General features: G+C 43.6%; 67 protein-coding genes, 1 tRNA gene and 1 pseudogene (1 of these 69 running past the window's edge). 19 read left to right on the top strand and 50 right to left on the bottom strand.

Features of this window, described 5'->3' with window-relative positions; genetic code table 11:
* The 35 genes and pseudogenes from AAA939_RS05620 to AAA939_RS05445 form a co-directional block, all read right to left on the bottom strand.
* Positions 1-1,038 carry the 5' portion of a minor capsid protein gene (locus tag AAA939_RS05620; RefSeq protein WP_338230551.1) on the bottom strand. 681 nt of this gene lie to the left of the window's left edge, so the window shows 1,038 of its 1,719 coding nt (coding positions 1-1,038); the start codon lies at positions 1,036-1,038; its stop codon lies off the left edge, out of view.
* 145 nt (positions 1,039-1,183) lie between these two features.
* Positions 1,184-1,438, bottom strand: coding sequence for a ribosomal-processing cysteine protease Prp (locus tag AAA939_RS05615; protein WP_338208327.1), 255 nt, complete (start codon positions 1,436-1,438; stop codon positions 1,184-1,186).
* Positions 1,389-2,903, bottom strand: coding sequence for a phage portal protein (locus tag AAA939_RS05610; protein WP_338208325.1), 1,515 nt, complete (start codon positions 2,901-2,903; stop codon positions 1,389-1,391). Before AAA939_RS05610 ends, AAA939_RS05615 begins: the two co-directional genes overlap by 50 nt.
* Positions 2,904-2,912: 9 nt before the next feature.
* Complete coding sequence (locus AAA939_RS05605; RefSeq protein WP_338208323.1) at positions 2,913-4,202, bottom strand: PBSX family phage terminase large subunit; 1,290 nt, start codon at positions 4,200-4,202, stop codon at positions 2,913-2,915.
* Positions 4,192-4,983 (bottom strand): terminase small subunit, encoded by a 792-nt coding sequence (locus AAA939_RS05600; protein ID WP_338208321.1) that lies wholly within the window; start codon positions 4,981-4,983, stop codon positions 4,192-4,194. The genes AAA939_RS05605 and AAA939_RS05600 overlap by 11 nt, the downstream gene beginning before the upstream one ends.
* Positions 4,984-5,004: 21 nt before the next feature.
* Positions 5,005-5,805 carry a hypothetical protein gene (locus AAA939_RS05595; protein WP_338208319.1) on the bottom strand — a complete coding sequence of 267 codons (801 nt, stop codon included), beginning with the start codon at positions 5,803-5,805 and terminating at the stop codon, positions 5,005-5,007.
* Positions 5,806-5,880: 75 nt separating this feature from the next.
* Positions 5,881-6,174: a hypothetical protein gene (locus AAA939_RS05590; RefSeq protein WP_338208317.1), complete on the bottom strand. Its 294-nt coding sequence runs from the start codon at positions 6,172-6,174 to the stop codon at positions 5,881-5,883.
* A gap of 458 nt (positions 6,175-6,632) precedes the next feature.
* A tRNA-OTHER gene (locus tag AAA939_RS05585) sits at positions 6,633-6,692 on the bottom strand.
* 120 nt (positions 6,693-6,812) lie between these two features.
* The gene (locus AAA939_RS05580) at positions 6,813-7,313 is read right to left on the bottom strand and encodes a hypothetical protein (RefSeq protein ID WP_338208315.1); all 501 of its coding nucleotides are present in this window, start codon (positions 7,311-7,313) and stop codon (positions 6,813-6,815) included.
* Between the two features lie 13 nt (positions 7,314-7,326).
* Positions 7,327-7,494, bottom strand: coding sequence for a hypothetical protein (locus AAA939_RS05575; protein ID WP_338208314.1), 168 nt, complete (start codon positions 7,492-7,494; stop codon positions 7,327-7,329).
* A gap of 14 nt (positions 7,495-7,508) precedes the next feature.
* Complete coding sequence (locus AAA939_RS05570) at positions 7,509-7,727, bottom strand: hypothetical protein (protein WP_338208312.1); 219 nt, start codon at positions 7,725-7,727, stop codon at positions 7,509-7,511.
* Between the two features lie 29 nt (positions 7,728-7,756).
* Positions 7,757-8,281, bottom strand: a complete 525-nt coding sequence (locus AAA939_RS05565) for a hypothetical protein (protein WP_338230549.1) — start codon at positions 8,279-8,281, stop codon at positions 7,757-7,759.
* A gap of 19 nt (positions 8,282-8,300) precedes the next feature.
* Positions 8,301-8,591 (bottom strand): DUF2829 domain-containing protein, encoded by a 291-nt coding sequence (locus AAA939_RS05560; protein ID WP_338208308.1) that lies wholly within the window; start codon positions 8,589-8,591, stop codon positions 8,301-8,303.
* Between the two features lie 11 nt (positions 8,592-8,602).
* Positions 8,603-8,770 (bottom strand): hypothetical protein, encoded by a 168-nt coding sequence (locus AAA939_RS05555; protein ID WP_338208306.1) that lies wholly within the window; start codon positions 8,768-8,770, stop codon positions 8,603-8,605.
* A gap of 628 nt (positions 8,771-9,398) precedes the next feature.
* Complete coding sequence (locus AAA939_RS05550; RefSeq protein ID WP_338208302.1) at positions 9,399-9,557, bottom strand: hypothetical protein; 159 nt, start codon at positions 9,555-9,557, stop codon at positions 9,399-9,401.
* On the bottom strand, positions 9,550-9,852 hold the full coding sequence (locus tag AAA939_RS05545; RefSeq protein WP_338208300.1) for a hypothetical protein: 303 nt from the start codon (positions 9,850-9,852) through the stop codon (positions 9,550-9,552). The genes AAA939_RS05550 and AAA939_RS05545 overlap by 8 nt, the downstream gene beginning before the upstream one ends.
* Positions 9,818-9,988 carry a hypothetical protein gene (locus AAA939_RS05540; RefSeq protein ID WP_338208298.1) on the bottom strand — a complete coding sequence of 57 codons (171 nt, stop codon included), beginning with the start codon at positions 9,986-9,988 and terminating at the stop codon, positions 9,818-9,820. The genes AAA939_RS05545 and AAA939_RS05540 overlap by 35 nt, the downstream gene beginning before the upstream one ends.
* The gene (locus AAA939_RS05535; protein WP_338208296.1) at positions 9,988-10,230 is read right to left on the bottom strand and encodes a hypothetical protein; all 243 of its coding nucleotides are present in this window, start codon (positions 10,228-10,230) and stop codon (positions 9,988-9,990) included. Before AAA939_RS05535 ends, AAA939_RS05540 begins: the two co-directional genes overlap by 1 nt.
* 21 nt (positions 10,231-10,251) lie before the next feature.
* On the bottom strand, positions 10,252-10,455 hold the full coding sequence (locus AAA939_RS05530; RefSeq protein WP_338208294.1) for a hypothetical protein: 204 nt from the start codon (positions 10,453-10,455) through the stop codon (positions 10,252-10,254).
* Positions 10,452-11,237, bottom strand: coding sequence for an ATP-binding protein (locus AAA939_RS05525; RefSeq protein WP_338208293.1), 786 nt, complete (start codon positions 11,235-11,237; stop codon positions 10,452-10,454). Before AAA939_RS05525 ends, AAA939_RS05530 begins: the two co-directional genes overlap by 4 nt.
* Complete coding sequence (locus AAA939_RS05520; RefSeq protein WP_338208292.1) at positions 11,224-12,030, bottom strand: phage replisome organizer N-terminal domain-containing protein; 807 nt, start codon at positions 12,028-12,030, stop codon at positions 11,224-11,226. The genes AAA939_RS05525 and AAA939_RS05520 overlap by 14 nt, the downstream gene beginning before the upstream one ends.
* 10 nt (positions 12,031-12,040) lie before the next feature.
* A complete protein-coding gene (locus tag AAA939_RS05515) occupies positions 12,041-12,190 on the bottom strand; it encodes a hypothetical protein (RefSeq protein ID WP_338230547.1) in 150 nt (49 codons plus the stop codon).
* A gap of 52 nt (positions 12,191-12,242) precedes the next feature.
* Complete coding sequence (locus AAA939_RS05510) at positions 12,243-12,566, bottom strand: hypothetical protein (protein ID WP_338208291.1); 324 nt, start codon at positions 12,564-12,566, stop codon at positions 12,243-12,245.
* A complete protein-coding gene (locus tag AAA939_RS05505) occupies positions 12,547-13,245 on the bottom strand; it encodes a putative HNHc nuclease (protein ID WP_338208289.1) in 699 nt (232 codons plus the stop codon). Before AAA939_RS05505 ends, AAA939_RS05510 begins: the two co-directional genes overlap by 20 nt.
* Positions 13,246-13,303: 58 nt before the next feature.
* Entirely contained in the window at positions 13,304-13,939 is a 636-nt protein-coding gene (locus AAA939_RS05500) for a DUF669 domain-containing protein (RefSeq protein ID WP_338208287.1), read from the bottom strand.
* A 1-nt stretch (position 13,940) separates the two neighbouring features.
* On the bottom strand, positions 13,941-14,600 hold the full coding sequence (locus AAA939_RS05495) for an AAA family ATPase (RefSeq protein ID WP_338208285.1): 660 nt from the start codon (positions 14,598-14,600) through the stop codon (positions 13,941-13,943).
* A gap of 8 nt (positions 14,601-14,608) precedes the next feature.
* Positions 14,609-15,142 (bottom strand): host-nuclease inhibitor Gam family protein, encoded by a 534-nt coding sequence (locus AAA939_RS05490; RefSeq protein WP_338208283.1) that lies wholly within the window; start codon positions 15,140-15,142, stop codon positions 14,609-14,611.
* Entirely contained in the window at positions 15,142-15,303 is a 162-nt protein-coding gene (locus AAA939_RS05485; protein ID WP_338208281.1) for a hypothetical protein, read from the bottom strand. The genes AAA939_RS05490 and AAA939_RS05485 overlap by 1 nt, the downstream gene beginning before the upstream one ends.
* 4 nt (positions 15,304-15,307) lie before the next feature.
* Positions 15,308-15,727 (bottom strand): hypothetical protein, encoded by a 420-nt coding sequence (locus tag AAA939_RS05480; protein WP_338230545.1) that lies wholly within the window; start codon positions 15,725-15,727, stop codon positions 15,308-15,310.
* Positions 15,727-15,897, bottom strand: coding sequence for a hypothetical protein (locus tag AAA939_RS05475; protein ID WP_338230543.1), 171 nt, complete (start codon positions 15,895-15,897; stop codon positions 15,727-15,729). The genes AAA939_RS05480 and AAA939_RS05475 overlap by 1 nt, the downstream gene beginning before the upstream one ends.
* A gap of 11 nt (positions 15,898-15,908) precedes the next feature.
* Positions 15,909-16,118 carry a hypothetical protein gene (locus tag AAA939_RS05470; protein WP_338208278.1) on the bottom strand — a complete coding sequence of 70 codons (210 nt, stop codon included), beginning with the start codon at positions 16,116-16,118 and terminating at the stop codon, positions 15,909-15,911.
* Positions 16,108-16,356, bottom strand: coding sequence for a hypothetical protein (locus tag AAA939_RS05465; protein ID WP_338230541.1), 249 nt, complete (start codon positions 16,354-16,356; stop codon positions 16,108-16,110). Before AAA939_RS05465 ends, AAA939_RS05470 begins: the two co-directional genes overlap by 11 nt.
* 164 nt (positions 16,357-16,520) lie before the next feature.
* On the bottom strand, positions 16,521-16,814 hold the full coding sequence (locus AAA939_RS05460; RefSeq protein WP_338208274.1) for a hypothetical protein: 294 nt from the start codon (positions 16,812-16,814) through the stop codon (positions 16,521-16,523).
* Positions 16,815-17,066: 252 nt separating this feature from the next.
* Positions 17,067-17,789: pseudogene (locus tag AAA939_RS15245) on the bottom strand (ORF6N domain-containing protein).
* Between the two features lie 14 nt (positions 17,790-17,803).
* Positions 17,804-18,124 (bottom strand): hypothetical protein, encoded by a 321-nt coding sequence (locus tag AAA939_RS05445; RefSeq protein ID WP_338208271.1) that lies wholly within the window; start codon positions 18,122-18,124, stop codon positions 17,804-17,806.
* A 155-nt stretch (positions 18,125-18,279) separates the two neighbouring features.
* Here AAA939_RS05445 and AAA939_RS05440 point away from each other — a divergent pair, with 155 nt between their 5' ends.
* From AAA939_RS05440 to AAA939_RS05395, 10 genes are all read left to right on the top strand, one after another.
* Entirely contained in the window at positions 18,280-18,684 is a 405-nt protein-coding gene (locus AAA939_RS05440; protein WP_338208269.1) for a helix-turn-helix domain-containing protein, read from the top strand.
* A 9-nt stretch (positions 18,685-18,693) separates the two neighbouring features.
* Complete coding sequence (locus AAA939_RS05435; protein ID WP_338208268.1) at positions 18,694-19,170, top strand: hypothetical protein; 477 nt, start codon at positions 18,694-18,696, stop codon at positions 19,168-19,170.
* 138 nt (positions 19,171-19,308) lie between these two features.
* Entirely contained in the window at positions 19,309-19,692 is a 384-nt protein-coding gene (locus AAA939_RS05430; protein ID WP_338208266.1) for a hypothetical protein, read from the top strand.
* A gap of 9 nt (positions 19,693-19,701) precedes the next feature.
* The gene (locus tag AAA939_RS05425) at positions 19,702-20,388 is read left to right on the top strand and encodes a hypothetical protein (protein WP_338208264.1); all 687 of its coding nucleotides are present in this window, start codon (positions 19,702-19,704) and stop codon (positions 20,386-20,388) included.
* Between the two features lie 70 nt (positions 20,389-20,458).
* A complete protein-coding gene (locus tag AAA939_RS05420; protein ID WP_338208262.1) occupies positions 20,459-21,478 on the top strand; it encodes a hypothetical protein in 1,020 nt (339 codons plus the stop codon).
* Positions 21,479-21,506: 28 nt separating this feature from the next.
* Entirely contained in the window at positions 21,507-21,896 is a 390-nt protein-coding gene (locus tag AAA939_RS05415) for a hypothetical protein (RefSeq protein ID WP_338208260.1), read from the top strand.
* A gap of 200 nt (positions 21,897-22,096) precedes the next feature.
* Positions 22,097-22,516: a hypothetical protein gene (locus AAA939_RS05410; RefSeq protein WP_338208258.1), complete on the top strand. Its 420-nt coding sequence runs from the start codon at positions 22,097-22,099 to the stop codon at positions 22,514-22,516.
* A gap of 219 nt (positions 22,517-22,735) precedes the next feature.
* Positions 22,736-23,878 carry a tyrosine-type recombinase/integrase gene (locus tag AAA939_RS05405; protein WP_338208256.1) on the top strand — a complete coding sequence of 381 codons (1,143 nt, stop codon included), beginning with the start codon at positions 22,736-22,738 and terminating at the stop codon, positions 23,876-23,878.
* Positions 23,879-24,093: 215 nt separating this feature from the next.
* Positions 24,094-24,360 carry a hypothetical protein gene (locus tag AAA939_RS05400; RefSeq protein WP_057707121.1) on the top strand — a complete coding sequence of 89 codons (267 nt, stop codon included), beginning with the start codon at positions 24,094-24,096 and terminating at the stop codon, positions 24,358-24,360.
* 399 nt (positions 24,361-24,759) lie between these two features.
* Entirely contained in the window at positions 24,760-25,152 is a 393-nt protein-coding gene (locus tag AAA939_RS05395) for an iron chaperone (protein WP_338208254.1), read from the top strand.
* A 79-nt stretch (positions 25,153-25,231) separates the two neighbouring features.
* Here AAA939_RS05395 and AAA939_RS05390 read toward each other — a convergent pair whose 3' ends face one another.
* The 8 genes from AAA939_RS05390 to AAA939_RS05355 form a co-directional block, all read right to left on the bottom strand.
* Entirely contained in the window at positions 25,232-25,834 is a 603-nt protein-coding gene (locus AAA939_RS05390) for a histidine phosphatase family protein (protein WP_338208253.1), read from the bottom strand.
* Between the two features lie 186 nt (positions 25,835-26,020).
* Positions 26,021-28,582, bottom strand: a complete 2,562-nt coding sequence (locus tag AAA939_RS05385; RefSeq protein WP_338208252.1) for an ATP-binding protein — start codon at positions 28,580-28,582, stop codon at positions 26,021-26,023.
* Complete coding sequence (locus AAA939_RS05380; RefSeq protein WP_057707117.1) at positions 28,579-29,661, bottom strand: carbamoyl phosphate synthase small subunit; 1,083 nt, start codon at positions 29,659-29,661, stop codon at positions 28,579-28,581. Before AAA939_RS05380 ends, AAA939_RS05385 begins: the two co-directional genes overlap by 4 nt.
* A gap of 36 nt (positions 29,662-29,697) precedes the next feature.
* Positions 29,698-30,222, bottom strand: a complete 525-nt coding sequence (gene pyrR, locus AAA939_RS05375) for a bifunctional pyr operon transcriptional regulator/uracil phosphoribosyltransferase PyrR (RefSeq protein ID WP_338208249.1) — start codon at positions 30,220-30,222, stop codon at positions 29,698-29,700.
* A 158-nt stretch (positions 30,223-30,380) separates the two neighbouring features.
* Complete coding sequence (locus AAA939_RS05370; RefSeq protein ID WP_338208247.1) at positions 30,381-31,337, bottom strand: RluA family pseudouridine synthase; 957 nt, start codon at positions 31,335-31,337, stop codon at positions 30,381-30,383.
* The gene (gene lspA, locus AAA939_RS05365; protein WP_057707115.1) at positions 31,318-31,767 is read right to left on the bottom strand and encodes a signal peptidase II; all 450 of its coding nucleotides are present in this window, start codon (positions 31,765-31,767) and stop codon (positions 31,318-31,320) included. The genes AAA939_RS05370 and lspA overlap by 20 nt, the downstream gene beginning before the upstream one ends.
* Positions 31,768-32,359: 592 nt before the next feature.
* A complete protein-coding gene (locus AAA939_RS05360; RefSeq protein WP_338208244.1) occupies positions 32,360-34,015 on the bottom strand; it encodes a formate--tetrahydrofolate ligase in 1,656 nt (551 codons plus the stop codon).
* A gap of 94 nt (positions 34,016-34,109) precedes the next feature.
* Positions 34,110-34,499, bottom strand: a complete 390-nt coding sequence (locus tag AAA939_RS05355) for an EbsA family protein (RefSeq protein WP_057707113.1) — start codon at positions 34,497-34,499, stop codon at positions 34,110-34,112.
* Between the two features lie 35 nt (positions 34,500-34,534).
* Here AAA939_RS05355 and AAA939_RS05350 point away from each other — a divergent pair, with 35 nt between their 5' ends.
* Positions 34,535-34,921, top strand: coding sequence for a ribonuclease HI family protein (locus AAA939_RS05350; RefSeq protein ID WP_338208242.1), 387 nt, complete (start codon positions 34,535-34,537; stop codon positions 34,919-34,921).
* Here the strand turns inward: AAA939_RS05350 and AAA939_RS05345 are convergent.
* Both AAA939_RS05345 and AAA939_RS05340 read right to left on the bottom strand, forming a co-directional pair.
* Entirely contained in the window at positions 34,918-36,024 is a 1,107-nt protein-coding gene (locus AAA939_RS05345; protein ID WP_338230534.1) for an NAD(P)/FAD-dependent oxidoreductase, read from the bottom strand. The genes AAA939_RS05350 and AAA939_RS05345 overlap by 4 nt on opposite strands.
* Positions 36,025-36,340: 316 nt before the next feature.
* Positions 36,341-37,924, bottom strand: a complete 1,584-nt coding sequence (locus tag AAA939_RS05340) for a GH25 family lysozyme (protein ID WP_479464483.1) — start codon at positions 37,922-37,924, stop codon at positions 36,341-36,343.
* 547 nt (positions 37,925-38,471) lie between these two features.
* Here AAA939_RS05340 and AAA939_RS05335 point away from each other — a divergent pair.
* Positions 38,472-39,560 (top strand): hypothetical protein, encoded by a 1,089-nt coding sequence (locus tag AAA939_RS05335; RefSeq protein WP_338208236.1) that lies wholly within the window; start codon positions 38,472-38,474, stop codon positions 39,558-39,560.
* A 178-nt stretch (positions 39,561-39,738) separates the two neighbouring features.
* Here AAA939_RS05335 and AAA939_RS05330 read toward each other — a convergent pair whose 3' ends face one another.
* Positions 39,739-44,424: a bacterial Ig-like domain-containing protein gene (locus AAA939_RS05330; RefSeq protein ID WP_338208233.1), complete on the bottom strand. Its 4,686-nt coding sequence runs from the start codon at positions 44,422-44,424 to the stop codon at positions 39,739-39,741.
* Positions 44,425-44,964: 540 nt separating this feature from the next.
* Entirely contained in the window at positions 44,965-46,281 is a 1,317-nt protein-coding gene (locus AAA939_RS05325) for a GH25 family lysozyme (RefSeq protein ID WP_338208232.1), read from the bottom strand.
* A 273-nt stretch (positions 46,282-46,554) separates the two neighbouring features.
* On the opposite strand from AAA939_RS05325, the gene AAA939_RS05320 reads away from it, so the two are divergent.
* Together AAA939_RS05320 and AAA939_RS05315 are read left to right on the top strand one after the other, a co-directional pair.
* Positions 46,555-47,307: an alpha/beta fold hydrolase gene (locus AAA939_RS05320; protein ID WP_338208231.1), complete on the top strand. Its 753-nt coding sequence runs from the start codon at positions 46,555-46,557 to the stop codon at positions 47,305-47,307.
* A gap of 15 nt (positions 47,308-47,322) precedes the next feature.
* Complete coding sequence (locus AAA939_RS05315; RefSeq protein WP_338208230.1) at positions 47,323-48,399, top strand: acyltransferase; 1,077 nt, start codon at positions 47,323-47,325, stop codon at positions 48,397-48,399.
* A gap of 151 nt (positions 48,400-48,550) precedes the next feature.
* Here AAA939_RS05315 and AAA939_RS05310 read toward each other — a convergent pair whose 3' ends face one another.
* Positions 48,551-50,239: an MFS transporter gene (locus AAA939_RS05310; protein WP_338208229.1), complete on the bottom strand. Its 1,689-nt coding sequence runs from the start codon at positions 50,237-50,239 to the stop codon at positions 48,551-48,553.
* An 89-nt stretch (positions 50,240-50,328) separates the two neighbouring features.
* Here AAA939_RS05310 and AAA939_RS05305 point away from each other — a divergent pair, with 89 nt between their 5' ends.
* From AAA939_RS05305 to AAA939_RS05290, 4 genes are all read left to right on the top strand, one after another.
* On the top strand, positions 50,329-50,889 hold the full coding sequence (locus AAA939_RS05305) for a TetR/AcrR family transcriptional regulator (RefSeq protein ID WP_338208228.1): 561 nt from the start codon (positions 50,329-50,331) through the stop codon (positions 50,887-50,889).
* Positions 50,890-51,034: 145 nt separating this feature from the next.
* Positions 51,035-52,462: a carboxylesterase family protein gene (locus tag AAA939_RS05300; RefSeq protein ID WP_338230532.1), complete on the top strand. Its 1,428-nt coding sequence runs from the start codon at positions 51,035-51,037 to the stop codon at positions 52,460-52,462.
* A 73-nt stretch (positions 52,463-52,535) separates the two neighbouring features.
* A complete protein-coding gene (locus AAA939_RS05295) occupies positions 52,536-53,702 on the top strand; it encodes an MFS transporter (protein WP_338230530.1) in 1,167 nt (388 codons plus the stop codon).
* 64 nt (positions 53,703-53,766) lie between these two features.
* Complete coding sequence (locus AAA939_RS05290; protein WP_338208225.1) at positions 53,767-54,585, top strand: MerR family transcriptional regulator; 819 nt, start codon at positions 53,767-53,769, stop codon at positions 54,583-54,585.
* 61 nt (positions 54,586-54,646) lie between these two features.
* On the opposite strand, the gene AAA939_RS05285 is transcribed toward AAA939_RS05290, so the two are convergent.
* On the bottom strand, positions 54,647-55,324 hold the full coding sequence (locus AAA939_RS05285; protein ID WP_338208224.1) for an ATP-binding cassette domain-containing protein: 678 nt from the start codon (positions 55,322-55,324) through the stop codon (positions 54,647-54,649).
* On the bottom strand, positions 55,324-56,076 hold the full coding sequence (locus AAA939_RS05280) for a hypothetical protein (protein ID WP_338208223.1): 753 nt from the start codon (positions 56,074-56,076) through the stop codon (positions 55,324-55,326). Before AAA939_RS05280 ends, AAA939_RS05285 begins: the two co-directional genes overlap by 1 nt.
* 229 nt (positions 56,077-56,305) lie before the next feature.
* On the opposite strand from AAA939_RS05280, the gene AAA939_RS05275 reads away from it, so the two are divergent.
* Positions 56,306-56,581, top strand: a complete 276-nt coding sequence (locus AAA939_RS05275) for a helix-turn-helix domain-containing protein (RefSeq protein WP_338230527.1) — start codon at positions 56,306-56,308, stop codon at positions 56,579-56,581.
* Positions 56,582-56,753: the final 172 nt, after the last annotated feature.

Genomic DNA, 56,753 nt, shown 5'->3' with positions numbered 1-56,753 from the left:
GACTGCAATCGTCCGGCAATTTGGGTGAAATGGCGGGAAGGTTACTCCCATCACGGCCCGTTCAACGTTCATCACTTTGCCATCAATGTCCCGGCAAAAATTAGATGTTCGCATGTCTAATACGGCTACTAACTTGTATTGCTTAACGCCGCGTTGCTTCCAAATATCGAGGTTGGTCTTATTATGGAAGTAGTTGGCTTCGGTTCGAATTAAAGTCTTTGCTCGCGCCACACTGGCACCAAACTCATCAGCCAGTGCCCTTGCCATATCACGTTCACGCATGCCACTCATTTGTTGAGCTGTAAATAGCTCATTAACGCGTTCGGCAAGCTTGTCGGTGTTATGCCAAATCCGTTGTGAGAAGTTGCGGCCGTACCACGGCGTATCTAGCGCAGCCTTAACATATTTACCGGATAGCTCTTTAAATCCATTAACTGCTGGATCAGGTTGCACATTAACTGTGGTAATCTCTTTGCCAGTCTTTGGATCCGTAATAACATGCTTTCCCGGTTTACGCGTGCCCCTGGATTGCTTAGAAACCTCAACGTCTTTATTAAAATTATCCAGTAGGCCATCAGCATTAACTTGATTAAAGGCATCTTGAATAACTTTAGTGTACAGGTCCGCAGACTTATCTAGCTCAACACTAGCAGCCTGCTTAGCTGCAATGTAACTCTTAGCCTTTAACTCTTCAAGCCGTGTGATACGGCCCTTAGCGGCCATTGAAGACAAGTACTTGTTAACTTGCTTTTTGGACTCTTTATCACTGACATTGTCGGCCAATGCCCGAAGTGTAACTAACTCAGTTGGGCTGACAGTCGTGTTCAATATCTGTTTGGCTTCCACCTCAGTATAATCGCCATCCGTAAAATAGCGCCGGTAAATTTGATTGACCTCACCAGTCAGATAGTTCTGAGCACGGATGTAAGCCCGTGTAATTGTCGGAATAACATCATTAGCTGCATCGTGCGCATGCTGCTCGTTGTAAACTGCTCGGAGTTGCCAGTAATTAAGCTTATGCTTATTGTCATCAGCCATGGCCTCGCCTCCTGACTACAGCAAAATGTATAGCAGACAGAGCGTTAAAATTAAGAATGGCCAAGCTAATGGAATCAAGCCAAGCAATTTAAGCGTGACGACTGTAAATATGCCCATAGTTTTAAATGCTTTATTGAGCTCTAACTTATTCATGGACAATCACCCGCAAGTTGCTGGGATACTGCTCACTAATACTCTTTAAGCCATGGAACAGTGTCCGAGTCAGTAAGTCATTCGCTTTGCTGGGGAAAATCAAACCAACAAAAAGGCCACCATCATCGCTGACCGTGGCGTGTGATAATTCATTTGTAATTGTCTCGGTAAGTGCTGAAACAGCCGCACAGACGATATCATAGCCCTTGGAGGCTTGACCGGCGTGCCCGACTATCTGATAGCCCACTATCCGGCTTTTTCTTAACTGAAACGTTGCCTTGATCATCATCCGTCACTTCCTCATCGTTAGTTTGTGGCTCTCCGCCCATCATTTTTTGTTGGAGCTTCAAACTTTTTCCTTTTTCCTGATCAAGCATATTGATTAGCTCTTTAGGATCATTCGTCCCTGGTAGCCACCCTAATGCAATTATTTGTGGAATAATCCCCTCGGCGTTTTTAATGTTACTGATAATATCTGCCATGTTAACAGGGATGTTAGGTACAATTTGAATGGTTGCACCAGACGCATCAACATTTGAACCTTTCAATGTCAAAAAGTTCTGTTCGAGTTGTAGTCGTTGCCGGATGCCTCGTGTTAAATAGCGTTGCTTAGTTGCAATCAGTTGGAGTAGACCAAACAACTTGTACTTCATCGCTTCGCCACTAATATTACCGGCAAAGTTTTCATCGTTCATATTGGGTACATAAGATGTTTGATGAATGTCATCCTTGATTGATTTAACAAGAACTTGTAATTGTGCCTCATCAAAGCTCTTAGTCAGCCATTCAACGCTGGCACCTTGATCACCTTTTCCGGGTGCTTCAAGTACGCCATCTTTCAAGTTGTCCGCATCATCATCAAGCGTGAAGCCATACAACACTAGTAGTGCGTCAACAAAGTTCTTTTTATCAGTAATCCGATCTGACTGTAATTCGTTGTATGCATCAATTAGACTGATTGTCTGCTCAAAGTCACCCTGACGTTCTTCATTATTGCGATAGCCAATCAATGGCACACCACCAAAGTAGTGCTTAATAGCTTTAGGCTTGCCAACTAAATTTGTATCTGATAAAACATAGCCGGTCTTAGTCCGATATTGTATGACCCAATGAGATGTGTAAACTGTAATCAAGTAGCCGTTAGCATTACCTAATAAATCATTCTTCTGGACATAATAAATCCCAAACAACGGATTCTTATCTAACGTGTCATCAGTGACCAACACACAGCCACGCGGGTCAATCTTTTCAATGGCAACTTGAGTTTTATCGACTGCTATCTTCTTAACGTACAATAACTCGTACGCACAGCCGAAGACGCTCAAATCCTTTTCCAATTCAGTATTGTGTGAATCAATATCCATTTCGTCCTGGGCTTCAATGATAGCTTTGATGTCCTTACCATCCGCGGGCGCAATGCTGACCGGATTTCCAGTCGTAAAGCCGGTAATCATATCAGTAATGTACTTAGCATGGTTCGTCATAACCTTTTCATCAGAGCGGTTTAGCTTAGCACTCATCTCAAGGCGACGCGTTAGGATATCCTGATTACCTTCATAGTAATGCTCTAACGCATCATAACGATCAACCCGTTGTCGCTGTTGAGTGATTGCATAGTTGATAACGTCAAAGCTTGGATTATCAATATCTCCTGCAAGCTCACGATCAATCGTAACATTTGATCCCCGAGTCTCATTTAAATTAATATTCATGATTCACCTCTATCCTCTCAACCATCCCGGCTTCTTAGTAACCTTGGCAATTCTCTGCTGGAAGATAACCATGTAAACAAAGTAGCGCATGGCATCGCACGCATGATCGTGTTGTTTAACTGGTTTGTCCTCACCGCGCTCAGCCGCTTTCTCATCCCAAACGTAAGATGCCAACTCTTTGAATAGGCTCTTGCACTTACGAGTCAGCATAATCTTACCGGTATTCATAGCAGTTTGAGTGGCTCGAATACCATCAAGTACATCGTTTTTAGCTTTAACAACTGTGAACCCACGATTGCGCAACACTCTAATAAACGAAGCAGCACTCGGGTCAACAATGATTTGAGCCTTGATACCGCCTAAGAACTTGCTCAAATCATCAGCATATTGCTCATCCGTTCGTTGATGTTGCATTGTACGACCAGAATAGTAATACTCATCAAGGCAATACCACGTTCCATCAAAAAGGCCCCACAGCAGAAATACTGTAGGGTTCAACGTGCCGTAGTCACACGATACATAATATTTTTCAAAGTTAGCATTATCTGATGGCTCGCCAACCATTGTATTCTGGTCAAAATTATCGTAAATGATTCCCTCCGAAAGTACCCACAGCCCCAGAATATAGCGCTGATAGAATACACCTGAGTACCTCCGCTCATATTGGTCTCTGATACTTTGACTTAGTGAGGGGTTGTCGCTCATCATGAAGTGAATACGCAGCGCCCGCTTTTCCTCAAGCTTGTCAATCCATTCTAATTTAAACCAATGATAAGGACCAGCCGGGTTGCAGTTAAACCACAACTTTGAACCGTCGACAGAACAACGTGCAGTTGCTTGATTCACAAATGATTGGGGCATCAATGCTACTTCATCAAAAAAGAACCCAGCCAAGGTAATCCCTTGAACTAAGTCCTGACTTGCTTCATCCTTGCCACCGAATAAGAAGTAATAGTTGGTTTTTCTGCCCTTACTGATAATCAGCATGTTTTCAGATCGTGCATCGTGTACCTTGTATCCGCGTCCCTCAAGCATTGTTTTAAGTGGGCGGATAACATTGCGCCTCAATGATCCAATTGTCTTACCAGCGATACCAAACTGCTGATTGTTAAACTCGGTCATACTCCACAATACGTAGGACAATGACATAATGACCGTCTTACCAGCACGCACGGAGCCGTCACAGATAATAGCTTCTTTATCCCTAGTACCGCTATACCGCCACCAGGACAAAACTTGAAGTTGCTTACGAGTAAACGGTTTGAAATGGAATCTGGCTTTTTTTAATTTAGGAATCATCACCGTCATCCTCCCATACATCATTCATACTCTTATCGATAGCATCCAAGAATCCATCATCGGTACCATCCTCAACCTCTGGCTCAGGTAATCGTTCCAGCAACTCCTTCATGGCTTTCTGCTTGTCGTACAGTTTGACTACCAATCCATCTTTACCTTTATGGATATCCTGCACCACCGACCAATCAATCTGATCACTCGGCTTTAAGTAAATATCAGCAACGTGTTTTTTGACTGGGTTATCATCCGTATCAAGGAATACGTTACCGTCTGTGTCCTGCACCAACTCTTCATGTACCTTGTAATCGAGTACGTCGCCTAAATTAGCGAACGCCTGCTTGGCATACTCATTGGCAATGTCCTCGGCAGTCACGAGTAAGTCCGTACGTTGCTGACGTTTTAATTCGGCAAGCTGGCTTTTTATGCAAGCATTTGCAAGCATCCTGGTTCCATTATTGCGTGCACTGTCATAACTAGTTTTATACGCTTGCTGATAAGCCCAAGTCGCATTAAAACGTTGTAAATAAAAGAGGCAGAACAACTTCTGCTTTTCAGTCAGCTCGTTGTTTGCCTCTAATTCATCTACTATTTTAGGTGCAACCTTGGGTGCATCTCTTTTTTGTTCTGGGTGCGCCTCGTTAGTTGCGGGTGCACCCCGTTTCCAATGGTCGCGAGTGCGCCACGATTTAAGTGTGTTGACCGGCACGCCATATTTGGCTGAAATATCTTTGTACTTCATCCCTGCTGCATAATCCTTACCGGCTTGTTCTCGTTTATCCATTACATACCACCACACCTCCACTTAGTCCTTATATAAATTATCAATCTTTTCATGAATCATTTGAACAGCATCTCGTAACATATCTCTACTTTTTTCAACATTGTTTGTAAAATCTTTTTTCGACTTGGGATAGGCAGTCATTGCTTCACTAAGTTGTTTCCCAAATTCTGATGGATATTTTCCATAGCCGTTTTTATCACCATAATCTTGTATCTTCTTCATAATTCTTAGCGCTTTATTGCCTGCACTAATAAGTTTATCAAAATTTTCAGTAATGACTGTTTTCGAGAAAAATACTTCGGCACTATGAATGGCCTCCATCCACTCTCCGTCTTCTTCAGCATCAAAAAAGTATTCTGCTGCAACGTCCTTTTCATAAAAATGTATGTAATCCGTGAATACTAATTTTTTTGCTCTCTCCATAGTTTCTTTCATTATGAGACTGCTTTGAACATCAGGAGTTTCTTCTGGTTCCCAGATTACGTAATCAACCGCCATCTTAGCTTTAAAATCAGAAATATACCGTATCATCATTTCATAATTTTTTCGTTTAGCTTGCCGTTTTTCCTGTTGAACCTGACGATTCCTCTCATTTTTTAACTGAATCCTAGTATTAATATATGCAAACAAAGCCGCACCGACTACACCAACAATAGATCCTAAATAGCCGCCCCAAAAGCCTAACCATCCGTCATCAGTACCATTACCAATACTATAAAACACTTTATCCATAAAAAATAAAACTGACGCTGGAATAGCTATGATGACTAACACTAGTAGTCCAGTAAGCCCTATCCAATGTTTTTTAATGAAATCCCACATTGCGCTCTCCTCCAAACTAATATAACTATACAAAAACTCCTGCAATTAAGCGAGAGCTAGTTTGGAGGCTATAAATTAATCAGTGTACTTAGTCCTTGGCTTACCAATGAACTTAATCGGAACTAATGGTACTCCTGTGACGCCGATCATTCGTGGAAGCATTTCAAAAGATTCGACCTTCATGTCAGTGATTGCCGTTACCTCGTCATCAATGTAAATAACTCTTATTTTGCGTGGCTTTAGTTCTTTTAGAAAGTCTGCATTGATAAAGAAGTTAGCTGTAACACCATCTGATTCAACTTTGAGACCTTCCGCAGTTACCTTGCTGACTCGTTTATCGTTAATGAGCACCTTTAATCTGTTAAACACACCACATCGTCCCTTCTGATTCGATTTCTACCGCAAAGTAAAAGACACTCTCAATTAAGAAAGTGTCCCATCCTAGTCGGCTTACCGTCTCCAGTTACCAACCATCTCATTCTATGGATTGAGCCGGCCTTGAACCGAGCTTCTCCGGACTGATCCAGCGTTTTTCCTTAAACTACCAATCCATCATGCGAACTATAAACCTCGGAAACTCGTTCGCTGCTAACATGCCTAAGTCTTGAACTGGCACACATGGCGTTAACGATTGCCACAAACGGTTAGCGTTTATTGACTTGCCTAGCCAGTTTTAGTCAGCAAGCCCTCCATTGAGAAGGCAACGTGATTGGTGTGGAATCGAACCACACACGGAAGTCAAACCGCCATCTTCTGATACCGCGTACCAGTTACAATCACACGTTACACAGTTTTTGCTCTCGCGAGTAGCCATGCTGCATAACTTATATCGCCGACGGGCTTCGAACCCGCATCCCATCGTGGCTTACCAATTAGCCCACGGCGACACCCATATATCTGTAATCAATGATTGGAGGCAAACGTGCGGATGGCTCTTAATCACCCACTCATTTACGCTATCAATATACAATGAATATACTGACGTTGTAACGATACAAAAGTGACAATTAGCCCACCATTTCCTCTATACTGACAATTCCAAACAAGAAAATCGAAAATTCTTTTACGGCTTCCTTGTGGTCTCGCATGATTGTCCGTTCAGTGACACCAAAATGACTGGCAATCTGGACAAGCGTTAACTTGCTTGGTTCAACGTACAAATATCGAATAACATAATACCGGCGTCTGGCCGCATCATCCCGCTTGTTAGCATAGCTTCGGTAAGCTGCTAGCATGAGGTCAGTGTATTCCATCATTTTGTTAGTACGAGCCTTATAGCCCGCAATACTACGCAATTTCAGGTCATCCTGGTCGAATACATCTTTAAGATAACGGTCGATGTCCGTATCGATATCCTTGGAATGCTCTTTCAAGATGTCATAGTTCTTAAGCAGCAGCTTGGTGTTTTTTACCCGCCAAGTTTGCTCGTTGGCAATTTCACGCTTCCGTTCACCACGAACAAGGTCTGCTACTAGCTTAGTGATTTCGTGTACTAATTTTTGATCCAAGTCGCATTCCTCCCTAGCTGCCAATTAGCTGTACGATTCCATTCTTCTCTTCAACCACTTCACCATCAAAGTCATCAAGCCACGTTACTGAGTTGGTCCGGCTGTCAATAAGAGAGACTGGCGCGTCCGGATCCTGCTCTTCAAGTAATTCGATTAGCTCTTTCACCGTTACTGATAACATGATTCCACCTACTTTTAACAGCTTTCCGGCATTTTACTCAAAAACTCACATTGATAATCAGCAATTAATATATTTCGTCCCTGAGCATTGACACCCAAAGTTGTACGATTGCTTACTTTTCCATAAAGGTCGAGCGGAATTAGTTTATTATATCCGACTTGGATCATGTCTACCTGGCCTTTAGCACCGCTAGGGAGTCTCACTATATCACCTAAATTGAATTTACTTTTCATTATTTTACCCTCGCTTAGCAGATCTCTAATCACTGTGCATCCAAATGTTCTGAAATCTCTGCCATGTCCTTTGAATCACCACGGTGTTCACGAACATAATCAGCTTGTTGCTCATTCGACCATTCCCTTGCTTCTGACGGCAGCTCTAATTTAAGCTGCTTGTCACACATATAAGGAAACTCGACGTAATAGTGCACATCGGCAGACCATCTGTTGTTATCCCCAGCATAATGAGTACTTACTGCCCCAATATCATAAGAGCCTGTCTTATCTTTAAATACTGACGGACAGCGGTTATTTTGAAACGTGCCTTCACCAACTTCATTCCACTCGTCATCTTTTCCGGTCAATGGCGTCAATGGTCGCCATCGAAGTAACCGGTCAATAACACTAATCGCATAGCCAGCACTAAACCCAGAATGTCCCTGCAAACTGAATAGCTTAATCACTTGCATGATATCTTTGTTCATTTCAGCTTGCATTGGATCATCATCACTACCTAATAATTCCAGTTCCTGCTTGGCATAATCTTCTAAGCCCATTAGTTTAGTCATCCTCCTATAGAAAGCCTATTTAAACAAGGCACCAGTCTTCTTCCAGCATATCGGCCTGACTCGGGACCCAACCAGGTTGCCATTCCCCATAACTTGTCCACATCGCAATATATGGCTGACTATCTAATGGCGTATCCTTACCAATGAATTTTGCAGTACGATCATTTACCTTTTTGCTGGTATCTTGATTGTTAAATGCAGGTAATTTAAGTCCTGGCATCAATACAATCCACATATCTTTACCATTCCATCCAAGACGCTGAAGTTTCTTGCCTTTTCGTAGCCAATATAATGCTTGTCCGAACTTCATATTCATTCCTCCTAGTTTATTTCAATCATGTCAAAGTTAACTGCTTCGTTCTGTGGGATGACTTCCCATATTGGTTCGTTTTTGCGCAATAAATACGCATTAACTTCAGTCCAATTATTGAATTCTTTTATATACGGCTTTTCACCACTGCCTTTTGGTGGAACTATCTTAACTTTCATTCCTAGTCCTCCCCGAATAGTTCAAACGCCTGATTGCGTTCCTCGTCCGTTGGCTCTTTGACTTCAATCAAAATAATCATTTTCACATCCATTTCAATCAATTGTTTTTGTATAATAAATATTATGAAAAATACAGAGAAAAACTCAAATACCAAAAAGAAGTTGTTATGGATCATTTCGGGATATATTGGCATAATTATTTTAGTTATTCTGTTTATTCCAGCTTTATCGGATTTATTGAACACATTCTAGAAATTAGTCCCCCGCTATTCTGCCATGAATGCTTTCAGATCATTTAATTGGCATAACCTTTATACTGAAGCAACCATCTCATTAACATTATTTTTAATTCCTGATATTTTTATTACCTTTGCAATTATGCTGTTAGCATTTCTAAAAATAATAACGGGGGAAAACGCATTAAAGTATATCCGACTAACAACAAGCCTCTCAATTGCACTCTGGCTCACAGTTGTCCTAGCTATCTCTTTAAATGAAAATCAGTTCGCAACCATTTCAAGTATTCTCTCGATTGTTGCATTGCTATCTTTTCTGTACAAAGAAAAGTAATAAAAGAATAACTAATAGGATTGCCTTAAGGACTGCCAAGACAATCATCTTCTCGTAATCATTCATGAGAAGCTTTTCCAACCTGATACGGTGCGTAGTCGTGCAGCATCCGCGACCGATCAATAGCCACCTTGCTATGCTTGTCAGCATTCTGACGCATCCGCCGTATTTTCTTCTTGATGGTTGACCGTTTTTTATGCTTTCGTTGCTTAGTCATCTAACTCGCCCTCCACAATTTCATAATTTCCCGATTTAACTTCTGGTGCCCGCGCTTTAAACCAAGTAGTCGAGTGGCCCAACTTGGTAGCAGCCTCTGTCATGCTTATACCACCTGCCAGCTGCCATTTTATGATATTGAATTCATATTGAGTCAATGCTGCCCGGTGCTCCTGAACAGCAGTTAGTGCTTGGATGTCCGCCAGTACGGACGGCGGTGCCTTAGCAACTGACTTATACTTGCGCTCGGCGTCTTGAACTTTACTTAGCAGCAACTCGTGGTCGATTCTTGTCATCGGCAATCGCCTCCAGCTCACTCTCGTAGTGGTCATGAACGTAGTTCGTACAATTTGGGCACGGGGCAATCTGCATCCCGTAGCTTCCAATAGTTGTATGCACCACTTTGCTATCATTACAAAGCTGACAAGTCATCACGCCAGCCCCTTTACATTCAATTCTGCTTCGACCCTTGCGTCACGTAATCCTGAAAAATCAGATAATAAGCTCCTCACGTCCGGATAGGTTCCCCATGTTTGGTCACCATCCTTTAGATCAACTAAAGATACTCCCATTGCAGTTTTCACAATCATTACATAAGAGTTATGATGTCTAAACACATCCCCAGCACTAACTGGATTGTTTGGACAGTCTTGTAAATAATCAAAGATTTCCATGCATCCCAAGCCCCTTTCTATTTATCCAATTGTCAAAACGCTTGGAACCTTGCGGATTTCTAAATTATTGGGATTATTCTCTGTAATGTTGCTTAGCACCTTAAAATCATTAAGTTCAACTAACGAGTAACTTTCATTCAAATTGACTACCAGATAATAGCCACCCTCATCCTGAACTACATCACCAAATTCAATATTAGTTTTTTGTTTATCAATAATTTTCATACATTCCGAACCCCCTTCATCTCGTCAAACAACAACTGATGCTCTTTCACTTTGCTTAATAGCCGATCAATAATCTTCTTGTCGTACATGCTCTCTAGCTGTCCTCGTGTGTTGTTCGTCGTGACGATGGTTGAGTGCTTCACCTCGTTGTGTTCAAAGTCGCAGCGGGCATTGGCCACTTGGTACATCATCGTCTGTAAATCACGGTGGACTGGCTTGTAGTAGCCACTATCAGTTGCTTTACCGCCTTCCGTACCAAAGTCATCGATAATCAGGACATCGGCTGACTTCATGGCCTTAGTGATCTCAATCAATCTCATTCTCACGTCTGGCGCCTCGTACTTATCATTGACCAGCCTCAGTAATTCTGCGGTTGAAACAAACATGACCGTCTGTCCCGCCTGCGCTAACTGGTCAGCAATCGCCAATGCTAGCGAAGTCTTGCCAACACCGTACAGACCTGACAGCAATACATTAAATTTAGCCGTTTTTAACTGTTTGGCTAATGCAAATGCTTGATTGCCTAGCTTTCTAGCCACTTCACTGTTCGATTGCTTTTGTACGTCCCAATCATTGAATTTGAACTGTAGACGCACGTTTCCCGACCAAACGGACATCGCACGGTAGTACCTTTGATGATTGCCCACCACGGCCTCCTCAGCACGTTTTAGCGTTGCCTCGTCTAACTGTTCCTTAGTTGGCAACTTGTCCACGTCAATCCCCTTAGCAACCGCAATTTTCTGGACTTTGGCTAGATCAAATAATTCTTTAACTTGTCTCACCAAACCAGTCCTTCCGTGTCATTGGCGGGGTCATTCCGCTATTATTAGGCACTTGATAATCGTCATCAAAGCGACCGTTAAACCATGTTGCGCCGTTCATCGGTGACTTCCATCGATTAGTAGCTAAGTCCTGCTTGTACAGCCCCAGACGCTCTAACAAGTAAACATTTGTATGAGTGGTTGATTTCTTACGCCAAGCCTTATAGTGAGTGAATGCTTGCTTCTTACCCTTCTTATTTGGGTATTGGCTCCAAACTTCATCAAATTCAGATTCCAGTTGAGCAAGCGGTGTGGCCTCAGCCGCACTATGTTCTTTATTCTCTGAATCTAGTTCTGAATCTAAATCTAATTCTTTCTCTAACTCTGTGTTACAGGTTGTTACATCACTGTTACTTTGTAACGCAATTTGCTTCTGTCGTTTGCGGTAAGCCCTGACACGCTTGGCTGAACCGGTCTCTTTGCCAATTAATCCAGCAACCACATCGTCAGTAAACTTGAATACCGTGTCATCTTCCTCGGCAGCGAATTCAATAAGCCGTTTCGTCTTTAAGAATGTGAGTAAAAACTCCACATCAACAATTTCCTCATCAAGGATTAGTGCTATTTCTTCTGAAAACGTCTTGCCAATCCCTGTAAAGTAGATATAGCCGCCATTCTCTAGTGACATCAAAATCATTTCAAGGTAGATGACTGTATAAGTGTCGCCACCCGACATCTTCCGTAGCAATTTGACCGCTGGTGACTTAAAAAAGTCCATTTGAAGTTTGATCCAGTAATAAGTTTTCTCAGCCATCCCTGCACCTTCAATCCAGCACGCCGCGTGTCCGGTAAGGCACCGCTATAACTGTTAAATTCTGAATTTTGTCTTCTAGTCGTTTCTTATCGCTCCGGGCACCCGCAATATTCGAGTAAACTGCGGCAGCCGAGCCATTCACCATGAGTACATAAACCATAATTACCTCCAGTCAACGGGTCTTCCACCCGTTCAGTGTGTAGGTCACTGCCTTACATTTTGATTTCGACATTTAGCTTACTTAGATGTTTTTGTAGTGAAGCATTGACCCGTTTTTGAATTTCATCAAGATCAACCGTCACTGTTTGCGCAGTAGTCGCTGCTGCAATCTTTTCGTCAACTAAACCAGAAACCAGTTTCCGAGCCCAGCCTTCATCACTGCTGTAGCCATTGCCCGTGGCAAAAGCCTGATTAATTGCAGATTTTGTGGCAATTTCAATCTTTTTAGCAATCATTTGCGCTACCAGTTCTTTGTTATCTTTCAAATAATCCAAATAGGCTTGCTTAATTTGTTCATCAGTCAGTAGTTTTGTCATAGTTGCCTCGTACTCCAATCTTCTTAAGGGTCTCTGCATCCAGTCTTATGCCGTCCACTGGTACGTGATACTTAGCGCTGAACGCCGGTGCGCCAATCTGTTCAATCTCACCGTGATGCCTACGACAGAGCGCCATTACATGTCGTTTAGTATGGTCAACATGCGTCCGATTCATTCCGGCGCCAATCACATCGACGTGATGGATGTCAGCTCGATTACCGCAAATCATGCACACCCGATGACGGCAGCATTGGAACAAGTAATATTCCTGGTCACGGGGCAATAGCTCATAGCCCTTCTTAAACGGCACACGCCACTCAAACATAAAGTCGATAACTAGGTCGAGTAATACATTTGCATCGCTGACGCTCGATTTTGTGACGTCTGACAGGCTTATCTGCTTGCCGTCGGTGTACATTTGGTATTGCAGGTAAAACATCGATTTGAGAAAATCTTGCGGTACGACCGACCAGTCTGCAATGTCATTCAACAGTGCGAAAAACAGGCGTCGTTGTTGCGGTCTAGCTTTACGTGTATCGGCTATTTCCCAGTCCACGTAGAATTGCTCATGCGATCCACTAACTGTCTCTACATGGTCCATATTCGGTCTCTCATCCAGCATTGTGACCAAGTAGTACCGCCCTTCGTCTTCGATTAGTTGCGTTCGTGAACGTTGCATCTAATCACTCCCATGTAAAGTTGATTCACGCTGTAGCTTTGCACTTAAAGCGTTCCAATTAAAAGGGCGAGTTGTTGGGGATTGGGGGAAAGCCCTCACCATGGTACTTATCTCCAGAGTTGTACCCTGCTGCAGTATTTTGTGCCCCAAAGCCGCCAGAAGCTTGATTAGTCGTGGGTGCTCCTAAGCCAGTGTTGCTGGATGCATGACTACCAAATCCACCATTATTGTTTCCACCCTGAGCGTCTACTGGTCGTTTAATACCGTTTGGCTTACTCCCGTCGGGCATAAACGTTTGATACCCGCGAACGACAAGGTACGTCTTGCCATTTTGACCAGTTTCCCAATCAACACTCACAGCTAATCTGTGTCCAATCGATTGACTAACAAATTGCTCAACTGAATCGAATGCGGTACCATCCGCCGCGCCTAATGCCACGGCAATAGTACTGAATCGCTTGGCCGATTGATCAGCCTTTTCTTTGGTTGATCCATCCCAAACCTCATTGTCAAAGCGAATCTGGCCACCGGCGTATTTACCATCGACTACCTCATAGTCAAAAACTGCCATTGGCTTACCTGTTTGCTTGCTATTCGTGAATTGAGAACTAGGCGCAACGACAACATTGTACGTACCCGCTTCCTCCACTGTTTGTCCGAAAACATTCTTTGAATCTGCTGTAAAAAGTGCCATATTATTTTTCCCCTTTAGGTTGAATTAATTCTGCTGCTTTAATTAATTTGCGGTTATCAATTCGATTTTTAGCGTGATTACCTTTTTCCGGATCCAGATCAATCATTCGCTCACCAGCTTGAAGGTAGATACGTCCAACTAGATCAAACATGCTAGTAAATGCATTGAACGTCTTCTCATTCATGTCGGCTTGAAACCGGCCTTCACCGCTAATACCCGATGAACCATTATCCAGTTGATGCGCAGTCGCATAGACTGTCTTACCGCTCTCTTTCAAAATAGTGCCTAAATCTCGAAACCAGAGTTGTAATTTCTGATAATTTTGCCGATTGTCCTTGGCTGCGTTATCAATATTTTCTAACACTAGATTCTGTAATGCCGTAACATTGTCTAATACAATTACTTGATACTTGGTATTTTGAATTCCCTGGATAATATATTGTTCAATCATCGCTTGAATATCTGGCATATCGCCATGTTCGAAAATGATAACGTCCACATCTTTGTCGCCAATCAGGACATTGCTGGACATATCAAAGCTAAACAATAGCTTGTGTCCTACAAATTGCTTAACAACACTTGTTTTACCAGTACCGCCATCGCCATAAACAAAATACATATTCGGAATCTCCGGTATCTTTCCATCCGCATAAAACTTCATATTGTCACCTACAAATCAAACTTAATAGATTCACCGGCAGGCTTTTCGGCCACACCATCCACAATTTGACCATCATCTAAAACGAATTTTCCATTGATGATTGAACCAGCTTTCTTCAGGTCCTTCTTATTGACCTCTTCCTTAACTCGGATAAATTCTTTGATACCCTGATCACGTAACGATTTCAGCACGGTCGCATCTTCATACTTCAATCCGGCAGGAGTTTTACGAGTAGTGACCTTACCGTGTGGCGTATCGATTTTGAATTTTTTGTCATGCTGACGTTCACGGTAAAGATAATCTTTCAGTAAGCTTTCAAAATATTCCCGACTAGCTTGATTCTCAGTTAGCTTACGATCACGCCAAGCAATCGTTTTATCAATGTCTGCCTTAGCCGCATTTTTTGCCTCAGTATCATGTTCCTCGATGGCCTGCAACTTTCTCATTGCCCAATCGGCAGCCTGCAATGAGTCAATCTGAAAGCCCTCATGTTCACGTTCGTTTACCGTGGTTAGTTCTTCCTTCAACAATGAATTCAACATTATTCGAGCCCCCGTAGTTCGTTCAATTGTGCATCGGCATCATCCAGCATTTTGTATAAGCGACCTAATGAGACCGTGTCACACACCCAAATACTGCCAATTAGAACTTCTAACATATTGATACGGTCTAGTGTTGCTTTGATTAGTAGGTTAATTGCCATTATTTCAGCACCATCCTTTGTAATAAGTTTCTCGTTCTCGTGTGATGTATGGATTATTCAAGTCAACCACGATTTGATAGCAGTTCGGCTTCATGTCAACGACGTACTTGAAATTTGTATGATCCAAATCAATTGCCGTCGTACGATTCTTTAAAATTTCAGCCTGCTTCATAAAAGCACAACTATAGCTTTTATCAGTTCGAGAAAGTCGAATAGAATTTTCTTCTGAAAAATCTGTATAAAATGATAAGAGCAGTTGGTCGTTGTAGTAATAAATTGCCACCGCTTTTAAATTTGGATGTAATCGACGAAATACAACGTTGAAATAAATCGCCTGCTTGCTAATTGTTATTAACGGCAATGTCGGAGATGCGGCATTGCTTGACTTTTTTGTGATATTTTCGAATTTAATATAATCTAGCATCAACTTAACCACCCCCAAACTCGTTGCCAAACGCTTGGTTTCGGCGTATGATAAATACATAGATTAATTAGACGAGCATCTAATTCCATACCCGCATTCGGTTGCAGCCGAGTGTGGGTATTTTGTTGTTTAAGACCAGCTTCAAATACCTTTCTACTTACTTTGCTCATACAAATTCCTCCTAAATTCTCCCATTCTTACGACCAACTACTTTTAAGCCTTTCGTCATGATTTGAAATTTATGACGTCGACTTACGACAGTCGCCACTTGAGCCCTGCTGAACGGGTCCATTTTGACGTCGACTACTTTTCCTGTCCCGCCAGGTACGATCAGTTCACCCGCTCGCTTTACAGCATCAAAAGCTACTCGATCACCTACATTAATCGTCATATCCAGCCTCCTGAATCAATTGTGACCAATCAATGACACACTTCTGGTCATCGGTCGTTGAAATCACGAATCCTTCGTCCTCAAGCGATGTAATTGCATTTTGACTTGATGCTGGAAACTTATCCCATACAAGCGAGTGCTTACCCATTGAGCTCGCAACTACGATTGCAGAAGATAGTTCATTGATTAAGTGTTCCCGATAATTTTTAGTAACATTTTTCGCTAATCCTTCAAACATAAATATTCCTCCTTAAATGCCAAACCAACTTTTAATTTCATGGCGCTTAAACCAAAGCGCCGTCACTACCCAGGTTGCTAACATAACTGCGACCCAATTTGGTAATACAATCATTGCTATTCCTCCATCCAAGCTCTCTATCAATTGCGCTGCCCGCGGCTTATTTATTCCATAATTGACAAAATAGCTTTTTTCAATTCGTTGGGATCATAGAAAACCTTTCGTGATCCACTCAAATGACGTTCAATAACTTTTACTTGTGGTTTATTTTTAAAATTCTCATCAAAATAAGCTCGAGACATACACAGAATTTTAAATGCGGTCTTGCGATCAACAAGCAGATATTCCTTACTAACACGCTGGACAATCGGTTCAAGCATTGCATGTGCCTCTTGTTTTGTAAGACTATCAAATCGATCAACCATTATTTTTTGAAATTCAAGCGTGGATTCTGTCATTATTTACACCACCTTCTTTCTGATTTATCCGAGAACTTTATCAGTTCTTTTTAAAAAGCATCTTCATTCCGATTATTACTTCACTATCAGTCACAACAATATTGTGGTTTATCGGCTACATGACAGGAGCAATAAGTTAATTAATAGTGTTGTGAAAATTGATGTTGTTATCGGAATCACATAACTAGAGAGAATCTTTTTATCAATTTCGTCTACTTTCTTCTGGTCCATTCCCTTCACCTCTTATTTCAATTAAATATCCAATGACATTTGGCGAATAATCGTCTTCGTTGCCGTTGAAGGCTCCCAATCGTTGATGTAGTCCATCACCATTTGGTAATCCTTTTTACGCAGCATCGAGCGTGCACTCACGTTAGCAATCTTTTTTACGCCGCCATTGATATCTTTAAACAATTCACCCCGCTGCTGCTGAGTAACATGGCCAAAGCTTCGAGCTACCTCTGATACGCGCTGATTAACACGGCGCGATAAAGCACTATATTCTGGATTGGCAATCACTTGATTCTCTTTCAAGTCCTTGAGATCACCCTCAACACCATCCAGTCGCTGATTAGTTTCCTCATTGGCATCCAATGCTAATTTAGCCAACTCACGCGGCTAAGTCGGTAACTGAATTTGTTGTTTGGGATTGAAATAGTTTTCTTCCAACTCATCGAACATATCCCGTGCCCGGTCAGTACCGAGCATTTTTGAATGACGGCTTGCGCCACGTTTTGTGTACAAAATCAGCGAACTAGCATTTTTCCCAACAAGGTTAGTATTTCTAACCTCGTTCTTAAACTTCCTCAACGCAATACCTGTCAGTCGATAATAATGAATTCCATCTTGAAACTTAGAAATATTCGAGTTGAAATTCTGTTTAATTGTGTTCGTGGATGTTCCATAAAATTCAGCAAGTTGTTCCGTAGTTAAAATCAAATTACCATTGTATTTAATCTGCTGTAATTCATTCATTTAATTCATCCCTTTCAGTTGAGATTTAAAATCTGGTTCATTCGTGCACGAATACGTTGCGATTTTGGCTCATTTCCACCTTTCACTGCTCTGTTAATTTGAGATGGAGCCACCTTTTCACTTTCAGTACTTAACAGTTCCGCCATAGCCTTCTGAGTTAATCCATGACGCTTAAGAGCAGTCGAATATTGAACTTCAATTTCAATCGCAGCTTTCTCAATCTCTTGTTCTGGCATTTTTATCCCTCCTAGTAATTTATTCATCAAGTTATTGCATTTTCTACCACTTGTGATAAAATAAGTGCATACGAAATAAGCTAATAAAAACTTCTTCATAACTTGTTCCTCGCCAAAGTAGCAATTAGAAGATAGATGTTTTTTGTCGCTTAATTACTTGATGAATTCATTATCAATCATTCGTGATAAAAAGTCAACTTAATTTTCTACCATTTATGATAAATGAATTTATCAATACCCTCAGGAGTGTTGATATGACAACGTTAGAAAGAATAAAAAAACTTTCTAAGCAGAGAGGATGGTCTCTTCAAACTCTCGCGGAGAAAGCTGGGATTGGAAAAAACAGTATATATAGATGGAATGTTAAAACACCTAGCACTGACAGTCTCAAAAAAGTTGCAAAGCAATTGGACGTTACCGTGGATGAACTGTTGGGGGTTCCATCAAATAAAGAAAAATCTTCAGAGCCTAAACGTATTGATGTTGAAGACATCGTCAATAGTTCTGCAATGCTGACATCACGTGACCATGCGCTTTCGGATGAAGACCGTGCTGCCATCCGTTCATTAGTAGAAACCTACCTTAAAAGTAAAGAAGGTCAAGACCGCCTGCGTAAATACGGCGGATACGATAATAATGGTAATAAAATTGAAAAGTGAAGTGATTAGATGATTTTTGAAACCTTGGACGAAGCGCTTGCGGATATTAGCACGCTGGGTACATGGGACTCTGACCGTCTGATTGCTCACTATGATGTTAGTTGCCACTATACGGACGATCTACCTGATAACGTTAACGGATATAGTATTCCGCTAACTAGAACAATGTTTGTTAACGAAAAAGCAGCTTCACCCTACCATGTACAGAATCACGAATTAGTACACTGCTTAACAGAATCCAGCAGTGAACCACTCATTGAAACTTCGATGGTATCAAACTCTAAGATTGAGTTTAAAGCTAACTTTGGTGCCTTCTGTATCATGGTAATGGATTACATTTCGAAAACTGGGATTGAGCCCGAAAACTTTGATATTTCTCGCTTCGGGGATGCGTATAAGATTGATTCCAAATATCTATTAATTGCGCGTAACGCTGCGGAACATATGCTTGGAATCAATATTAATAAAGGTGCTTTTGGCCTTTAATCTTTGACCAACACTGATGTCATTAAAAGCTGTACAGGGAATACTTAGAGGGAGGTTAATTAAGTTAGGTTGGTGCATTATGGGGATAAGTTATATAACTATGTCTACACATTACCTAACTATTCTGGAGGAAACATAATGGCTAAAAAAATTAAGGGCGCCGATGGGCAAACATACAAAATGGTAGAACCTACGAATAAAAATCGTAGTCGCACCATGGAGATCGTATTTGGAATCATTAGTTTAATTATTTCTATAATATCAATTTCTTCCGCTTTCGGCCTTGCAGCAATCGGAGATGCTTTCGGTGGTGGCGGTGAACTTACAATGCGCTTAATGCTAGGAATCATTATTTCGATTGCTGCATTCGTTCTAGTATTCTTAATAAATAAAAATCATACCTTAATCAGCTGGTTGATCATTGCTGGCGGAATCCTCATATTTATTGTATGCGGTGATTATGGTATCGCCGGTGGACTTTTATTTGTTATTACTGGAATTATCGCATTAGTAAGAAAGTAGGAAAATATAATGGCCAAAAAGATTCAAGACGATGATGGAAATACTTATGTTGCTGTAAAGCCATGGTACAAAAAATGGTGGGTTTGGGTCATTGTTGTTGTTCTAGTATTCTTTGGGTTTGCTTTGCTTGGTGGCAATGATGATGATACAAAGAGTTCATCAGATACTGCTACTGCTCACAAGACCACTAAAAAAGAAACTGGGGCTACTTCAAGTACAAAATCAATTGAAGTGAGCTATAAAGACTATGACGTGGCTAGTGAAAAAACTTTTACCGTAAATCACAAAGATACCTCATGGAATGCTGCTACAGTTACAATTAATAAAGTAACTGTTTACAAGCTTGCTAAAGCATATAGTTATGACTCATCTGGTGATGGTAAATTCAAAGCAAATGGTTTTGTTCGGATTCACTTAACTGTCAAAGCCAACCGTGATATTTCAGCTTATCCAACGCAAGGTACTGCTGTTTACAGTAACGGTGAACAGCACGAAGGCGATTCCATGGAAAACTGGGATGGTGATATTTCTAAAAACGCCACAAAATCTGGCGATGTTACGATTCCTATTAAAGATTTGAAGAACACGTCATCTCTAAAGACACTCCGTTTCAAATTTGATAGTAGTTATGATACCGACGATTACGATGACGATAATTCTGACAAGACATTTGACATTACTCTCAACTTAAATTAAGTTTTGACTTCAAAGCAATTGGGGATGCTTTGAATACATAGCCCTAAATAATAACTTTGGAGGAAGCATCATGGAAAAGAAACAATGCCCTATTGATCAAACCGAACTAACAGCATTCAATCAATACGAATTACAGGATGGGACCATTTGTCGAAGCTGTGCTAAAAAGATTGGGTTAATCGACGGAGAACATAATACTCAGTTAGCAAAGGCTGCTAAAACCCTATTAACAATTAATGTAGCTAAAAACTATGTAGATAATAATCAGACTGTTGATTCACAAGGATTACTTGACGCATACAAAAATGAGTTGAATTCCACTAAAAATAATAGCGACTCACCTAACGACGCTGAAACAACTATAAAGCCTAATGAATCAGGCAAGGACACCTCTAGCAGCGAAAAAAATGGCTCCAAAAATTTGGATAGTGACAAAGACAATAGCATTGCGGATACCACCGCTGACAAACCAGTCAAAAAGGAACCCATATTCTGGAAAGGCGATGGTATTAAGGGATTCGTTTACGGAGCCTTTGCAGGATTAGCAATTGGAATGCTAAATATGGCCTTTCTTAATTTTGGTCATCTAGGTATTATTAGTTGGCTTGTTATTTGGTTATTTATCGGTGCAAATCCTTATTTTAAAGATACGCGTTCACCAGAGCAAATAGCTAAAGATGTTGATTCGCAAAAAGAGGCAGCTAAAGAACGAGCGGCTAAACGGGCACGATCCAAGCCGGAAACAATCATCACTAATAATACGACGTCGCCTAAGAAGAAGCGGCCCATATTTGGCGGACTGGTCTGTCCACGCTGCCATTCAGCAAATGTCCAACTAGTCTCTGATACGGCAAATATTAAAGCAACTAAGACTAAAACACATGTTAATGCTGATCTAAATCCTCTTCATCCTTTCAGAATTGCTAACGTTAAGAAAGATACAAAAGCCATTAAAAAGCATTCTAAAGCTAAAACAACTGCAGCTATTCTAACCGCTGGCGCCTCAACCATCGTGACTGGCGGTACCCGTTCAAACAAATCACACGAGTATCATTGCCAGGACTGTGGGAAGATATTTTACAAAAAATAAAAAAGCACACTTTTGAGGGTGTGCAATTTTGAAAGAATGTGATGTTATTAAACAAGAACCTTGGGGACTACCGACCATAATTGCTGCAATCATATCTACTTTAATTTCAATTGCAGCCACAGTGAAAATATTTAATCCCGTTGTATCCTCAATTGTTGGGCTTGTAATTATTGCCCTCTGGGGCTGGATATTATACGGAAATTGTAAATTCGTATACACTCGCCTTGTATTATATACAGACCGGATTGAAGCCAATTATAAAGATTCCAAGCAAAAAGCTGATAAGTATGATGATTTTATTCTGGCACAAACAGCTAAATTTGAAGTTGCACAATCTAATCAATCAATTCAAGAAAATGCCCAGCCAATTAAAGAGGCAGATGCTCCTAAAGACCACACTCAGTCCCGTATTGAATAGCCTTTTCTAGCTCTACAATCAATTCTGACTTGCTTGCATGCCATCGAACGTATTCCATTGTCTCGGAGCGTGGACGTTTTGGATTTTGTGCTGTAAGCAATGTAAGTAACAAATTGCACTTTTGAGAAGTTGATAAGCTGCTCACAAAAAGAGACTCTTTTATCATAGAAATAACCTCCGATTAGAAAGTAGGTATATAAGTGACTGAACCATATCAAGAAAAAATCAATTTTTTATACTGTTCTAAAATCAATAATAATAATCCAATTTCTGAGTACACTTTCAACGATTTTCCAATGCAGTACTTATTTAAATTGCAGGCCTTATTTTTTAATTTTAAAGTTGACGAAAAATATCATGTTAATGTACTCGTGGTCAATGGCAAAGGTGAGCTTCTTATTAAAACAAAAAACGATTTTAAAATAGACATCACCAAAATTGGCGAAGATAAATATACTAATCGTTCCCATACTAATGCTAGCATGCTCGTAACACTTAAAACACCAATCGTTAATGTTATCGGTGAGGATGTATATAAGTTCTACATTTCTGTAACTGACGAACACGATAAAATCTTATCCGAACAATCTACTTTTGCAACAATACGTAAAGACATTTAAATGAATAGTGTTCACTAAATACATTTCAAGAGTACTTTTCGTCATCTATTATAGCATAAAAAAGCACATCCCCTCCCGCCAAGAAGTCGATGCGCTTTACGTAAAGTATGTAACAAGGGATAAATGCACCCTTTTGAACTTAATTATACCTAAAAGGTGGTGGTGCCACAAACTCTTTATTGAATAGCGTTGCCCGCGCAGTCAAATTAAGGAGTTATTATGAAACTAATCAAATCAAAGAAATATAACTACGTTTATTCTTATAAGTCGAAAAAAGGTACACTTTATGCCTTTCGTTATCCATACTACGATGTAACGGGCAAACGACATGAAAAACAACAACGTGGCTATAAAACAGAGTTGTCCGCACACAAGGCTGAATTAAAAATGGAAATGCTCTATGCAAATAACGACATTCAACAAATCGTTGATTCGTCAATAACGATGGAACAATGGGCCAATCGTTATTTCGAAATGAACAAGAGCCATCTTCGACCGACAACGCAATCCTCCTATCGTTGTTGTATTACCAAGTACATTATTCCCTTAATTGGAAAGCAGCGATTGAATCAACTTACAAAATCTCGGTATGACTACTTGTTCATTCAACCACTGCTTGAAAATCACTCCAATTATACTGTACGAAATTATAATATTATTGTAATGATGTTAATTAATGCTGCAGTCGATAATGATATATTATCTCGAAATAGACTTAGCGGCATTCGCTTAGGTCAAGTCACTGAGCGCAAGGCTTTCGACAAAGCAGACTTGCTTGCGTTTAATCATTCAATTTCCTCACTACCACTTGAATACCGGATATTCTTCATGCTACTAGAACTAACGGGTATGCGTAAAGGAGAAGCCATGGCTTTAAATTGGCATGACATTAATCTAAAGAAGAAACTAATCACCATTAACAAGACAAGAAACTACTTTGGCATCGGCCCTGTAAAAACTGCCGCCGGTAATAGAACTATTGCTATTTCTGATTCACTGACAGAACAGCTTAAACATTTCAAGTTATATCAAAGAGCAAAATTTTTAAGATTACAGACTGAGTTTAAGACTGATCAGTTAGTTTTCACAAATAAGTATACTTCTCCTATTAAGGATTCGAGTGTCTTTAATAACTTTTATAGCGCATTAAAACTGGCGAATATTGATGCAAATAAATACGTCATCCATTCCCTGCGACACACGCATGCAACTTTACTCTTGGATGCTGGTATTAATCCGGTAGATATAGCTAAACGACTAGGTCATGCCAATGCAAGCATTACGCTTAAAATTTATTCGCATGCGATTAAGGGGAATGACAGAAATTTAGCCGAAACAATGGCTCAAATCGCGAACATTTAATTGTGGGAACTTCTGTGGGACATTTTAAAAATCATACTAACCTAATCAATTTAAGGCTGACTGTATGTTTTCGAACACTCACCCATTCAAATGTCCGAAAACGTACACACACCAGCATTTTGACAGTGTTCAATTGAGTCCAAAAGCCTTATTCTATAACCGTTGAAAGGAAAACATGAACCTTTCAAAATATAAGTTGATTAGAGGTAATCAAAATGTTTACTTGGAGTTTTTGGATTTTAGCTGTATGGTTTGTCGTTAACGTCATTTGGATGTGGTTCGCATTAGACAATCAATCCTTACAAAAGACGTTTGCCTGGATTAACGTTGTTGCCGTTATCTGGGGATTCTGGGCATTTTACGGTGCCACCCCCGTTGCTGGATTAAGCACTTGGTTTCAAGTCTTAAACTGGGTCAACATTATTTTAGCCATTGTTCAGTTCTACTTTGGTTACCGTAAATTAACGCACCCAGCCGCTTAAATTACCCAAGCATTTTCCGCCAATCAATTAAACCGTCTACCAGCACTTCCCCTGGTAGACGGTTTTTTGGTGGGTCAAATCTAAGAAAAGTTTATCCGTTCCTTATTAAACGTTGGTAGCGACGTTGTCCAATTCTAGTTAAACTAAAGCTATTCAATGACGAAAGGATCTTGATCATATGCCAATCAAATATAAACAGCTGTCCGTCCAGATCAAACCGACCGCGCCAATCCGCTACTTAACTGACCACCATTCTAACTGCCAGTGGCACCTCACGTATCACCAGTAAGTTCTTTCCCCCTGATCTGTGTGGGCATCAGGGGGTTTTGCTTGCGCCAAATTATAGAAATCTCTAAACTAAAACCAAACAAACTACTAATTAACGAAGGAGTTTACGTCATGGCACTTGCGTTAGATCCCCGACTCACCGCTTTTAAGCCTTACTTAATTAAAATAACCGATACCACTCATCAAGAGGCGCTCACCACCGTCCTTAATTGGGTTGGCCAAACCTTCCCAGAACTCGCCCCTCGGCTTGCTTGGAACCAACCAATGTTTACAGCTCACGAAACGTTTATTATCGGGTTTAGCATCGCCAAGGACCACTTCAACGTGGCGCTCGAAAAATACACCCTTGACCAGTTTAAGGAACGCATCACCGCTGCCGGAGACAAGACGACTAAAATGCTCTGGCAGATCAAATTCGATGAGCCGGTTAATTATGACTTGCTCAAAACTGCCATCGAATTTAATCTCACCACTAAAATGGAGACCACTTCATTTTGGCGGTAACCAAAAAGCCATAATGATCCGCAAGTTAATTGCCTGCGATCAGTCATGGCTTTTGTATTCTAGTTTACATAATTTTAATTTAGCTTAGTTTCTCGGGATCATCCAAATTATGAACGGATTCAAACGTGAATTTACCGTCATCGTAACTAAACTTGAACACCGCACAATTATCAAAGCGAATCTGGCGACGTTTAATCTCATCCATTGATAGCCAGCGCCGCAAAAACATAAAGCTGGCGCCCCCGTGACTAACGGCAAGCACTTGCTGATTATCCGGTCGTTCCATAATTGCCGTCAGGGTTTTAACGACGCGGTCTTGGACTTGAAAATCATTTTCACCACCGTACTGCAAAAAGAAGTCACCATGACTTTGGCGTTCGGGGTCAGGCTTTGGATTCAACACTTCACTTTCACCTTCAAAAACGCCAAACTCCCATTCTTTGATTCCTTTTAACCGTTCGTACGGCTGATCCGTCACAAGTTCCAGCGTATCGCTAGCCCGTTCTTGCGTAGAGCAATACGCATGGTCGAACTTGATGGCGTGGCGTTTAAAATAGTCGCCAACCCGTTTTGCGTCCGCAATTCCCCGTTCGGTCAACGGAGAATCACTCGCCCCTTGAATCCGATGTAATCGGTTAAACAGTGTCTCGCCGTGGCGCATTAAATACAATGTTTTTGTCAAAAGAATCCCAACCTTTATATTAAATTTCACTATTAATCATAGCACAACTGTAACCGCTGTCATCAGTAAATTAAGCTTTTGAATCGAGACTAAAATAACCATTCAGAAATGTGGCCCTCTGAATGGTTATTTTCGATCACTTTAGTCGAAACATGGGCCAAAAGCCCTTTGTTCCAATCACAAAATTTAAAAATCAGTATCCTCGTTACCCGCATTCAGTGCAACTAACGCGTCTTTTAACGTTTGGCCATGCGCAATCACGGTCCCGGTCGCGTGCCCCGGTTCCCCCGTCACTTCGTCTTCGTCATAAATCTGAAGTTGATTATACGGGAAAGTATTCGCTTGGACGTAGACGGGACCCGGTTGATTAACATCCGGATAATCGTACATCACCTTGCTGAGCGCTTCGCCCAATTTAACGTGCAGTAGCAAACGGGTCACACTGGAACCACTCGCCTTACTGATCAACGCCATGGTTGCAATACTCATTGGTTCGACCGTTGCTAGCTGAAGCTGACCATCAGCGATTGCCAAGCGAACTGTGTAGAGCCCTGGAATACCAAATGCCAAAACACGCTTCTTAATTTCATCATTGAGTGCCTTAATGGCTTGGTTTTCAGCCTTGTCACGAACTGGAAAGACAGCAATCGACCCGCGGACGTTTGACCGTAAATTATTCCCCGCAATAATCTCACTGATGCCAAAGACGCTCACGTCAACGCCATCCGTAATCACTTCTACCGCTGGCGAATCATTGGTTTTAATTTGTTCGCGCGGTAAATCGTTATTGATTTGAACCACTTGATGACCAGCTTTTTGCAATTCTTGTCCTAACCGGTAATCGTGGTACGTGGTAAAAATCAATAGTGGTTTTTCAATGGCTAAGATATTCAAAATATCTGAATGCTGCTTTGGTTCAATGTACCGTTTAGACGCCAGTTGCGGTGTCATCGACACACTGTTCGGATTGGCATTGATCAAAATCGGTTCGTAATCCGCCTTTTTTAAATAAAATAGTAATTGCGAAACCAGATAATCGTTCCCGTGGTTCGTCCCAATCCGGTTCGCACCCGTGCCAATGACGACAACGCGCCGGCCCGACTGTTGCTGGCTTTCGTTATCAAATTCATAAGTTGAATAATAGGTGTTCGTCTGCTCAGTAAACTCACCAGCTGTAGGTTCGACTTCTTTAAAGGTCGCGTGAATCTCATTTTCCAAGGCAAACTGCCGGACTTTGGCAACATCACTGTGCCAAGCATCGGCCGCGTCTTCGTCAGTAAAACCAAAGTATTTGGCCCGACCTAGCGCGTGCACGTCAAATGGTCGATCACGCAACGCCTGCTCAATTTCGATGATGTGCCGCAATTTGTAGAAGTAGAACGCATCAATTTTCGTCAATTCCGACAGTTCGTCAATTTGGTAACCCCGGTTCAATGCTTCCAGCAAGATTAACATCCGCCCAGCTTGGGGATGAATCAACCGTTGGATCAATTCACCTTCTGAGTAATTTTGAGGCTGGTTTGCAATCACGTGGTAACGCGATTCGTCCGTTGAACGGAGTCCTTTTAGTAGGGCTTCTTCCGTCGACCGGCCAATCCCAATGACGGAACCAGTCGATTCCGTCACCGTATCGAGTTGGTGACTGACCTTTTTCAAGACGTTAAATGGCCAAACTGGAATCCGGCAAACAATGTGGTCGAGCACGGGTTCAATTAGAGCCGTCTGCTTACGGTAATTACTTGGTAGCTTAACTTCCGCTAAACTGATGCCGACGATTAGGTTTGCAACGACCCGGGCCAATGGGTAACCCGTGGCACGGGCAGTCAACGCCATCGTACGGTCAAAATACGGTGTTACTTTAATCACGTAGTAGTTTTGCGTCGTCGGATCCAATGCAAACTGAACGTGACAACTGCCGACAATCCGCAGATTCCGCATAATTTTTAAAGTTGCGGTCCGAAACTGTTGGTATTCTTGATCCGTGATGGTTTGCGTTGGCGCAAAAACAATTGAATCCGCCGAATGAATCCCGACCGGATCAAAATTTTCCATCCCACTGATTAACAAGGCCGTATCTTTTGGATCCCGTACGGCCACGAATTCTAGTTCCTTGTAACCCACAATGCTTTGTTCCACGATGCATTGCTTTGTAGCGGAGACCTTAAAGCCCATCTTGAGGGCCCGTTCTAAATCGTCTTCGTCTTCACAAAGTTGGCGACTAGCCTCAATTCGGGGCGCCACCGACTTCACAATGACTGGAAAACCAACCTTGCGGACGACCGCAAAGGCTTCCGGTTCACTAGCCACAACTTGCGAGGCAATCACTGGTTCGCCGATTGCTTTGAGTCGGTTACTCATGAGTGCCGGGTTGACGATCATGTCCACCGTCTCTTGGTTCCACTGCAAAAGTCGTACCTGGTTATTTTTTAACACGTTGTTGCGAATCAGTCCCTGAATCAGATTGACCGCTTGAATGCCACCTAATGATGGAATCAGGGCGTCTGGTTGTTCAGTTTCGATCACCCGTGACAACGCAGCAACCGTCAAAGGTTCAATGTAGACCTTGTCCGCAAAGTTATTTTCAGCCGCAACCGAATAGGCGTTGTTATCAACTAAAACCACGGCAATCCCTAGTTTACGAATTGCCGATCCGATTTGGGTCACAGCTGCATCGTGTTGACCTTCGCGTCCAATGTCGTTATGCCCAGCGCCGATGATGAGGACCTTTTGTAACGCTTGATTATTCACCAAATTGGCCCCCTTGCTTGTTGCATTGATTCAACAAATTCATCAAAAATATCACGAACTTCGGTCGGACCCGGTGCCCCGTCCGGGAAAAATTGGACGGAGAACGCCGGGAAGTCACGAAAACGCAAGCCCTGGATCGTGCCGTCAATCAAATCGACAAACGTCGTGATGAGCTTATTGCGGTCAATCGTTGCGGGATCAACCGCAAACCCTTGTCCCTGTGACGCGTAAATGATTTGGTTCGTAATAACTTCACGAATAGGATGGTTAGCGCCATGATGCTCTGGTGACAACTTCATAATTGAAGCGCCGTTCGCCATCGCAAAGAGTTCGTGACCTAAGCCAATCGCAAATAACGGAATCCGGTTTTGGATATTTTGAATCATCGTTAAAACGCTGTCCGGTAAATCTTGTGGTTTCCCCGGCCCAGTCGACAAAATAACCCCGTCCGGATCCAAATTAATAATTTCTTCCGTCGTCGCGGTATAGGGCAACACGGTCACGTTGCAAGCCCGTTTACTGAGTTCACGCAAAATCCCGTGCTTAAGCCCAAAGTCAACGACCACGACGTTCAAGCCCGTTCCCGGGTTAGGAAACGGCTTGGGTGTTGCGACCGCGGCAACTTGTTGGTTCGTCAGGACGGTCGCACCTAACTGGTCAAAAGCGTGTGCGTCCGCCACATCAACAATACTGGCCTTCATGGGGCCACTGGCACGTAACTGTTTCGCTAAGTGACGGGTGTCGATGTGACTGATGCCCGGAATGTTTTGCTGTTTCAAGTATTGATCCAATGACCAGCGTCGTTGCCGGTTGGTTGAGATACTAGCCACATCACGAACAACGACCCCCTTGACAGTCGGCAAAATCGATTCGTAGCTGTCATGATTGATGCCATAACTGCCGATGGTAGGTTGGGTGAAAGCAATAATTTGGTTATGATAAATTTGATTAGTAATAATTTCTTGATAGCCCGTCATACTCGTATTAAATACGATTTCACCAGTTGAAACCGCTGGTGAGCCAAAGCCTTCACCGAGGTAGGCACTGCCGTCTTCAAGAATCAAATAGCGGTCTGCCATTGCGATCCCTTCTCATTTGTTTGACTTAATTAAAACTTAGTTGATAATTTCAACGCCGTCGTGACCATCGATTTCAGTCACTGACACCTTGATCCGTTCTTGTCGGGCCGTTGGGATGTTTTTACCGATAAAGTCTGCCCGAATTGGCAGTTCGCGGTGACCCCGATCGACCAAGACTGCGAGTGCGATACTCTGCGGTCGACCGCCACCCATCAGTGCGTCTAACGCGGCCCGAATCGTTCGGCCAGTAAATAAAACATCGTCTACTAAAATGACCCGTTTATCCGCAACGCTAAACGTCAGCTGGTAATCGCTCGGCGCGCTCGCAATATCTTGTGGATGATCATCCCGAAACGCCGTAATATCCAATTCACCTACCGGAATCGTTGCACCTTCTAATTGCTGCAACCGAGCCGCAATACGTTGTGCGACATAGACACCGCGGGTTTTAATACCCACTAGGACGATGTCACGAATCCCTTTATTTTGCTCAATGATTTCATACGTAATCCGTGTGAGCGCACGTTTCATCGCCATGGAATCAACAACTTCTTTTTGCATGATTGCCTCCCAAGTATTTATGGCCTACATTCGAGTCACCAACATTACAAAGAAAGACGGCCGGACACAATGTCCCGACCGTCGACGAAAAGTTATTGTTAACAGTTTTGCCTTTCAGTCTCGCAGGGCCGGATTAAAGGACTCTCATTACTGTTAGATTAATGATTCAAGTCGGTTTTGTCAAGCCGGTCAAGCGTTGCTTTAAAAATCGGTGGCAACGGTGCTTCAAAGGTGAGCTGTTCCCCGGTGACCGGGTGCTTGAAACCTAGCAAACGGGCGTGTAAAAACTGGCCCTTACCCTTGATCGTCTTCTTCGGCCCGTATAGCGGATCACCCACTAACGGGTGGCCAATCGACTGCAAGTGCACCCGAATTTGGTGGGTTCGGCCCGTTTCCAAGCGACAACTGATCAACGTGTAGTGTTGATATCGTTTTAAGACCTTGAAATGCGTTACCGCCGGACGACCGGTGGCGACAATGGCCTGCTTCTTACGGTCCTTTGGCGAGCGGCCCAGCGGTGCGTTGACCGTTCCCGTATCTTCCTTAATCACACCGTGGACGAGGGCCACGTACTCCCGCAGATTCGTCTTAGCCTTTAATTGCGCCGCCAGTGACCGGTGCGCGTGATCATTTTTAGCGACCATCAGTAAACCGGACGTATCCTTATCGATTCGATGGACAATTCCCGGCCGAAACTCACCGTTGATGGTCGATAACGGACTATGAAAAAGTAACGCGTTGACTAGCGTGTGATCCGGATGCCCGGGTGCGGGATGGACAACCATTCCCTGAGGCTTGTTGACGACGAGGACGTCATCATCTTCATACACCACGTCAAGTGGAATATCTTCGGGTTCAATTTCCGTTGACTGAACCACTTGTTCGGCCACCGTAATCTGATCACCCGTTTTAACCTTATACTTACTAGCCTGCAACTGACCATTAACCGTCACTTGGCCCGTCTTAATTAATTTATCCACTTGCGACCGCGTCCAAATCGTCTGCAGTCCCGCTAAAACTTTATCTAGCCGCCCACTCTGATCCGTGATCGTAAACTGTTGTTGTGCGGTCGTTAAATCCGCCGCGTCCTGTACCTTATTTGTCAAAACTATCATCCCGCAAAACACCAATCAAAATCAAAACAACGCCCACCGTTAAGCAGAGGTCCGCAAAGTTAAAGATTGGAAAATTGATAAAATCTAATTGGAACATGTCCACCACGTAACCGATGCGAATCCGATCAATGAAATTACCTAAAGTTCCGGCAATCATGAGAACAATTCCAAATTCATACAAACGACGCTGCCGAAGTCGCCATAGTAAATACACCATCACACCTAATGCGACGACCGAAATCAGGTAAAAGAAACTCATTTTCCCCTGTAAGATACTCCAAGCGGCACCGCTATTATGTAAGTTCGTCAAAGACAGTAAGCCCGGCACAATACTAATACTTGCGCCCAGTGCAATATGGCCCACGATGGCTGACTTAATTACCTGATCAACAATAACCAGTACAAACATTAATACCCAATAAATCCACATACGCTGATCCTCACATTCCGCTAAACTTTGTTTAATTATACCAAAAGAAAGTGCCCGTGCGTGGCAGAACCCCTACGAAACACTATCTTTCTTTTAAAAGTAAGTGCAGATCAAAATTAAAATGATTTGCTTATGATTAAATCCGGTCGCCACTGATAGCATGCGGTCGTGGGACCGGGGTAAGCCAAAGAGCCGTCTTGCCCCTCGCTCGGAACCCTTGCAAAAACCACAAGTGTCCCGGACCGTCCGTGGTGTAAAGGTGGAAAACCACCACCTCAACGCCACCATCACGACCGATGCTATCAGTGGCAACCTCCGATAATCCTATACCATAATAACAATCAAGTACCATTTAGCGCAGGCGGACAGAATTGGTATGCTGTGGCGGCAATATTAACCGGTGCTTCTTAGCCGGTTGATATTGCGGAGCACTTCAAAGACGTGGTCTATCGGCTTTGAAGTGAGGGCCCAGACCGCACTTTGGCTGGGACCGTCCCCCATAGCACACCGGTTCTGTCCGCCGAAACGACTAATTTGTCAGCAACCAAAAAAGCCGGTACAACGACCGACTTTTTGATAGACTTCATTTGTTTTAGAATAAGCCAGAGATTTTACCGTCGTCTGAAATATCCATGTCTAAGGCAGCTGGATGTTTAGGTAGACCCGGCATGGTCAAGACATTACCTGTCAAAGCAACGACGAACCCGGCACCTAACTTCGGTACGAATTCACGCACGTTAATCGTAAAGTCCTTAGGGGCACCCAATAACTTCGGATTGTCACTCAGCGAATATTGGGTCTTGGCCATGCAGACTGGTAACTTATCCCAGCCTCGCTTGGCGAACGCCTTTAATTGGCGCTTGGCTTTACCTGAATATTCAACCTTAGCGCCACCATAAGTCTTCGTTACGATGGCTTGGATCTTCGTTTCCAAATCATCGTCAGCGTTGTAAATTGATTTGAATTCACTTGGTTGATCACAAAGCTTAACAACGGTTTGTGCAAGATCAGTTGCACCGGCACCACCTTGACCCCAGACATCGGCCAAAACGGCTTCAACACCAAGGTCGGCACAGTAATCCTCGACCGTTTGAATTTCATTTTCGGTATCGGCCGTAAATTGGTTAATGGCGACCACGACGGGCACACCATACCGTTGCATGGCTGCGACGTGGTGGCCTAAGTTAGCCAAACCAGCTTTTAACGCTGGCACGTCTTCAGTTCCCAATTCCTTTACAGCAACGCCTCCGTGCATCTTCAAGGCCCGAATCGTTGCGACGATCACAACGGCGTTCGGTGCTTGTCCCACGGCTGGAACGTTGATATCCATGAACTTTTGTCCGCCTAAATCAGCACCGAAACCAGCTTCAGTCACCGTGTAGTCGGCTAAGTTCAGCCCAGCTTGGGTCGCTAAAACACTGTTACATCCGTGAGCAATGTTGGCAAACGGGCCACCGTGAACGAACGCGGGCGTGTGGGCCAACGTCTGAACTAAGTTTGGCCGGAGCGCATCTTTTAATAGTAACGCAATGGCGCCACCAACTTTTAAATCTGCCACGGTGACTGGTTTACGATCACGCGTATAACCAATCACGATGCGATTAATTCGCCGCTTTAAGTCGGCAATATTTTCAGACAAGCACAAAATGGCCATCAGTTCACTAGCCACCGTGATATCGAAACCATCTTCACGTGGCACCCCTGACGTAGGACCGCCTAACCCAATGATGGTGTGCCGCAACGCACGGTCATTAATATCAAGTGCACGTTTCCATTGAATACGCCGTTCATCAATATTCAGTTCGTTTCCTTGTTGGATATGGTTATCGATCAACGCTGCTAACGTATTATTAGCCGCGGTTAAGGCGTGCATGTCGCCCGTAAAATGCAAGTTAATGTCTTCCATTGGAATCACTTGCGAGTAACCACCACCAGTGGCGCCACCCTTCATGCCCATGACGGGACCTAAGGATGGTTCCCGTAATGCGATGATGGTTGACTTGCCAATCTTCGTCAGCGCGTCTCCTAAACCGATGGTGACGGTCGACTTGCCTTCACCAGCAGGTGTTGGGTTGATCGACGTAACTAAGATTAGCTTACGTTTAGTTTCTTTTACTGGTAACGGTAGTTTTAATTTAGCCTTGGCACTCCCATACTGGTCAATCTGGTCAGCCGTTAAACCGGCCTTCGCTGCAATTTCAGTAATTGGTTCGGGTGTCACTTGTTGTGCGATTTCAATGTCTTTCATCAATTCCGCCCCTTTTAATCATAATCTGACTCTCATTATACCGAATAATCTGAAAATAGGAACAATTAATAAATATTAGCCTTAGTTAGTTCGGCTATTTAGCTTCTTGGGCGAGTTCGATCAACGCTGTCCGGGCCTTCTTGCGCATTAAAAATTGGTACGCGTTGCCGTCAATCTGAACCTTAATACCCCCACGAACTGGCGCAATTAATTCCAGCTGGTCACGGGGAATCACTAGCCACGAGCGATTAAAAACAGTGCTAAAGATGAGTAAATTACGGTCAATGGAGACCCGGCGTAAACTCAACTGAACAGCCACCACCGCAATAAAGATTAGGCCAATCACGACAAAGGACCATTTAAATTTCATGACTTCGAGCCAATAAATTAGGCCCGCCATGCCAATTAGTAATGTCCAAGACCAAACAATTAGACTTGACGCCCAATTTGGTTGATACTTAAAAGTATGTTTCGCATTATTCACGTTAATAAATTCCTTTCAAGATGGAGCGATAATCATTGCAATTATATACAGATGCAGCCACGACGCCGCAAACTAACCAGAGTGCCGCGGGCATTCTATTAATTGATCAAGGTCAGCAACACCAGTACAAGCAGGTTTTGCCAGACAGTGATAATCATACCGCGGAATTTTTAGCCGCGATTGCTGGCTTTAAAATATTATTAGATTCTTATGGTCCTGACCAGGTCGTCTTCTTTTATACTGACAGCCAAGTAGTTGCTGAAAGCGTCGATAAAGCTTATAGCAAACACTTTGCAGTTGAACTAGCTACCTTACTGCACCTACAGGACCAGTGCCAAGTGGTCGTCACTCAGTGGATCGCTGAAAGTGAGAACCACGGCGCCCACCAGTTAGCTCAGCAAGGATTACACCTCAAAGACTAATCCGCGGGTGTCAGGTAGTTTTCAACTGGTAGCTGGTAGTTATCCCAATCATGCTTGCCTGTGCGCACGTAATCAGCTAATAGCTTCCCAATCATCGGACCAGTCGTTAGCCCAGAAGACCCCAGTCCACTAGCAACTAAAATGTGGGGATTATCTGGCAACGGACCAAAGAACGGCGCAAAGTCACTCGTATAAGCACGAGTGCCCACTTTGACCTGCGTGATTTGGTCCTTACTCAGTCGACTATCAAGTTTATAGCCACTTGCAAATAAATCATTTTCAACGAGGTCGGAAACTTGTAAGTCGTAACCCTGATCATTTTCATGGGTCGCACCGACCACGAGCTTACTACGCGTGAACGGAATAAAATCACGTTCACCTTCAGGCATGAGGACCGGCACGTCATCCCCCCACGTTTCGGGCAGCTGCATTTCAATCAGCTGTCCTTTTTGAGGTCGAACGTCCGCGACGATTTTCATTGGTAACAATAGTGGCTTTAACCACGCACCAACGGCCAAAATCAAGGTGTCGTAAGCTTGCTGACCGTTAACCGTCAGTAATTGCCCTTGATCACCTAACCGCACTTTACCCTTGTGACGAACCAAGTTGCGTTTTTCAGCGTATTTGAGCAGGTTATGGGCGAATTTATCACCGTCGACCCGCGCACCACCACTGACAAACACACCGGGTTGTGGTGCCGTTAGTAACGGAATCTTGTCCTGCACTTCCGCGGCGCTCAGCTTTTCAACGTTGCCCATTTGCGGCGCGGTCTTACGGCGTTCAAGCGCGAGGTCGTACAAGGCCTGCAAATCATCCGGATTTTCCCGCGTGACAACCGTCCCAGCTTGCTGGTAAACGGAATAGCCCATTTGGGTATCCGCAACAATTTCTGGATATAGCGCGGCACCCGCTTTAGCGAGCTGATACCAACGTTTGTTACGACGCTTTGACAGCCACGGTGAAATGATTCCCGCGGCGTTTTTCGTTGCCTGGCCAATTCCTTCATCGTAAAGGGTGACACTTAACGTCGGGTCCGCACTCAAGTAGTAAGCAGTGACGGCACCCACAATCCCACTTCCAACAATCGTTACTTGTTTTTGCATATTGTGACCTCCACAACCATTCTGCCTCTATTTTAGCATATCCGACCAACCGTTTCGTCACATAACCGATGCGTCCCTAGAAAAACTAACGATCGGTTGAGACCAAACTAAAGCATTAGAGTGGGACAAAAGACGGGGTGCTACCGAGCATAGCCTAGGAATACGAATGATTGTACACCTTCAATCGTTCGTATTTCGTAGCTAAGCGGAGGGAGCAGTCTTTTATCGCACGTTTCGACTATAAATGTTCGGAGATACAAAAAGAGTTTGGGCTTTGTCCCAAACTCATGCTTTAGTTATAACGATTAAACAGCGTTTATTTTACCTTACTAATGACACTAACTTTAGCGGTCACGTAACCACCACTGCTGAGCTTAACCCGATATAGATTGCCCTTCTTGATGACCTTACCGCTGATCCGGCTATTCTTAGTCAGGTGACGCACTTTATGCTTCAAAGTTGACTTCTTATAAACGTTAGCCTTGCTTCGAACCTTAAACGTGCCCTTGGAACCCTTCTTCCAATAACCAATCATGTCCTGTGTCCGGACCCAGTGTTTCAGATGACGAACGTAGACAATTTTACGTGAACGGCTCGTTACCTTAGTCTTGGTCTTGGTGATTTTATACGGCTTCAGCTTGGCCGATGCTGGAATCACAGCGCCACCGTAATAAGTCTTGGCTTTTGATGCAATGTAAGCATTTTGGCCGGCCTTATAACTACTGAAAACGTACTTCACCTTTTTGAAGCTAGAATTTCGAGCTTTGGCTGAAATGTAACCGTCCTTATCCATCTTGATCCGATAATAATTACCAGAGCGGACAACGTGACCCGTGACTTTCTTACCTTTAAGCACTTTGGCACCGGTCTTTTGGGTCATCTTCGCATCACGATAGACGTTCATAGTGACCTTGACTTTAAACTTACCGGTACTCTTACTCCGCCAAAAACCAGTGACGTCTTGGGCTAAGACCCATTTGTTCAATCCTGACACATAGACGATTTGTTTAGAACGGGACGTCGTAACGGCCTTCACCGCTTTGATCGTATACGGTTGCTTTCGCTTGTCGGCAGGAATGGCTTCGCCGCCGTAGTAGTGGGTCGCGGCCGGACGAAGGTAAGCCCGTTGACCAACTTTATACTTGCTATAAGAGTACTTGACCTTTGCTACCGCTGGCTTAGCTTGAACTGCCGGTTTGGCAGCTGGCTTAGCCGCTGCTTTGGCCGGTGTTGCTGCCTTAACCGCTGTCGTCTTAGTGGTGGTCTTCTTCTTTTTCTTGTTTAACCACCAATTTAACGAATGGTACTGACTAACGGTCGCTTTATTATACAAGCTGTTATCGACCCGTTGATTCAAGGACGACAAGTAGTAAGTGCTCGTGTATTGCCACAGTGAAAATGGCACCGTTGGCCGGTGAGAATAGTTGGCGATCCACTGCGCATCGAACGCCTGCCGCGCCGAGTTAGCATAAGTGGTTGCAAACGACTGGTAAGAATAGAAAATCAAGTGCTTCTTCGTCAGTTTCCGCATTTCTTGGTACCAAGCTTTAACCGCCGCGTTCGCTGCTGAACTTCCCATCGAGGTCGTTTCAAAGTCTAAAATGTAAAAACGAGTCTTTTTATTGGATCGTTGATAGAAACGTTGTGCTTCGGCCCTTGCGCCCGCCGCACTCTTAAACGTTGCAAAATCATACGAGCCAAATGGCACCCCGTATTTCACGTATAAACTTTCATTATTTCTATGATGATTATCTTCATAGTTATAGCCGTACTGAACCCGGTTGATGACAAAGTTCACTTGGGACTTCATACTGTGAACCTGCGTACTCGTCAATCGACCTTGCCATTCAGAAATATCTGGTATTGGCTTTGCAGCTTGTGCTTGCGTGGTCACACCCATCGTCAAACCAAAGCCCAAAGTTGCTAGCGCTAATCCCCATCCTTTTTTTAATCCCACATTCAATTCACCTTTCAAAATTAAGAATATTATTTAACCTTAAAAAATCCAATGAGCCCAACACCGGTAGCTTCAAAATTTCCCCGTAAAACTAACGGCTGACAGCGTCTTGCCACCACCCGTAATTGTCTTATCTATGTAAACTTTAAAAAAACTAGCAACTGCTGCTAAATTTATGACAACCCTTTGAATATTTCTTACTAATAACTTAACATAAATTAACTAATATTAGCAGTTACAAAAAGATTACAAAAAGTAATCAAGGCCCGTGACCCGTCCACTTTTTTACCTTACCATCTAAGTTTACAGCCATAACGCTTTGCCATCGAATTAATTAAAATGCTTATCGCATCCCAATTCATTAGTTATCTACGCCTTAACAGCAAGCCACTAAAATGATAATATTGCAATTATCGTCACATTTTACGCATAATTTAGTTTTACACTTAAAACTAAGCTCGACTATAATTTTTTAAAGGACTTACTGTATATGTTAATTACTGTTCTCATTCTCCTAGCCTTATTATTAGCACTTGCACTTTGGCTAGGTTACCGTAACTTGCAGCATCCCTATCTTCAACCCGCTAAATCCCTAGAAATCAAAGGTCAGCTACAGTTGCAACACCATGCGCATCAGCAGCTGACCCACCAGGCACCCAAATTACGGGCCCTGTTTGGTTTCACCCAGCTTGCTTGGATCGTCGGGCTTGTGCTCATTTTGATCAGCACTGTTCAATTAGAAACTAAGTTGACATTACTGATTTTTCCAACCGGAACGGCCATTACTAGCGCTATTCTTCTAATTAGTGGTGGGCTACTGTTACTCATTCCGGCGTTGATGTGGCCTTCGCAAAGTTATCATTATTGGGCCCGGCACACTGACAATCATCCCGAGTTCCAGCTGAGCACCGCCAAAGAATTTAAGCGTTACCGGCGCCAAAGTATCGGCAGTGTTATCTTCTTAGACTTGTTCATTCTCATTGCGTGGGTCAGTCGGGCAATCAGTACCAGTACCGCACCGATTCTGGTGATTGAATACCTTGTTATTACAGCCGTTTCGGCGATTCCAATTACGGCCCTGATCACTTACTTAATTCAACTCCCGTACCTTTACCAAGCCCGTTATGTGACGGCTAAACCCGGACAGTCGGTCAAATTCGGAACGTTGACTTACCGCACCAACCGGGAATTGCTCAAACAACAGCCCAAATTAAAGAAACCAGTCTTGCTGGCAATAATTGTCCAGTTGGCTGCTATCGTCTCTTCTCTGATTGCGCTTTGGATCCTGAATTCGAATATTATTAACCCGAGCTTTGCAGTCGACCCTTCCGCCGTCTTTCCGGCAGCCATCTTTGCTTTAATCGCGTTGGTCATTTTTGAAACGTTCGGTGCACTCTGGCCGACTAAACGCTACCATTACTTACAACAGTTAAAAACTGACGCATTACCATTTATGGTACATGACAACGAGCGGTTCAAGCAGTTTCATTACCACTTGTACTATCTCAACCTTTGCGCCGGTATTGCCTGGGTGACGCTCTGGATTGCCATCGTCGGGTCTTACTACTACTTCGGTTAAATAAGTTTTACAACCATAACGACGGTATTAAAACACCGGGTAAGCGTCCGGGACAAAGCTCCCAGCTCGCATTAAAAAAGGTAGTTCTGAGAAATCACATGATTTCTCAGAACTACCTTTTTAAGCTTATGCATACACAGAGATGACGAGCCCTGCTATTCTTCCAAAAAGAAATCGCTTAAAGTTTCCGGCGATAACCGACCACAGCAAGCATCGCCATTAATCCAACACCCGCCAAAGCTAACCACGATGCGCTCCGCTTTTCATTGGTTTGCGGTAATGATCTAGTTGACTTACTCGTTGTCGTTGGCTGCTTCAGACTTGGTTGACTGCTGATTATCTGGTCACCAGCCACACTAGTTTGACGACTACGATTGTCCAAGTTAAGCGGATACCCGCCATCAGTCTGTTTACCATTGCCATGGCCTTCGTTGATCAAATCACCGGCACCATTATCATTTCCGTTGTTTTCGTCGCCAACGTTAACTTGATCACCACTGCCTGGCTGCTCGACATCTGCCGTGACTGTGATTATAGCCGTCGCGGTCACCACATTGCCAGCAGCATCAGTGTACTGATACGTCACTTTGTTAGTCGCGGCTTTGGCTGTTTCAACCACTCCCGTGACGAGCAAATCATCAACGGTCAGTGACTGTCCCATGGCATCCGTTGCCAGAACCAAATTATCCGATGCCTGCCACTTGTCACCAACTTTAAGCTGACTGTCCTTAACTTTTAAAGCGACTTGGCTCATAACGACTTTAACGGTAATTGTTTGTGTGACTTCGTTGCCAAACGTATCCGTATACGTGTAAGTGACCTTGTAATCACCGGCTTTATTGGAATTAACCGTACCCGTTACTTTGACATCAGCTAAGCCGATAGTCTTACCAGCTGCATCCGTCGCGTTGACAAAGTTGTCTTTAGCACTCCAAGTCGCTTTTGGCCCAGCGATAATTGTCGCATCTTTTGCATCCACACTGAGTTGGCTCGCAATCACATGGACAGTAATCGTCTTGGTTGACTCATTCCCATAGGCATCAGTGTACGCATACGTCACTTTATAATCACCGGACTTAGTTGGATCAACACTCCCGGTTACTTTTAAATCGGTGACATTGAGCGGTTTACCGTTCGCATCCGTTGCACTCACAAAGTTATCAGCCGGTTGCCAATCCGTTTGAGGGCCAGCGATTAACTGACTATCTTTGACGACCAAACCAGACTGCGCCTTGGCAACGTAAATGGTAGCCGTCTGAGTCCGTTCATTGCGCGCACTATCGAGGTAACGATAGGTCACCTGATAAGTCCCCGGTGTTTGTAGATCAACTTGACCGTCAACTGTGATTTGATCAACCGTTAACGGTTCTCCGGCAGCATCCGTTGCACTCACAAAGTTGTCAGCTGGCGTCCACGTTCCTTTGCCCGCAATCACCGCCGTATCCTTGACCGTCAACGTCGCTTTAGTCGCAACGACTTTAACCATAATTGGCACTGTAATAAAATTACCCGCCGCATCAGTATATTGATAAGTGACTGTGTAATTACCTGGGGTGTGCAAATCGACAGCGCCAGTGACTTCGACTTGATCAAACGCTAATTTTTGACCGGTGGCGTCCTGTGCACTGACAAAATTAGTTTCGGGGGTCCACTCAGCTCCTGGACCTGCAATCACGGTCGCATCGGTCGCCTTTATTGCAGCTTGGGTTGCCTTAATAACAACCGTCACTGTTTGACTTACGGTATTACCAGCAGTATCCGTATAACTGTATCTCACTGGATAGTCGCCGGCTTTGCTTGCATCGACTCCACCAGTGACTTTGACGTCATTAAATTCGACTTTTTCACCCATGGCATCTGTCGCACTGACAAAATTATCCGCCGCTGTCCATTTCGTATTCGGTCCTGCAATTAATTCTGTACTTTTAGCTACTATCCCGGCTGTGCTAGTCTTTACTGTTACTACCGCGGTCACTGTTTTAAAATTACCAGCACTGTCTGTGTAACTGTAAGTGATTGGATAATCGCCGGCCGTCTTGGTATCGACGCTTCCATCAACTGTTACTGCATCAATAGCCAGATCATGGCCAGCACTATCTTTAGCACCCGTCAAATTCATTGTGGCAGTCCATTCTGGTGTTTTAGGACCAATGACCATTGTTGAATTCTTACCTGTTAAGACCGCTTTAGACGGAACAAGCGTAATTTCAATATCAGCTGTGTGCTCATAGCCTGCATCATCTTCATAGGTGACCGTCAACGTTTGCTTGCCAACTGTATTTAAATCTAATTGATCAGTGTTTGCGGTCAACTTAGCATTTTCGAAGGCGACATCAGTACCATCCGCCGCAGTTAATTTCGTAAGCGCCGCTTTTAAATCAACTTTAGCACTCGGACCAGCAATTATTTGAACGGGCTGTGTCTGAATCGTCGCCTTATTTTCAACTACTTTGACTTGTACGTCATGTACCACCGCATTGCCTTCACTATCCGTGTAGGTCAAAGTGATCGAATAATTACCGGGTGTTTGCAAATCTGGCTGCTTATTCGCCACAATTGCTAACCCATCCGTCGAAACCGGCACACCAGCAAAGTCAGTGGCACTGGCGACACTGTCTCGCCATGACCACTTCGCCAGATCACCAGCAACAATGGTGACATCGCGTGATTTAAAATCTGCCTGGCTAGCAACCATCGTCACAGTTACCGTTGTAGAAACGGTATTACCAGATTGATCAACGTAAGTTAGCTTCACCTCTTGGGCACCCGCTTTAGTTAAATCAAGCCCGGTAGCCGTCACGGTTGCAGCCTCCGCATCGGTTAGCGTGGAACCTACTGCATTTAATGAAGCCGTTCGATCAAGCGCATCACTAACTTGCCAATTTGGGTTTGGCCCCATGTTAACCGAGACGTTTTGACCAACTAAGCTCGCTTGCGACTTTACCACAGTGACCGTCGTTATCTCCTGACGTACTGCACCGTAACTATCTGTATACGACAGAACCACCGTATTAACAACCTGACTGTTTTGACCCGTTGTCTTGACATTGACCATGTCATTGTACTTATTTCCATTAACACTCACGACTTTAACCAAATTATTAATATTGGAGGCTGATAACTCTACTTTCTCGCCTTCACCATCTACTAAACTAGTAACATTGTCCTTAGCAGACCAAGTGCTTTTAGGCCCGGCAATGACCGTAATTGGGCCCACTTCGAAACTAGACTTTGATGCCGGTTCCCACACATAAGTTATTGTTCCAGTCGGAATATTGCTACTGGTGTTACTGTATAAGGACATTAATTCAGCACTTGTATACTTATTACCGCCAGTCGTGCTCTGCCAAGTTTTCTCAGCAGTTGGTACGCTTGGCAAACCAGCGTCCATCCCTAAACGTGTCTGCTCACTCACCGTCAATGACGATAACGCCGTATTATTTGAGAACAGATTTGCAAATTGAGTTGCATTGCTCATATTCCAGCCAGAAATATTCAAAGATTTCAGCTGTGGATCAACTAAAAACATCCCACCAAACGTCATTTTTTGACCATTAGCCCCAACATTCCAATGACTCAAATCCAAAGACTGTATCGGCATATTGCTAAACATTGTATTGAATGATTGAACTTTGCCAACATTCCAATTGTTTACTGGCAACTTGCTACTATCAGTTATTGGGTTAGATGAAAACATCGCTCCCATATCAGTCACGTTGCTAGTGTCCCAATCCTTAATCCCTGAAAGGTCCGAAACCTGATCACCTGAAAACACACCATACATTTCCGTTGCTTGCGAAACATCGATATTTTCTAGCCCATCAATTTCGGTTAGGGGCACGTAGCCTGGATCCGTATCTTTCTTAAAGAAAAGATAGCTTAGATAGTGACCTGCAACGACGTTCTTATCGATGACAACCTTACTAATCACAGCACGAACTCTTGTCATATCTGGCAAATAATTATTGCCTTCCCACGGTGCCATAGAATCAGCATCAAAAGTGCCGGAACCAATCGTCAACAAACCATCACTGGTCACTTTCCACGGACTCGTCCCCCAGGTACCTGATGCCAATACAGTCACATCCGCCGCCTTCATTAAACTAGCTCGCGACAACTTATTTTCCTGAACTGCAGCCGCTCCCAGTGCGTTACTCGTCAATAGATTTAGTTTAGTGACGGTCTGACGCTTCGTCAGTTGTGCCTCAATATCGGGATCGGACACTGAATCAACAGTTCCAATTGCATTAACTGAGATAACCCTTTCTTCAGAGGCACCTTCATTCTCAACTGAAGTTACCGAATCGGATTTTGGTGTGTTTTTAGTTGCTTCGTCTGTCCTATCAGGCGTAATAGCTGGTGTTATCGGCGTTTCAGTAATGGATTGTTCGTTGCTGCTTGCAACAGTTTCTTTGGCCCTGTTAACGGTTTCATTAGTTTTTGACGGTTCAGAACTCGATTGACCGTCCGAAGACGATTCAGCTTGCGAATGACTCGATGAACTATCGGTCTGCTTCGTGCTGCTATCGTCATAGAAAACGTTTTCATTTTGGTCTTGCTCAGTTGTTTCTGTGACCGACTTAGCTTGAGTGACTGCTGTATCAGTGTTAGTCGCACTAGTACTGGCATCCGAGCCACTGTTTACGACATTTGAGTCGTGCTGTCTCAGGACGACCTGTGACTGACTAATTTCACTTTCACTGCTAGTACTGGTCGAGGACGTTTCATCAGCAGCAGTTACGATATCTGCCTGACTCGTTAAAGCACCCATATTAATTGACACAACCGCAATTCCTGCAAAAATCCAGAAACGTCCTTTTTTATACATTTTATAATAACGTTTCTCATTTTGAACTGGTCTAATAAACCTACTCCCCCATTTCCTAAAAGTAGCCTACTAACTGAATGAGCATAAATAATTGCATATAAACAAACTAATTTTCATACGATTCATTAATCCGCCGGCATTCAAAAGGGAAATTAACCCCATATTGTTACTCGTCTATTAATAAATTTAATTACTCTCGTTAATAGATGAGTACCTTTTCTATTTATAAGTTACCACAATAAACTAGTCAAATCCAATTCCAATTAGTTATATATCAATAATAAAATTAATCATATTCACCGTAGTTAATCGGCCTATTCCCCCGTAACTAAAGCGCTTTAGATAAATCACCTAATCCAGGCCACCTGGCTATCAAGTATTCGATAAGATATTGTATGAAATGTTACTTACCGAACGAAATGTTCACGATTTCTCAACATTTAAACGATGTAGCGACTAAAAACCAGCTCAAACGTTCAGTAATCTAGCTTTTCACTGTAATTTACACGTAAAAAAACTGGTTAGACTCACGATCAGCAATTGCAAACCGTGAATCTAACCAGCGCTATAAAATTATTATTTTGTTTTGACGTAAGCTTTATTCGCCGTAAAGAAGTTCCCTTTATTCGTCATGTAGTAACGTGATCCCGTTGACCGCTTGTAAACGGCAACGGTCTTAATGGCCTTGCCCTTCTTATGACGAGCAACCCGATCCGCCTTCTTGAAGGAATGTTTACGGTAAGTGTAGACGTTCTTCTTAGGAATGATCTTTTTACTTGATGGAACCGATTCGTAGTAAGCGTGGTTCGTCTTAGAAATCTTACCCGTAATGTAACCACCGTTTAAGCGAATTCGGTAATAGTTCCCGCTTTTGACCAGTGTCCCGGCGTACGTTGCACCCTTTGGCATCACCGTACCGGTAGCGTGCTTCAAATTAATGTCACTGTAAAGTTTACTCTTCTTACGTAACGTGTAGCTCCCATGTTGACCAACCCAGTAACCCGTTACGTCCTGTGCCAGTACCCACTTATTCAAGCCCTTCAAATAAACGATTTGTTTTGAAGAACTCGTCGTGACGTTTTGCACCGCGCCAATCTTGTAATACTTCTGCTTAACGTTGCTTGGAATGCCAGCACCACCGTAGTAGTTCGTCGCACCCTTATGCAAGTAAACGTGTTGCCCCGCCCGGTAACTGCTGTAAGCGTACTTGATAGTGTTCTCATTCAACCACCAGCTCAACGGATGGTAAGTCGTGACCGTTGCCTGATCAAAGAGGTTATTATCAACGTATTGATTTAATGATGAGAGGTAATAACTACTTGAATACTGCCACAGTGAGAACGGAATCGTTGGCCGTGACGAGTAGTTGGCGATCCACTGCGCATCAAAACTCTGGCGCGCCGTATTGGCATAACTCGTCGCAAATGACTGATAAGAGTAGAAAATCAAATGCTTATTAGTCAGCTTACGCATTTCGTTATACCACGCTTTGACCGCGGCGTTGGTTGCCGAACTGCTCATCGAAGTCGTTTCAAAATCTAACACGTAAAACCGCGTGTTCTTGTTGGCACGGTTGTAAAAGTCTTTTGCTTCTTGGACCGCACCGCTTGCTGAAGTAAAGGTTGCAAAGTCATACGACCCGAACGGTACCCCGTAACGGACGTATAAGTTTTCATTATTAACGTGATGAATATCTTCATACCCACTACCATACTGAACCCGGTTAATCACAAAGCTAGCCTGATTCTTTAAGCTCTGTACTTGGGTACTGCTCAACTGTCCCTGCCATTCAGAAATATCTGGAACCGCAGCTTGCGCTTGCACCGCTACCATTAACCCCACGCAACTCCCAATTGCGAGTAACGCGAGTCGCCACTTTTTAAATAATTTCAAACCATTCGCCTTCCCATAAAACAATTTATATGTAAAATAATATCTATTATTAATTTTACCGGTAAAAGCGTTTAAAAGGTTCTCAAACTGATGTCATTCGCTTTACAATTTCTTTACATTGGCGCCTTCAAATTGTAAAGAAAGTCTTAAATCTCATCTAATTCACCAAAGGCCAAGGTATCCCTATGCCTGTCTAATCAAGCTAACGATTTGTTTTTTAGCCCCAAATCTGTCACAGTATTTATTAAATAAGTAATAAAGTGAGCTCATATTATGATTAGTGTAAAACAACAATCCTTACAAGACATCCCAATCATTGAAGTCGTCGACGAGACGCTTCTGACCCACCCTTTACCACTAGTCGTTTTTTACCACGGCTGGCGGTCACAAAAAGACTTGGTCTTAACGCAAGCCCGTAAATTGGCCAACCGGCACCTTCGCGTCGTGTTACCCGATGCCATGAACCACGGGGACCGCATGGAACCGGTCAGCAGCCTGCCATCTTTCACTTTCTGGAACAGCATCCAAGGTAACTTAGCCGAATTTGACCTCATCATCCAGACGTACCACAAACGTGGTCTGATCTTAAACGACCAAATCGGTGTTGGCGGCTACTCCATGGGTGGCATGACGACTGGCGCGCTCCTGACCCGTCATCCCGAGATTAAGGCGGCCACCATTATCATGGGGACGCCTAGCTTGAACGCCTACGCGCAACTTGTTCGCAATTATGCTATTAAGACCCACGTCTATTTACCAACGGACATGGCCGCTCTGACCAGCTGGATCGATAACTTCGATTTAAACTTGCACCCCGAAACGATTGCGCACCGGCCCGTCTTGTTTTGGCACGGCACCGACGACGAACGGATTCCGTACACACAATCCCGCGACTTCTTTGACCGCATCCACCACGAACCCTACGCCAACCAAGTTGCTTTCATTACGGGCTACCAGGCCAAACACCTCGTCAAGATTCCCCTAATGAATAAAATTGCGAACTTCTTTGACTATTATCTTAATTAGAAACCGGTGTAAACTTTGGCAACCAGTACCACTAAAACTGAATCCGCCGATACTGGCGACTACTTAAAGGTTGCGGCTTGTACCGCCGTCATCCTCCAGTCAGTCCTAACATTGGCCTTAAAACAGCCACTCGACACAACTGATCAATGGGTCATCGGCCTCAGCTATAATGCAGTCAAATTTACCGCACCCGCGTTTATCTTTGGCATTCTCTTTACAACGACCCGGACAACTTATCCTAGCCAGCCAAATGCCTATCCCCACTACTTAAAACGGCAATGGTCGGCCCTATTCATACCGTCTATTTTTTGGAGCACGGTTTACCTGCTAGGGATGCCCCATCTGCAACAAGGCACTCCCTTCCGTAGCGTCAAAACGTTCGCTTGGCAATTCATCAATGGTAACGCCGCCCCACACCTGTGGTACAACACCATGATGTTGCAGTTTATCCTGCTAATGCCGATCTTTTGGTGGTTAGCGCGCATTGCTACCAACGCCGGCCGAGTCAAACTAATCCTTTGGGTAACGATGATTGGCTGCGCACTCTGGGTCACGTTCTACGACATAACGGTTTGGCACGGCCCGCATCAACAGTCTTGGCATTTATTAGACCGGGTCAGCCTTAGTTTCGCCGGCTACGCAATTCTAGGCACCCTGGCAGCTCGTTTTTCTAACCCCTTAGCGCAGAGACTAATCCACCATCAATGGTTGCTCAGGCTGAGCTGGTTCGTCCTATTTGGTTTGACCACTGGGATGCTGATTCACGCGGGACTACCGATCCACCTGAACGTCACCTCGTACATCCAGCCTGCCATGGTTGGCTACGACCTTGCTACCATCAGTTTAATCGTTAGCTTGGCGAACACTCAAATTCACCGCCACGCCCGCAGCGTTCCCGTCATTCACTGGTTAGCGATTTACGCTTACCGGGCCTACCTCGCCAACGTTTTTTGGCTGCAACTCATCTGGGCACTTGGTGGCCGTTGGTTATCCGTGGCGCCCCTGCCGGTGATTGTGGGTTGCTACGTTTTAACTTGGACAGGCTCTTTTGCCAGTGCTTACGGGTTACACCGCTTAGTCCAGCTACTTTGATCAATGAAATACAATAGACGCATCCCTGCAAAATCAAGGGATGCGCCTATTTTGTAACTATTTATAATTTGGCAAGTCGCCCGCCCAACCAAGGGCAATTGCCCCATGGCCGAACCGAACTAGTTTAAACTACTAGCGACTACTGCTGGTCCTATTGATAGGCCCGTCGCCGTTTGAAACAGCCTAATCCTAACAGCATGGTTAAAGTAACGGGCATTGCGACTTGGTAAGGACGTATAAACGCTTGGGTCATGGCGGTTTTCGTTGTCACTTTGACCTTGGCAACTACCCCAGCAATTTGCCGGTTATCAGCCGCCACCGTCCGTGTGACTTGGCGTCGAACTTGTTCATAAACCGTTTTGCGAACCGCTTTCGGCGCCCGTTGCAGCCGGTATTGCTTCAACGCCACCAAATAGTTTTGCTGAATCAATTGCCGGGTTTTAGCGGGTGTGATGAATTGCTGCGACGTTGCCTGGACGTTTTCAGTCTTTAAATGCGTTTTGATTGCCGCTAACGTATCTTGTTTCGTTTTAGCTGAGACTGAAAGCGCCGCGACATCTGACTGTGCAGTCCGCAAAACGTGCTGCTTAGCCGTGACTAAATTCGCTGACAACGCGGACACAAAAATCGCAACTGCTAGTGACGTCCCGATTTGGCGAAAAACACCGATCACACTTTGTGACGCTGTCAAAAGTTTTCCCGTAAAATCACCCGCGGCTAAGACAGTAATGGGGCCAATAATTATCCCGTACCCCGCCCCAACAAGCATCAGAACGATTAAGACCTGCCAATAGTGATTAGGATTTAACTGGCTAAGCCCAACGTAACCTAAAATGATGGCTAAAGTTCCACTGAAAACGACTAACCGGGGACCAACCTTAGCTAGGATAAACCCACTAAGGGGCGAAAAAAGGAAAATCATCACCGAGGCGGGTGAGATCATTAGTGCTGCCATGAGTTCCGTTTTTCCTTGGACCTTAGTAAAAAAGCTGGGCATTAGAACCAATAACGCCACCATGAATACCCCGGAAATAACCGTTACTAGCGCTGAACCCGTAAATTGGTGGTCACGGAACAGCGCCAAGGGCATCATGGGTTGCGACACGTGGGATTCGGTCCAGATAAAACTTCCCAACGCCACCAAGCTGACTGCACCTAATCCGAGAATAATAGTGCTCGTCCATCCCCAATCGCTCCCTTTGACCAGTAGCAACGTTAAACTGAACAAGGCAAGCATTGATAACAAGCTACCCGCCCAATCCAGCTTTTCGGTCCCCGCACGACTGGCCTTGCGATCCAATAATCGCCAGGATAGCCCCAACACTAGTAAAACTAAGGGGACGTTAATCAAAAAGATGCCCCGCCAACCAAAGAACTGGGTAACGGCACCTCCAATCGTAGGCCCAAGCGCGGCCGCCAGCCCCTGCGTCGTTCCTAAAATGGCAATGGCCCCCGTTCGTTTAGCCGTCGTCACGCTTTGAATCCCAATCGTCATGCTGGCTGGAAAAACAATGGCAGCGCCTAAACTTTGAACGCCCCGTCCAACGATTAGCCAGCTCACCCCAGTAGCTAGTCCTGAAAATAAAGAGCCCACGAGGAACAGCCCCAGGCCAAGCAAATACAACCGTGTACGCCCGTAAATATCCGCTAATCGGCCTAAAGGAATGGTCAAGCTGGCAAACAATATGGTATAAATATTTAGCGCCCAGGATAACTGTTCTAAACTAGTTGCTAATCCGGTTTGCATCGCCGGCAACGCGATGTTCATTACCGTTGTATCCAGCATACATAAAAACGTCCCCAACGCCATTGTCATGACGATCTTAGTTGATTTTTCCATTTTAAACGCCCCCTTGTGTGACACAGTATAGGGGACAGCCATCAAACAGATAAATACTTAGGTTACAGAAAGGGAAAGGTTGTGACCGAATGAGTCCTCAAGAGCGCAAACACCAAAACTTGGTTGCCATTTACCAAGCATTACTGCAACTGATGACCGAAAAACCACTGGCCGATATTTCGATTACCGAATTGTGCCAGCGTGCACACGTTTCACGAACTTATTTTTACCGCAACTACGCAAACTTTGACCAAATTATTGGCGCCTTTCAAGAAGACTACATGTTGCACTACCTGCGCCACCTACCTAACCAATCAAAAATCAGTTTGACCGATTTAATGACCCATTATTTTGAATTGACTAAACAAGAAGCGGCGACCAACCGTTTATTGATCAAAAATGATAAGTATGACGTTTTAGTTCAAACGTTTCAGACCGTTTTTAACCTATTCATTAAACACGAACGCATTCGTTATTCGGGTAGTATGGCACTTTTTAGCGAACCCTACTACGTCGAATTTTTCTCCGGTGCCGTCGTTAACGTGGCGGTCAACTGGCTACAACGGGGCATGGTCGAGCCACCCGCGTACCTAGGCCAACAAATCAGCCACTTAGCACGCTACAGACACACCCCATCGAGCTTGAATTAAAAAAAGTTAGTCACTAAAAAATGCCACCGCAACTTGGTGGCATTTTTTTGTATGACATTCTATTTGACTGTAACGTTGGGGCACAGTTTAGAATGTAAGCATACTGAATCAAGTAACCCCCAAAATACGGAAGAAGGAATTTAAAATGTCACATCCCAATAAAAAATTTAATGACGTTCAAGAATGGCTCGGAATCCCTTATGGTACTGCTCGCCGGTTCCAAAAAGCACAACTCGTCCCGTTTGAATCTAACCATGACTATCGTCAAAGTGGACCAGCATCCGTTCAATTAACAGATCCTGCTTTTCTAAATGCCGACCAAGGTGAAAGTGAAGATTGCTTAAACCTTAATGTCTGGGCGCCAAATAATGTCCAAGAAAAGCTCCCCGTTGTTGTTTATATCCACGGCGGTGGTTGGACTTACGGCGCTAATTCCCAAGACACGTCAGATTTATCCGGCTTAGTTGCTAGCGGTAAGGTGATTGGGGTTTCCATTAATTACCGCCTTGGACCACTTGGCTGGCTGGAGTTATCCCAATACGGTGGACAATTTAAAGATGCTAGTAATTTAGGTCTGCAAGATATCGTCCTAGCCTTAAAGTGGATCCACCAATACATTGGGTCATTTGGTGGCGACGCCAATCAAGTGACACTTACGGGACATAGTGCTGGTTCATTCTCCCTGTTAACGCTCTTAGCCGTACCTGAAGCTGACGGCTTATACACCAGATTAGCCGCATTTTCTGGCTACGCCGCCCGTTACATCCCAGCTTGGTGGGCTGAAGAATTAGCAGCTAAAGTTTTAAAAACACTAAAGCTCACTTCGCCAGACCAATTATTAACGGTTGATGCCAAAGCCCTAATTAAAGCGACTAACCAAGCCTTGCCAACTGACGTTTTGAAACGTGGTAATCTAAATACCATTTCAATCGGTATTGTTGAAGATGAATTTTTACCAAATGGCGTCTTGAAAGCTAACCCTGCTGATGTGATTAAAAGTGGCGAACATAAAGATGTTGATTTAATTATCACTTCAACAACGGCCGAAGCAAGTTGGTATGCAGCAAATATTCCAGATAATGTTGATCCTAAAACCATCGAGGCCGTCATCAATGAAATGGTTTATGATTGCCATATTCCACGCAAACAGGCCGAAGCCATCGCTTTACACTGTGGCGCTGGCAAAGCGTCACCACTCGATGTCAGAACCCGTTTCTTTACCGATTATAACTTCACCTTACCGGCTATTCGGGAAGTGCACGATCATGCCCAAGCTGGCGGACGCGTTTATCAACTAAGTGTTGGTCCAGCTGAAGGCTCGCCCGCCTATCATGGCACTGATATGTATGGGATTGTCGGTCAAGCTGCACCTGACGCTAGTCAAGAACAACTCGCTCGTGATAACTTTATTAGTCAAACGTTACTTAACTTTGCGACTAATCAGTATGAAAAGTTATGGTCACCAACGAAGGCAGATCAATTAATGATCAAAGATATTGGTCAACGACCTTACAACGGAAACGAACATGCCAAAACCGTGTTACAACTATTTAAAGGCATTGCTCGTCCATAATTAGGATTTAAAAAAGGTGGTTAAACACCTTTTTTATTTGGCTAAAATCGTTTTCAAAAGAGAGGATCAAATTTTGACAAAGCAATCTTCATTTTTTTCAAAAGATATTATTTGCGTTATGTTAGCAACCTTTTTTTACCAATTTAGTATTCAAGCGGTTAACCCACTAATGAATGGATATGCCCGTAATCTAGGCGTTAATAGTACTTTTGCCGGCATCATTGTGGGCGTTATGAGTATTACTTCAATGTTATTAAGACCATTTGCCGGCAATCTAACCGACCGAATTTCTAAATATCGCTTGGCGCTGATCGGCGGTAGTTTATGTGCAGTTAGTGATTTGGGATACCTCTTTGCTTTCAACGCCCCTTGGCTATTAACCTTTAGAATCATCAATGGTATAGGCTTTGTCCTATGTACCATTTGCCTCGCAACCTGGATGGCTTTTTTAGTCCCACGACAACATCTTGGCGCAGCGATGGGGTATTACGGCTTATTAAACGCGCTGGCAATGGCCATTGCTCCCGCCCTAGCAATCAGCATTTATCAACTTTTAGGGTACAAATTCATTATCATGCTGGCGGCCCTGAGCGCCGTAGCCATGGTTGTTGTCATCCAGTTAATCCATAACCGGGCACAACCAACTATCAAGTTAGAAAATCAACACTTTAAGATTATTCAACGCGACGCCTTACCAGTAGCCATAATCTTTTCGTTGTTATCCATTCCCTACTTTGTGACCCAGGCTGATATTGTGATGTACGTTCAAGAACGTCATTTACATATTACCGTCAGTCTATTCTTTTTATGCTACTCACTGGCATTGATTGTGATCCGAATTTTATTAAAAAATTATTTTGATACAATTTCATTTGGTATTTGGTTTTCTATCTGCATCATTGCAACGATTGGTTACATCCTTCTATTAACAATCATGCAAAACAACTTTGAGATGATCCTGGCAGCTGTATTAATGGCCGTTGGTTTTGGGGTGATGGTTTCCGTTTCCCAATCGACTTCCCTTTTATTAGCGCCCATAGAAGAACAGGGACTCGCTAACGCCACCTATTATCTGGGCAGTGATATTGGCATGTCACTCGGTCCCATTATTGGCGGAATCCTACCCACTATTTTTCCACTCAAATTCTTTTATCCAGTGATGCTACTGATTGTCCCTTTAACCACCATTCTCTATTTATGTAATCGCCGTAAACTCAATGCTGCAGTACAGTATAATTAACTGAAAAGCATATGCTGTAACATGGTAATCGGTCAGGGGGACTTAGATACTTAAAATAAGTGAGATGGCAAAACTTGCAAATACAACTCGGCGAGCATTACTTTTTTATGATCAAAAAAACATTTTTAAGCCAAAGTATACGGCTAGTACTGGCTACCGTTACTACGATTATAGTCAGCTATACGATCTACTATTTATACTAGGGCTCCGTAGCTTAAACCTCTCGTTAGCAGAAATTAAAGCCATTAAAAGCCAGCCACAAGCAAGTCAAACTTCATATTTGCTCAATGCTCAAAGCAAAGTCAATCAAAAGATTGCTGAATTCGTTCGTATTCAACAAGTCCTTGAGAAAAAGATTGAAAAGCAAGCTAACCTTGATAATGAAGTCCTTTATAATCCAGTAATCAGGCAACGCCCCCCAATCACTTTTTGGTGTTCACGCCAATCTATTAATTGTACAGAAGCAGAAGTCGCGCAACTTTTTTCTGAATTTTATAAACAATTAGATACATTATCAATTATGGATACGACCAAATCTGGCTATTTAACCAATTTATCAATTGATCATCCACATGATTATGATGAAGCCTCTTTTAGAATCATTAAAGAAGTTGGTAGCGTTAAACATAAGCGGATGATTCCAATTCTAAAAAAAGATGCTGCCAACTATGCCTGTGTTTTGGTTGATAACACGACTACCGGCATCCATCGCGGTTTAGAGCTGTTACAGACATTCTGTCACCAACAGCTCTTAAAAACCGAGGATTATTTGTGGCAAATCAATTCTGATGAATCCCTTATGGAAAATGGCTTTTCTAAATATATTTGGCTTGATTTTACAATTCTTAATTCGGTCGATGATACGTTGATATCACCAAATTAAGTGCGATCAATTCAATCAAAAATGCCACCGCAACTTGGTGGCATTTTTGATTATGAAATCATTAAATCGTTTTAAATGCTTGGAGGAATTCCGAATCGTTGGCGTGATCCGCAAACTGTGCTGCCGTCCACGTTGCTTTAATCTGGCGATCGGCTAACCACAAAACCTGACACTGTTCAAACGCCGTAACATCCCGCACGTCATGGGTAATCAGCAAGTAAGTCCGTTGTGGATGTTCGCGCATGACGGTAAATAAAGTGGCGACGTGTTGCCGGTCCACAAACGCCGTCGGTTCATCCAAAACAACTAAGTCCCGGTCAACTTGTAAAAATAGTAATAATTGTACTAATTTACGCTCGCCACCCGACAAGTCACCATAATGGCGTTGCCACAGCGGGGTTAAAAACGCCACCGTTGGCGCATCCGCCCACTTAGCTAAATCAGATAACTTCAACCGTAACTGACCCGTAGCGACGCCTAACACTAACTGGGCCACGTCACAAACGCGGGTCGCCGCAAGCATCGGTAATTTTTGGTTTAAGTAAATTGAAGACCCTTGGGGCGTAATCTTACCTTGCGCGGGTCGTAATCCCAACAAAATGTCTGCTAACGTCGTTTTACCGGCACCGTTTTGACCAATTAAAAAGTTCACCTGGTGGGCTACTAGGTCAAAGTTTAAACCGTCAAAAAAGGGCTGCTGCGCTTTAGGGAACGTATACTTTAACTGTCTAACTTTCATTATAATACCTCCGTTGGCAACAAACGCAGGTGGCGATAACTATAGGCCCCAATTACTCCCATCACAACTAACGTAGCAACGTAAGCCGGCCAAAACGCACCCCACTGGGCCGTTGTCAGCAGGTTAAACATATTCATGACTAAGTAGATGGGGCTCAACACGTTCAACCAAACCGTGGTGACGGCCAGGTGCGTACTATTTTCAATAGCCGTGGAACCAATCATCACAACGATCATGAGTGTATTGACCACCGCGTTTAATGACTTGTAACGAATGGGTAAACTCAAAATGGGCAGACAGTAACCAAGCACTGGTAGCGCCACTAATAATAGGACGGCCCATAACCGCCAAACAATCCCGAAGATTGGCAAGTGAAAGACGATTCCACTAACCGCGCCAACCAGCCCTAAGATCACTACCAGTAAGCCCCCGCTAACGAGCATTTTGCTAACTAGAAAGACACTCGGATTCACAACTAACGAGACGTATTGTTTTAAATAGCCCTGCTCACGAAGCATTGCCACGTCCGCAATCACCATCAAGACGTTTGAAAAGATGATCCAGGCGATAAAGGGCATGACCGCGCCAATAAACTCCTGCATCGATAGTGGTTTAAAAAAGGCCGACTTTAAATTCAATACTAAAAAGACGAGTGGTAACACGACGGTGTATAGCAACATCCCCAGGTTATCGAGTGCGGCCTGCCAAAAATAACGGGTATATAGGCACACTTGAACGATATATTTACGCATCTGGCGCCTCCTAATGAGAATTAGTTTCATTATAATTTAATGTTTTTTTAATTATAATGACGTACCCTCCCAAAAGTCAACGTCTCATGAACCACTTGCCATTTTACTAACTAGCCGCATAACAGCTTAGACTTTTCCTGCATTTAATATCTATCGTAATTTTTACAAAATGTGATATAACATAGGTATGAAAAATCCTGCATTTAAATTCTACTGAGGGGGCATCATAATGGCCAGCATTAACTTTAATGATTATCTAAAAGACGTCTCAAAAGATTCCTCGTTCAAACAAACGTACGCGAATGACTATTCAAAACTCGCTAGTGCCACCGCATTAATGCAGGCCCGTGAAGCTGCTGGGTTAACTCAGCAGGATTTAGCTAATAAAGCATCCGTTCTACAATCCACCATTGCACGCATCGAAAATGGCTCAAATACGACCCTTGATACCTTGTCTAAAATTGCTTTTGCCTTGGGAAAGCGCCTAACAATTAGCTTTTCTTAATTAAAGCCCGCACGATTTCAGTGCCTGTAATAGACAGATTGATACAATCATAACCACCCGTCAAACGGGTGGTTTGCTCCAGGGCTATAAGCCCTATGTACTGGCCAGCGTCTCAAGGCGCTGGCTTTTGTGGGTCAAAGCCAAATTGCCCTTGTCACTTTTGCCACCGCTT

This window comes from Lactiplantibacillus paraxiangfangensis (assembly GCF_036246185.1).
Lineage (GTDB): Bacteria > Bacillota > Bacilli > Lactobacillales > Lactobacillaceae > Lactiplantibacillus > Lactiplantibacillus paraxiangfangensis.
The sequence above is the reverse complement of the archived record's forward strand: the minus strand, read 5'-3'. Positions and strand labels throughout refer to the sequence as shown.

What these genes read in the sequence shown, in the direction of transcription:
- AAA939_RS05595 (WP_338208319.1), bottom strand. Translation starts at nt 5,805, where the DNA reads ATGTGGGATTTCATTAAAAAACATTGGATAGGGCTTACTGGACTACTA.
- AAA939_RS05400 (WP_057707121.1), top strand. Translation starts at nt 24,094, where the DNA reads ATGTTTACTTGGAGTTTTTGGATTTTAGCTGTATGGTTTGTCGTTAAC.
- AAA939_RS05600 (WP_338208321.1), bottom strand. Translation starts at nt 4,983, where the DNA reads ATGGATAAACGAGAACAAGCCGGTAAGGATTATGCAGCAGGGATGAAG.
- AAA939_RS05470 (WP_338208278.1), bottom strand. Translation starts at nt 16,118, where the DNA reads ATGACGATTAATGTAGGTGATCGAGTAGCTTTTGATGCTGTAAAGCGA.
- AAA939_RS05425 (WP_338208264.1), top strand. Translation starts at nt 19,702, where the DNA reads ATGGCCAAAAAGATTCAAGACGATGATGGAAATACTTATGTTGCTGTA.
- AAA939_RS05275 (WP_338230527.1), top strand. Translation starts at nt 56,306, where the DNA reads ATGGCCAGCATTAACTTTAATGATTATCTAAAAGACGTCTCAAAAGAT.
- AAA939_RS05300 (WP_338230532.1), top strand. Translation starts at nt 51,035, where the DNA reads ATGTCACATCCCAATAAAAAATTTAATGACGTTCAAGAATGGCTCGGA.
- AAA939_RS05345 (WP_338230534.1), bottom strand. Translation starts at nt 36,024, where the DNA reads ATGCAAAAACAAGTAACGATTGTTGGAAGTGGGATTGTGGGTGCCGTC.
- AAA939_RS05370 (WP_338208247.1), bottom strand. Translation starts at nt 31,337, where the DNA reads ATGATAGTTTTGACAAATAAGGTACAGGACGCGGCGGATTTAACGACC.
- AAA939_RS05445 (WP_338208271.1), bottom strand. Translation starts at nt 18,124, where the DNA reads ATGAAGAAGTTTTTATTAGCTTATTTCGTATGCACTTATTTTATCACA.
- AAA939_RS05380 (WP_057707117.1), bottom strand. Translation starts at nt 29,661, where the DNA reads ATGGCAGACCGCTATTTGATTCTTGAAGACGGCAGTGCCTACCTCGGT.
- AAA939_RS05520 (WP_338208292.1), bottom strand. Translation starts at nt 12,030, where the DNA reads ATGGCTGAGAAAACTTATTACTGGATCAAACTTCAAATGGACTTTTTT.
- AAA939_RS05440 (WP_338208269.1), top strand. Translation starts at nt 18,280, where the DNA reads ATGACAACGTTAGAAAGAATAAAAAAACTTTCTAAGCAGAGAGGATGG.
- AAA939_RS05545 (WP_338208300.1), bottom strand. Translation starts at nt 9,852, where the DNA reads ATGACAAGAATCGACCACGAGTTGCTGCTAAGTAAAGTTCAAGACGCC.
- AAA939_RS05610 (WP_338208325.1), bottom strand. Translation starts at nt 2,903, where the DNA reads ATGAATATTAATTTAAATGAGACTCGGGGATCAAATGTTACGATTGAT.
- pyrR (WP_338208249.1), bottom strand. Translation starts at nt 30,222, where the DNA reads ATGCAAAAAGAAGTTGTTGATTCCATGGCGATGAAACGTGCGCTCACA.
- AAA939_RS05280 (WP_338208223.1), bottom strand. Translation starts at nt 56,076, where the DNA reads ATGCGTAAATATATCGTTCAAGTGTGCCTATATACCCGTTATTTTTGG.
- AAA939_RS05565 (WP_338230549.1), bottom strand. Translation starts at nt 8,281, where the DNA reads ATGACTAAACTAATGGGCTTAGAAGATTATGCCAAGCAGGAACTGGAA.
- AAA939_RS05310 (WP_338208229.1), bottom strand. Translation starts at nt 50,239, where the DNA reads ATGGAAAAATCAACTAAGATCGTCATGACAATGGCGTTGGGGACGTTT.
- AAA939_RS05515 (WP_338230547.1), bottom strand. Translation starts at nt 12,190, where the DNA reads ATGGTTTATGTACTCATGGTGAATGGCTCGGCTGCCGCAGTTTACTCG.
- AAA939_RS05575 (WP_338208314.1), bottom strand. Translation starts at nt 7,494, where the DNA reads ATGTTATCAGTAACGGTGAAAGAGCTAATCGAATTACTTGAAGAGCAG.
- AAA939_RS05490 (WP_338208283.1), bottom strand. Translation starts at nt 15,142, where the DNA reads ATGTTGAATTCATTGTTGAAGGAAGAACTAACCACGGTAAACGAACGT.
- AAA939_RS05435 (WP_338208268.1), top strand. Translation starts at nt 18,694, where the DNA reads ATGATTTTTGAAACCTTGGACGAAGCGCTTGCGGATATTAGCACGCTG.
- AAA939_RS05500 (WP_338208287.1), bottom strand. Translation starts at nt 13,939, where the DNA reads ATGGCACTTTTTACAGCAGATTCAAAGAATGTTTTCGGACAAACAGTG.
- AAA939_RS05535 (WP_338208296.1), bottom strand. Translation starts at nt 10,230, where the DNA reads ATGGAAATCTTTGATTATTTACAAGACTGTCCAAACAATCCAGTTAGT.
- AAA939_RS05320 (WP_338208231.1), top strand. Translation starts at nt 46,555, where the DNA reads ATGATTAGTGTAAAACAACAATCCTTACAAGACATCCCAATCATTGAA.
- AAA939_RS05540 (WP_338208298.1), bottom strand. Translation starts at nt 9,988, where the DNA reads ATGACTTGTCAGCTTTGTAATGATAGCAAAGTGGTGCATACAACTATT.
- AAA939_RS05290 (WP_338208225.1), top strand. Translation starts at nt 53,767, where the DNA reads ATGGCAAAACTTGCAAATACAACTCGGCGAGCATTACTTTTTTATGAT.
- AAA939_RS05570 (WP_338208312.1), bottom strand. Translation starts at nt 7,727, where the DNA reads ATGAAAAGTAAATTCAATTTAGGTGATATAGTGAGACTCCCTAGCGGT.
- AAA939_RS05605 (WP_338208323.1), bottom strand. Translation starts at nt 4,202, where the DNA reads ATGATTCCTAAATTAAAAAAAGCCAGATTCCATTTCAAACCGTTTACT.
- AAA939_RS05430 (WP_338208266.1), top strand. Translation starts at nt 19,309, where the DNA reads ATGGCTAAAAAAATTAAGGGCGCCGATGGGCAAACATACAAAATGGTA.
- AAA939_RS05550 (WP_338208302.1), bottom strand. Translation starts at nt 9,557, where the DNA reads ATGACTAAGCAACGAAAGCATAAAAAACGGTCAACCATCAAGAAGAAA.
- AAA939_RS05510 (WP_338208291.1), bottom strand. Translation starts at nt 12,566, where the DNA reads ATGACAAAACTACTGACTGATGAACAAATTAAGCAAGCCTATTTGGAT.
- AAA939_RS05460 (WP_338208274.1), bottom strand. Translation starts at nt 16,814, where the DNA reads ATGACAGAATCCACGCTTGAATTTCAAAAAATAATGGTTGATCGATTT.
- AAA939_RS05495 (WP_338208285.1), bottom strand. Translation starts at nt 14,600, where the DNA reads ATGAAGTTTTATGCGGATGGAAAGATACCGGAGATTCCGAATATGTAT.
- lspA (WP_057707115.1), bottom strand. Translation starts at nt 31,767, where the DNA reads ATGTGGATTTATTGGGTATTAATGTTTGTACTGGTTATTGTTGATCAG.
- AAA939_RS05560 (WP_338208308.1), bottom strand. Translation starts at nt 8,591, where the DNA reads ATGAAGTTCGGACAAGCATTATATTGGCTACGAAAAGGCAAGAAACTT.
- AAA939_RS05530 (WP_338208294.1), bottom strand. Translation starts at nt 10,455, where the DNA reads ATGAAAATTATTGATAAACAAAAAACTAATATTGAATTTGGTGATGTA.
- AAA939_RS05335 (WP_338208236.1), top strand. Translation starts at nt 38,472, where the DNA reads ATGTTAATTACTGTTCTCATTCTCCTAGCCTTATTATTAGCACTTGCA.
- AAA939_RS05465 (WP_338230541.1), bottom strand. Translation starts at nt 16,356, where the DNA reads ATGTTTGAAGGATTAGCGAAAAATGTTACTAAAAATTATCGGGAACAC.
- AAA939_RS05475 (WP_338230543.1), bottom strand. Translation starts at nt 15,897, where the DNA reads ATGAGCAAAGTAAGTAGAAAGGTATTTGAAGCTGGTCTTAAACAACAA.
- AAA939_RS05305 (WP_338208228.1), top strand. Translation starts at nt 50,329, where the DNA reads ATGAGTCCTCAAGAGCGCAAACACCAAAACTTGGTTGCCATTTACCAA.
- AAA939_RS05405 (WP_338208256.1), top strand. Translation starts at nt 22,736, where the DNA reads ATGAAACTAATCAAATCAAAGAAATATAACTACGTTTATTCTTATAAG.
- AAA939_RS05555 (WP_338208306.1), bottom strand. Translation starts at nt 8,770, where the DNA reads ATGAAAGTTAAGATAGTTCCACCAAAAGGCAGTGGTGAAAAGCCGTAT.
- AAA939_RS05485 (WP_338208281.1), bottom strand. Translation starts at nt 15,303, where the DNA reads ATGGCAATTAACCTACTAATCAAAGCAACACTAGACCGTATCAATATG.
- AAA939_RS05395 (WP_338208254.1), top strand. Translation starts at nt 24,760, where the DNA reads ATGGCACTTGCGTTAGATCCCCGACTCACCGCTTTTAAGCCTTACTTA.
- AAA939_RS05480 (WP_338230545.1), bottom strand. Translation starts at nt 15,727, where the DNA reads ATGCTAGATTATATTAAATTCGAAAATATCACAAAAAAGTCAAGCAAT.
- AAA939_RS05505 (WP_338208289.1), bottom strand. Translation starts at nt 13,245, where the DNA reads ATGCAACGTTCACGAACGCAACTAATCGAAGACGAAGGGCGGTACTAC.
- AAA939_RS05285 (WP_338208224.1), bottom strand. Translation starts at nt 55,324, where the DNA reads ATGAAAGTTAGACAGTTAAAGTATACGTTCCCTAAAGCGCAGCAGCCC.
- AAA939_RS05420 (WP_338208262.1), top strand. Translation starts at nt 20,459, where the DNA reads ATGGAAAAGAAACAATGCCCTATTGATCAAACCGAACTAACAGCATTC.
- AAA939_RS05360 (WP_338208244.1), bottom strand. Translation starts at nt 34,015, where the DNA reads ATGAAAGACATTGAAATCGCACAACAAGTGACACCCGAACCAATTACT.
- AAA939_RS05340 (WP_479464483.1), bottom strand. Translation starts at nt 37,924, where the DNA reads ATGGGTGTGACCACGCAAGCACAAGCTGCAAAGCCAATACCAGATATT.